General features: G+C 70.8%; 33 protein-coding genes, 1 tRNA gene and 2 pseudogenes. 11 read left to right on the top strand and 25 right to left on the bottom strand.

The annotated features are described in order from the left end of the window. Positions 1 to 653: 653 nt before the first annotated feature. From tal to pgl, 4 genes are all read left to right on the top strand, one after another. Positions 654 to 1,769: a transaldolase gene (gene tal / locus AC08OT_RS03205; protein ID WP_476594362.1), complete on the top strand. Its 1,116-nt coding sequence runs from the start codon at positions 654 to 656 to the stop codon at positions 1,767 to 1,769. Positions 1,770 to 1,899: 130 nt separating this feature from the next. Next, complete coding sequence (gene zwf, locus AC08OT_RS03200) at positions 1,900 to 3,432, top strand: glucose-6-phosphate dehydrogenase (protein ID WP_476594363.1); 1,533 nt, start codon at positions 1,900 to 1,902, stop codon at positions 3,430 to 3,432. A 20-nt stretch (positions 3,433 to 3,452) separates the two neighbouring features. Then, positions 3,453 to 4,532, top strand: coding sequence for a glucose-6-phosphate dehydrogenase assembly protein OpcA (locus AC08OT_RS03195; protein ID WP_476602519.1), 1,080 nt, complete (start codon positions 3,453 to 3,455; stop codon positions 4,530 to 4,532). Further along, positions 4,529 to 5,326: a 6-phosphogluconolactonase gene (gene pgl / locus AC08OT_RS03190; protein WP_476594360.1), complete on the top strand. Its 798-nt coding sequence runs from the start codon at positions 4,529 to 4,531 to the stop codon at positions 5,324 to 5,326. The genes AC08OT_RS03195 and pgl overlap by 4 nt, the downstream gene beginning before the upstream one ends. A 98-nt stretch (positions 5,327 to 5,424) precedes the next feature. On the opposite strand, the gene AC08OT_RS03185 is transcribed toward pgl, so the two are convergent. The 13 genes from AC08OT_RS03185 to uvrC form a co-directional block, all read right to left on the bottom strand. Further along, complete coding sequence (locus AC08OT_RS03185) at positions 5,425 to 5,814, bottom strand: SHOCT domain-containing protein (RefSeq protein ID WP_476594359.1); 390 nt, start codon at positions 5,812 to 5,814, stop codon at positions 5,425 to 5,427. A 111-nt stretch (positions 5,815 to 5,925) separates the two neighbouring features. After that, positions 5,926 to 7,578 (bottom strand): serine/threonine-protein kinase, encoded by a 1,653-nt coding sequence (locus AC08OT_RS03180; protein ID WP_476594954.1) that lies wholly within the window; start codon positions 7,576 to 7,578, stop codon positions 5,926 to 5,928. A gap of 87 nt (positions 7,579 to 7,665) precedes the next feature. Then, entirely contained in the window at positions 7,666 to 8,001 is a 336-nt protein-coding gene (locus tag AC08OT_RS03175; protein ID WP_011436081.1) for an RNA polymerase-binding protein RbpA, read from the bottom strand. Positions 8,002 to 8,258: 257 nt separating this feature from the next. After that, on the bottom strand, positions 8,259 to 10,028 hold the full coding sequence (locus tag AC08OT_RS03170) for an ABC transporter substrate-binding protein (protein WP_476591653.1): 1,770 nt from the start codon (positions 10,026 to 10,028) through the stop codon (positions 8,259 to 8,261). 74 nt (positions 10,029 to 10,102) lie between these two features. Further along, positions 10,103 to 10,333, bottom strand: coding sequence for a preprotein translocase subunit SecG (secG, locus tag AC08OT_RS03165; RefSeq protein ID WP_462187980.1), 231 nt, complete (start codon positions 10,331 to 10,333; stop codon positions 10,103 to 10,105). Further along, positions 10,334 to 10,543, bottom strand: coding sequence for an oligopeptide/dipeptide ABC transporter ATP-binding protein (locus AC08OT_RS03160; RefSeq protein WP_476594957.1), 210 nt, complete (start codon positions 10,541 to 10,543; stop codon positions 10,334 to 10,336). A 59-nt stretch (positions 10,544 to 10,602) separates the two neighbouring features. Continuing rightward, positions 10,603 to 11,529: a triose-phosphate isomerase gene (gene tpiA / locus AC08OT_RS03155; RefSeq protein WP_476591648.1), complete on the bottom strand. Its 927-nt coding sequence runs from the start codon at positions 11,527 to 11,529 to the stop codon at positions 10,603 to 10,605. Between the two features lie 33 nt (positions 11,530 to 11,562). Then, positions 11,563 to 12,765, bottom strand: a complete 1,203-nt coding sequence (locus AC08OT_RS03150; RefSeq protein ID WP_476591647.1) for a phosphoglycerate kinase — start codon at positions 12,763 to 12,765, stop codon at positions 11,563 to 11,565. Between the two features lie 183 nt (positions 12,766 to 12,948). Beyond that, complete coding sequence (gene gap, locus AC08OT_RS03145) at positions 12,949 to 13,956, bottom strand: type I glyceraldehyde-3-phosphate dehydrogenase (protein ID WP_476591646.1); 1,008 nt, start codon at positions 13,954 to 13,956, stop codon at positions 12,949 to 12,951. Between the two features lie 448 nt (positions 13,957 to 14,404). Next, entirely contained in the window at positions 14,405 to 15,391 is a 987-nt protein-coding gene (gene whiA, locus AC08OT_RS03140) for a DNA-binding protein WhiA (protein WP_476591645.1), read from the bottom strand. Positions 15,392 to 15,396: 5 nt separating this feature from the next. Next, the gene (locus AC08OT_RS03135) at positions 15,397 to 16,479 is read right to left on the bottom strand and encodes a gluconeogenesis factor YvcK family protein (protein WP_476591644.1); all 1,083 of its coding nucleotides are present in this window, start codon (positions 16,477 to 16,479) and stop codon (positions 15,397 to 15,399) included. A 7-nt stretch (positions 16,480 to 16,486) separates the two neighbouring features. Then, the gene (gene rapZ, locus AC08OT_RS03130; protein WP_462186159.1) at positions 16,487 to 17,356 is read right to left on the bottom strand and encodes an RNase adapter RapZ; all 870 of its coding nucleotides are present in this window, start codon (positions 17,354 to 17,356) and stop codon (positions 16,487 to 16,489) included. Continuing rightward, positions 17,353 to 19,464 carry an excinuclease ABC subunit UvrC gene (gene uvrC / locus AC08OT_RS03125; protein WP_476591643.1) on the bottom strand — a complete coding sequence of 704 codons (2,112 nt, stop codon included), beginning with the start codon at positions 19,462 to 19,464 and terminating at the stop codon, positions 17,353 to 17,355. Before uvrC ends, rapZ begins: the two co-directional genes overlap by 4 nt. Before the next feature lie 250 nt (positions 19,465 to 19,714). On the opposite strand from uvrC, the gene AC08OT_RS03120 reads away from it, so the two are divergent. Continuing rightward, positions 19,715 to 20,128 carry an SsgA family sporulation/cell division regulator gene (locus AC08OT_RS03120; RefSeq protein WP_476591642.1) on the top strand — a complete coding sequence of 138 codons (414 nt, stop codon included), beginning with the start codon at positions 19,715 to 19,717 and terminating at the stop codon, positions 20,126 to 20,128. Here the strand turns inward: AC08OT_RS03120 and uvrA are convergent. Further along, positions 20,071 to 23,010 carry an excinuclease ABC subunit UvrA gene (uvrA, locus tag AC08OT_RS03115; RefSeq protein WP_476602518.1) on the bottom strand — a complete coding sequence of 980 codons (2,940 nt, stop codon included), beginning with the start codon at positions 23,008 to 23,010 and terminating at the stop codon, positions 20,071 to 20,073. The two genes, AC08OT_RS03120 and uvrA, sit on opposite strands and share 58 nt — an antisense overlap. Positions 23,011 to 23,254: 244 nt before the next feature. On the opposite strand from uvrA, the pseudogene AC08OT_RS03110 reads away from it, so the two are divergent. Beyond that, a pseudogene (locus AC08OT_RS03110) lies at positions 23,255 to 23,954 on the top strand (MBL fold metallo-hydrolase). Positions 23,955 to 24,119: 165 nt separating this feature from the next. Here the strand turns inward: AC08OT_RS03110 and AC08OT_RS03105 are convergent. The 3 genes from AC08OT_RS03105 to AC08OT_RS03095 all read right to left on the bottom strand — a co-directional run bounded on the left by AC08OT_RS03105 (position 24,120) and on the right by AC08OT_RS03095 (position 28,070). Beyond that, positions 24,120 to 25,079: a glycosyltransferase family 2 protein gene (locus AC08OT_RS03105; protein ID WP_476591639.1), complete on the bottom strand. Its 960-nt coding sequence runs from the start codon at positions 25,077 to 25,079 to the stop codon at positions 24,120 to 24,122. A gap of 528 nt (positions 25,080 to 25,607) precedes the next feature. Further along, positions 25,608 to 26,594, bottom strand: a complete 987-nt coding sequence (locus AC08OT_RS03100) for a TerC family protein (protein ID WP_476591638.1) — start codon at positions 26,592 to 26,594, stop codon at positions 25,608 to 25,610. Positions 26,595 to 26,762: 168 nt separating this feature from the next. Continuing rightward, positions 26,763 to 28,070, bottom strand: a complete 1,308-nt coding sequence (locus tag AC08OT_RS03095) for a peptidase M50 (RefSeq protein WP_476591637.1) — start codon at positions 28,068 to 28,070, stop codon at positions 26,763 to 26,765. A gap of 214 nt (positions 28,071 to 28,284) precedes the next feature. Here AC08OT_RS03095 and AC08OT_RS03090 point away from each other — a divergent pair, with 214 nt between their 5' ends. Both AC08OT_RS03090 and uvrB read left to right on the top strand, forming a co-directional pair. Next, positions 28,285 to 29,778, top strand: coding sequence for a PucR family transcriptional regulator (locus tag AC08OT_RS03090; protein WP_476602517.1), 1,494 nt, complete (start codon positions 28,285 to 28,287; stop codon positions 29,776 to 29,778). 84 nt (positions 29,779 to 29,862) lie between these two features. Then, a complete protein-coding gene (gene uvrB, locus AC08OT_RS03085) occupies positions 29,863 to 31,992 on the top strand; it encodes an excinuclease ABC subunit UvrB (RefSeq protein ID WP_476591635.1) in 2,130 nt (709 codons plus the stop codon). Between the two features lie 25 nt (positions 31,993 to 32,017). Here uvrB and coaE read toward each other — a convergent pair whose 3' ends face one another. Continuing rightward, positions 32,018 to 32,689 (bottom strand): dephospho-CoA kinase, encoded by a 672-nt coding sequence (gene coaE, locus AC08OT_RS03080; RefSeq protein ID WP_476591634.1) that lies wholly within the window; start codon positions 32,687 to 32,689, stop codon positions 32,018 to 32,020. 99 nt (positions 32,690 to 32,788) lie between these two features. Here coaE and AC08OT_RS03075 point away from each other — a divergent pair, with 99 nt between their 5' ends. Then, positions 32,789 to 33,460, top strand: coding sequence for a hypothetical protein (locus tag AC08OT_RS03075; protein ID WP_476591633.1), 672 nt, complete (start codon positions 32,789 to 32,791; stop codon positions 33,458 to 33,460). 163 nt (positions 33,461 to 33,623) lie between these two features. Next, entirely contained in the window at positions 33,624 to 34,697 is a 1,074-nt protein-coding gene (locus AC08OT_RS03070) for a M4 family metallopeptidase (protein ID WP_476591632.1), read from the top strand. Positions 34,698 to 34,724: 27 nt separating this feature from the next. Here AC08OT_RS03070 and AC08OT_RS03065 read toward each other — a convergent pair whose 3' ends face one another. The 5 genes from AC08OT_RS03065 to AC08OT_RS03045 form a co-directional block, all read right to left on the bottom strand. Beyond that, positions 34,725 to 36,794: a putative bifunctional diguanylate cyclase/phosphodiesterase gene (locus AC08OT_RS03065; protein ID WP_476591631.1), complete on the bottom strand. Its 2,070-nt coding sequence runs from the start codon at positions 36,792 to 36,794 to the stop codon at positions 34,725 to 34,727. 334 nt (positions 36,795 to 37,128) lie between these two features. Further along, positions 37,129 to 39,954 (bottom strand): DNA polymerase I, encoded by a 2,826-nt coding sequence (polA, locus tag AC08OT_RS03060; protein WP_476597066.1) that lies wholly within the window; start codon positions 39,952 to 39,954, stop codon positions 37,129 to 37,131. A gap of 143 nt (positions 39,955 to 40,097) precedes the next feature. Beyond that, positions 40,098 to 41,252 carry a branched-chain amino acid ABC transporter substrate-binding protein gene (locus tag AC08OT_RS03055; RefSeq protein ID WP_476602516.1) on the bottom strand — a complete coding sequence of 385 codons (1,155 nt, stop codon included), beginning with the start codon at positions 41,250 to 41,252 and terminating at the stop codon, positions 40,098 to 40,100. 354 nt (positions 41,253 to 41,606) lie between these two features. Further along, complete coding sequence (locus AC08OT_RS03050; RefSeq protein ID WP_476602520.1) at positions 41,607 to 43,205, bottom strand: branched-chain amino acid ABC transporter substrate-binding protein; 1,599 nt, start codon at positions 43,203 to 43,205, stop codon at positions 41,607 to 41,609. A gap of 61 nt (positions 43,206 to 43,266) precedes the next feature. Continuing rightward, complete coding sequence (locus AC08OT_RS03045; protein ID WP_009399419.1) at positions 43,267 to 43,866, bottom strand: ANTAR domain-containing response regulator; 600 nt, start codon at positions 43,864 to 43,866, stop codon at positions 43,267 to 43,269. Positions 43,867 to 44,113: 247 nt separating this feature from the next. Here AC08OT_RS03045 and AC08OT_RS03040 point away from each other — a divergent pair. After that, a tRNA-Leu gene (locus AC08OT_RS03040) sits at positions 44,114 to 44,186 on the top strand. A gap of 620 nt (positions 44,187 to 44,806) precedes the next feature. Here the strand turns inward: AC08OT_RS03040 and AC08OT_RS03035 are convergent. Then, a pseudogene (locus AC08OT_RS03035) lies at positions 44,807 to 45,682 on the bottom strand (recombinase family protein); the annotation flags it as partial. A 228-nt stretch (positions 45,683 to 45,910) separates the two neighbouring features. Then, positions 45,911 to 46,102, bottom strand: coding sequence for a hypothetical protein (locus tag AC08OT_RS03030; protein ID WP_476591629.1), 192 nt, complete (start codon positions 46,100 to 46,102; stop codon positions 45,911 to 45,913). Positions 46,103 to 47,781: the final 1,679 nt, after the last annotated feature.

Below are 47,781 nucleotides of genomic sequence, written 5' to 3'. Positions count from 1 at the left end.
GCGGGGGCGGGCGGGCCGCCAACCCCCGGCGCCGGTGCGGGAACACCGGGCGGCTCGAGCGCCGGCGCCGGTGCGGTCGTTGGCTTGGAGGCGCCCGCCCGCCCCGGTCCGCGGGCGGGGACATGCCGGCGACGAAGGACGGCCTCGGTAGACAGAGCGACCTCGCGATCGGCGGGATCGACGGGCGACCCACGCAGGACGGTGCCCCGAAAGTCGGAGCGGGCGGTGTTCTACGACGTGTCGGAGTTTAGCCGCCGCGGCGCTGCGTACGCGCGTCGACCGCGCCCGGACCCCCGCCGCCGCCCTGCGTCCTCTCTCACAACCGCGCCACGCGGCCCCCCGGGCGGCGGCGACCGACATGTATTGGCGTGGGGCATCGGACAGCGACGGTGGGTATGACGCATGGACGGCGGGCATCGGGCATGAACCACAGGGACCGGGATTCCACTCGTCGTGCGCGTTGTTCTCCCAACCGCCACCCGACTGTCACGGGGATCCGCAGACTGGGATCAGACTGGAAACAGCCTGGGATGGAGCCGGCCCCAGAGGGTAGTGCCCTGAAGGGGGTGCGCCCATCGGAGGACAGCTTGGAGACGAGGACAGCTTGGAGACATGGTGAGGACGCCACCGCCCGCGGAGAGGAAGTCAGCCCGATGAGCAATCCCCTGTCCGAGCTCTCAGCCGCCGGAGTGGCGGTCTGGCTGGACGACATCAGCCGGGACCGCCTACGCACCGGCAACCTCGCCCACCTGGTCGAGAACCGCAGCGTCGTCGGCGTGACGAGCAACCCGACCATCTTCCAGAAGGCGATCAGTTCGAGCGACCTGTACGACGAGCAGCTGCACGACCTGGCGATCCGCGGCGTGGACGTCGGCGAGGCCGTCCGGGCCATCACGGCCGCCGACGTGCGCGACGCCTGCGACGTGCTGCGCGGCGTCTACGACGCCAGCGGCGGCGTCGACGGCCGGGTGTCCCTGGAGGTCGATCCCCGGCTCGCCCACGAGGCCGAGCGCACGCTCGCCGAGGCGCCTGCCCTGTGGTGGCTGGTCGACCGGCCCAACCTGTTCATCAAGATTCCCGCCACCCGGGCCGGCCTCTCGGCGATCACCGAGACGCTCGCCCAGGGCATCAGCGTGAACGTGACACTGATCTTCGGACTCGACCGGTACGACGCCGTGATCGACGCGTTCATGACCGGTCTGGAGAAGGCCCTGGCCGCGGGGCGCGACATCACCGACCTGGCCTCGGTCGCGTCGTTCTTCGTCAGCCGGGTGGACACCGAGGTCGACCAGCGGCTGGAGAAGATCGGCACTCCGGAGGCGAAGGCGCTGCGCGGCCGGGCCGCCGTCGCCAACGCCCGGCTGGCCTTCGAGCGGTACGAGAAGGCGTTCGCCACTCCCCGCTGGGCGGCCCTGGCCGCGGCGGGCGCGAAGCCCCAACGCCCATTGTGGGCGTCGACGTCCACCAAGGACCCATCCCTGCCGGACACGATCTACGTCACCGAGCTGATCGCGCCCGGAACCGTCAACACGATGCCGGAGGCAACCCTGGAGGCGTTCGCCGACCACGGGTCGGTGACGGGCGAGACGATCCGCCCCCGCTACGAGGAGGCCCACGAGGTGTTCGCCCAGCTCACGGCCGTCGGAATCGATCTCGACGACGTGATCGAGACCCTGGAGAGCCAGGGCGTACAGAAGTTCGAGGACTCGTGGACCCAGCTGCTGGACACCATCGCGGCGCACCTGGGCTCACCCGGTTCGTCCGCGTAAGGCCTGGCGCCGGCCGTGGCCGTGGCGGTCGCCACGGCCATGATGATCGTCTCAGCGTCGTTCATGGACACCCGACGGTCCCCGGTGAAACAACCTCGGAGAGACCACAAGCAGAATGAAGGGGGAACGGGTGGCGCCCACGGTGAGTACCAACCCGCTGCGGGACCCACGTGACCGCAGACTGCCGCGCCTGCCGGACGCGAGCGCCCTGGTGGTGTTCGGCGCTACCGGCGACCTGGCCCGCAAGAAGCTGATCCCCGCCGTCTACGACCTGGCCCACCGCGGCCTGCTGCCGCCGGGTTTCGTCCTGCTCGGGTTCGCCCGCCGGGACTGGCCCGACGAGGACTTCGCCGAGTTCGCCCGGCAGGCCGCCGAGAAGGGCGCCCGCACCCCCTTCCATGCAGAGGTCTGGGACCGGCTGGCGGGCTCCGTGCGGTTCCTGCCGGGGTCCTTCGACGACGACGCCGCGTTCGACCGGCTCGCCCGGGCACTGGAAAGCCTGGAGCACTCCCACGGTATCCGTGGCAACGCGGCGTTCTACCTGTCGATCCCGCCGTTGGCCTTCCCGGTCGTGCTCAAGCAGATGCAGCGCACCGGGCTCTCCTCGGCCGCTGGTTCGGGCGGCTGGCGCCGGGTCGTCGTCGAGAAACCGTTCGGTCACGACCTGGAGTCGGCCCGGCAGCTCAACGCGCTCGTCGACGACGTCTTCACCCCGTCCGGGGTGTTCCGCATCGACCACTACCTGGGCAAGGAGACGGTCCAGAACCTCTTCGCGCTGCGCTTCGCCAACACGCTGTTCGAACCGATCTGGAACTCCCAGTTCGTCGACTCGGTGCAGATCACCATGGCCGAGGACGTCGGGATCGGCACCCGGGCCGGCTTCTACGACGAGACGGGCGCCGCCCGGGACGTGCTCCAGAACCACCTTTTGCAGCTGCTCGCCCTGACCGCGATGGAGGAGCCGGTCAGCTTCGGCGCGGAGACCATCCGCACCGAGAAGCTGAAGGTGCTCCGCGCGGTGTCGTTGCCCACGGACCTCACCCGCTACGCGGTACGGGGGCAGTACGAGCAGGGCTGGCTCGCCGGGGAGCGGGTCCCGGGCTACCTCGACGAACAGGACATCCCCGCGCAGTCGCGGACGGAGACCTTCTCGGCGGTGCGCTTCGGCATCGAGACGCGCCGGTGGGCCGGGGTGCCGTTCTACCTGCGGACTGGCAAGCGGCTGCCACGGCGGGTCACCGAGATCGCCATCTTCTTCAAGAAGGCGCCGCACCTGCCGTTCGACGAGACCGCCACCACCGAGCTCGGCAACAACCAACTGGTCATCCGGGTGCAGCCCGACGAGGGGGTCACGCTCAAGTTCGGCTCCAAGGTCCCCGGCTCGGCGATGGAGGTCCGGGACGTCGCGATGGACTTCCTGTTCGGTGAGGCGTTCACCGAGGCGCTGCCGGAGGCCTACGAACGGCTGATCCTCGACGTGCTGCTCGGCGACGCGACGCTGTTCCCGAACAACGCGGAGGTCGAGGAGTCCTGGCGGATCGTCGATCCGCTAGAGCGGCACTGGGCGGGCACCACCCCGCACCGCTACCGGGCCGGCACCTGGGGCCCGGCAGCCGCCGACGAGATGCTCGCCCACGACGGTCGCCGGTGGCGGCGGCCATGACCATGGATTAGGAGCCCCTCGTGACCACATTGTGGGACACCACCGGTTCTGAGGTGGTCAAGGCCCTCTCCGCCGAACGACGGGCGGCCGGAGCCCTGGCCTTCGGCTTGGCGCTGACCCTCGTCGTCGTCGTTGACGAAAAGCACGTCAGCGCCGCCGAGGGCGCGGCGACGCTGGCGGCCTCCGCCCATCCGTGCCGGCTACTGATCGTCGTCCGCCGGCAGGTCAACGTGCCGCATCCCCGGCTCGACGCCGAGGTCTCGATCGGCGGTCGGCTCGGCCCGGGCGAGGCGGTCGTGATGCGGATGTCCGGCCGGTTGGCGCTGCACGCGGAATCGGTCGTGCTTCCCCTGCTCGCACCGGACGCCCCGGTGGTCACCTGGTGGCACGACGAGCCGCCGACCCGGATCGCCTACGACCCGCTCGGCGTGTTCGCCGACCGGCGGGTCACCGACGTCACTGCCAGCCCGGACCCGCTGTCGGCGCTGTTCCAGCGGGCCGCGGACTTCGCCCCCGGCGACACGGACCTGTCCTGGACCAGGCTGTCGCCCTGGCGCACCCTGCTCGCTGCCGCCTTCGACGCGGTGGTCAGCGAGCGGCCGGACTCAGCCGTCATCACCGCCGGCCGGGCCGATCCGAGCGCCCAGCTGTTCGCCGGCTGGCTCCAGAACAGGCTCGCCGTCCCGGTGACGGTCGACGAAACGGGTGGCCGGCCCGGTATCACGGCGGTCGCCGTCGCCCTCAACGGGGACCGGCTGGCCGTCTCCCGCACCGACTCCCAGTCGGCGATGATCTCCCGCACCGGGTACCCGGACCGGGTACTGCCCCTGTCCGACCGGGGCGTCGGGGACCTGCTCGCCGAGGAGCTGCGCCGGCTCGACGACGACGCCGTCTACGCCGAGGCCCTGGGTACCTGGAGCGGCCTGCCGAACCTGACCAGGCGCTCGCCGCACCGAGAGCACATCTGGCGGGACCCGATGGACCAGACCGTGGGCGCCACGGACGCCTTGGCCGCCAGCACCGTGACGTCGAGCGCCGCGGCCCCGGGCACCGCCCCGACGAGTGCCTCGAACAACGAACGGGCGGCGGGTGGCGCATGACGGCCAAGCCGGAGCTCGTCCTCCATCGTGACGCCGGGGTGCTGGCCAGGGCCGCCGCGGCCCGTCTGATCACCCGGCTGGTGGACGCCCAGACGGCCCGCGGGGAGGCCTCACTCGTCCTGACCGGCGGTGGCATCGGCATCGCCCTGCTGCGGGCGGTGCGATCGAACCCGGCTCTCGACGCGGTGGACTGGAGCAAGGTCGACATCTGGTGGGGCGACGAGCGGTTCGTCGCGGCCGGCTCGCCCGACCGCAACGAGCGGCAGGCGCGGGAGGCGCTGCTCGATCACATCCCGGTGGATCCCAAACGGATCTTCCCGATGGGCCATCTGGCGGCTCCGACCGCGGGCGGTGACGTCGAGGGACGAGCCGCGGCCTCCGGCTATGCCGACCCGGAGTCCGCCGCGGTGGAGTACGCCGCGCTGCTGGCCACCCGTGCCGTCACCGGATCGGCGGTGCCGAGCTTCGACGTGGTGCTCCTCGGGCTCGGCCCGGAGGGCCATGTCGCCTCGCTGTTCCCGGGCTCCCCCGCGGTCGTCGCGACCGAGCCGGTGGTGGCCGTGCATGACTGCCCCAAGCCACCGCCGGAACGCGTCACACTGACCCTGCCGGCCATCCAGTCCGCCCACGAGGTCTGGGTGATCGTCGCCGGGGAGGAGAAGGCCGATGCGGTCGCGGCGTCGTTCTCCGGAGCGGGACCGATCACGATCCCGGCGACGGGAGCGGTCGGCCGCGACCGCAGCCTGTGGCTCGCCGACCGGGCCGCCGCCTCCCGGCTGCCCGGCTGGCAGTGACGCGGTCCGCGGACGACCTGTCCCGTAGACCTGTCCCGTGGGCCCGGTACGCGTGCCGGGCCCACGGGACGGCACCGGCGGATCAGGTCAGGATCTTGTCAGGTCAAGATCTTGGTCTTGCCCCGCTCGAACTCGGCCTCGCTGATAATCCCCCGGTCTCGCAGGTGCGCGAGCTTGCCAAGTTCGTCGGCGTCGCTCGTCGTCCTGGCGGCCTCCTGGAGGTAGGCGCGCCAGGCCTGTTCGTCGCGCTGCGCCGCGGCGCGGCTGCGCTCGTGCATGCTGCCACCCCGCACGATCAGGTAGGCGATCACGCCAAGCCAGGGCAGCACCACGATCGCGACCGTCCAGGCGGCCTTCGCCCATCCGGACAGATCCTGGCTGCGGAACACGTCCATGATCACGACAAACAGCAGCCACAGCCACAGGATGAAAGCAAAAAACCACAGCATATAGAGGAAGACGCTGAGCAGCGGAAAATCGGGATCCACGGAGTACCTCCTGTCCACGCCGTGGTCGGGTGGTGGCCTGGGCGGGCCACGGTCGTCCCGGCGTCCTGGGGCCCCGGTTCCGGCCCGGACCCGGTTTCTGACCCGGTCCGTTCATACCCGCGCCGGGCCGTCCCGCCGTCGCGCCGCCTCACCCGCCGGGGGTGGACCGCCCAGCGCACTCACCCGCTCACCCGACAGCCCGCTCACCCGGCGGTCCGGCCAGCCGGCGGCCCCGGTCAGCCTGGGGGCACGGGGGACGATGGGGACACGGGGGGCGCCGAGCGGCGCATGGTCGCCTGCCCCGCCGAGCTGATCTCGGTCGCCGGATACGAGCAGTCGAGCGTGCCGTCGCCGTGGAGCACGAGGTCCAGCCAGGTGGCGGCGAAGCACAACGCCCCGACCCGGGTGAGACGTTCCTCGAGCCGGACCGAGGCGCCGGACACCGCCCGCAGCACGAGCTCGCCGGCGCATCCACTCTCCGGGTAGGCACTCGTGCCGATCACCTCGCCGATCCGGCCGCCCCGCAGCACCAGCTCGGCGTTGAAGTGCACGAACGCCTGCGTCACCGATCCGCTCCAGCTGCCGATCATGCCCGGGGGCAGCGCCTCGCCAGCCTCGGCACCCGGTTGCGACCCGACCCCCGCCGGATCCCGCGTGGCGACCGTCGGCGGCGAGGCGCGACGCCGGTCGCCGTCGTCGCCGCTGCCGTCCGCGCCGAACAGCTGGTACGCCCCGGCGGCCACGGCGGCGAGCAGCACCAGGACGATCATCGCCCCGGCCATCAGCCGGGGTGCCCGCCACGGCCGGGCCCATCCGACCGCACCGGTGGGCCGCGCCGTCCCTGGCCACGCCGGCGGGAACGGCACGGGTCGCGACCCGGTCCGGCGCCGGGGACAGCGGGGACGGCGGGGATACCGGGGCGGAATCGGCCGGGTGGGACGCGGCCCAGGTCAGCAACGCCTGCGCTCCCTCCGCGCGCAGCCGGCTCGCCGGGTTCTTGGCCAGCAGCCCGGCGATCGCTGCCGACAGCCTGCCGCCCCGGAGGAAGGGTGGCGGATCGGCGTGCAGCACGGCGCCGATAGTGGTGAGCAGCGTGTCGCGCTGGAACGGTGAGACCCCCTCGACGGCAAAGTAGAGGGTGGCTCCGAGGGCGAACAGGTCGCCGGCCAGGGTCGCGGGGCCGCCGAGGAGGCGCTCGGGCGCCATGTAGGCGGGCGTCCCGCCGCTGCCGACGCCGCCGGTGAGGGTCGGGTCGGCGGCGTGGGTGGCGATGCCGAAGTCGGTCAGCAGCACCCGGCCGTCGTCGGCCAGCAGGATGTTCGATGGTTTGACGTCCCGGTGCAGCACGCCCATCTGCTGGCCCGCGACCAAGGCGTCGAGGACCGCGAGCCCGACCTGGATGGCACGCTCGGGCGGCAGGGGACCGTCCCGGTTGACCGTCGTGGCGAGTGTGCCGGCCCGGACCAGCTCCATCACGATCCACGGCAGGCCGTCGTGTTCCACGGCGTCATGGACGGTGACCACGTGCGGGTTCCCCCGCAGCCGGGCGGCGTTGCGGGCCTCACGCATCGCCGTCTCCACTCCGGCGGCACGCTCGTCGTCGTCGAGGTCGGCGGAGACCCGGATCTCCTTGATCGCCACCTCGACCCGGAGCACATCGTCGTGGGCCCGCCACACGGTGCCCATCCCACCGGAGCCAATCCGTTCGACGAGCCGGTACCGCCCGGCGACGATCCGGCCGATGCCGACATCATCCACAGTCACAGGGGCATCCTCGGCGGCGGCGCAACGGCGGCAGCCCGTTCCCGGCGGCGACCGTCGGCCGCTGCCGGGAACGGGCCCGGGCCCGGGCTAGGAGGCGCCCCGAAGCTTGGCGAGCGCCTCGGCGAGGATCGCCTCGCCGTCCTTCTCGTTCCGTCGTTCCCGCACGTAGGCGAGATGGGTCTTGTACGGCTCGGTGCGCGGCGGGGCGGGGGTGTTGTCCCGATCCCGTCCCGCCGGAAAACCACAGCTCGGACAATCCCACGTGTCGGGGATCGCCGCGTCCGCGGCGAACGACGGTCTCGTCTCGTGCGCGTTGGCGCACCAGAAGGAGATACGTTGCCGGGGCGCGGTCTCACCCCGTTCCGCCTCTCCCATCGGTCCTGCCCCGACCCGGCTCCCCCGGATGGCATTGCCACCTGCCACGGCCCGCGTGCTCCTTCGTCTCGTCCCATGGGTGGTAGCACGGAAACCGTGCCTGCCGATTCCGCGGCCTCGAGCGCCGCGGAACCTCGTACCCGGTTCCGTAAACCTGACGTTCCCGGCACTTTTCCCCGGGTGTTCCTCCGGGTACGTCCTGGGGGGAGTGTAGGCCGCGAGAGCCACACATGGATGCACCGACCACCCCCGCTTGGTTACCCCTGGCGTTACCCTCAGCGGGAGGAGCGTGTTCAGGTCGGGTGTCATCCGGACCCCAGCGAGACCGCGGTCGGATCGGCGGTGCCGACCGACGGCACGATCGTGAACGCGGTGACGTTCGTACTATGGAACTGCGGGGTGTGCACGACGGCCAGCGGGATTACCGCGACCTGCTCGACCACCGTGTGCTCCAGGTCGGCCCAGTCGCTCGCGGCGGTCGCCTCGCTGGTGGCCCGCAGCGCCGTGGCGAGCAGATGCAGGGCGCCCGGATCCCGGTAGCCGCCGTCGGCCGGCCTGGGGCCGGCCCACGTCTCGTCCAGCAATGGCTGGAAGACGGTGCGGCCCGCGTCGCCGTACCAGTCCGGGGCGATGGTGGTGAGCGCCAGGTCCCAGAACTGCCCGGTGGGGTGGACGGCGGCCGCACGGTAGCGCTCGCCGGTCCGGATCCGGATGTCGAGGCGGATGCCGGAACGGGCGAAGGCGGTCCGCAATGCCTCAGCGGCCGCCACGTCGGTGGCGCTGTCCGTGGTGAGCAGGGACAGCGCCGTGACGGGCCCGCCGGGGGTGTGGCTCAGCGCCTCCCGGCAACGGGCCGCGTCGCCGAGTCCCGCCGGGCTCGGGAAGGGATCCGCGTCGGTGTAGCCGGTCATCGTCTCCTGCAGCAACCCGGTGGCGGCAGCGGCGAACTCGGGGTCGCCGAGCGCCGCCGCGAGGCTCACCCGGTCAATGCAGTAGGGCAGCGCCCGGCGGACCGGCAGCTCACGCAGCGCGGCCGCGGAGGGCCCGTTGAATCCGACGGTGAGCGCCAGGGTGACCCCGACCCCGTCGACCACGAGACGGGGGTCATTCGCCCTGGCGAGCTCCACGGCCCGGCTGTCGGGGATCTTCCCATCGAGCGACATGTCCGCGTCGCCGCTCTCCAGCTCCTGCTGCATGGCCTCCGGACTCAGGCCGTCGAAGATCGTTATATGGTCGGGCAGGGCGCGGCGGATCCCGTCCGAGGATGCGCTCCAGGATGGGCTGCGCGACAGCCGGTACCCCTCGCCGGGAGCGACCGTGAACCGGTACGGCCCGGCCGACACCAGGTTGTGCAGGTACTCCGGCGAGTCCGGCGGGTAGGCCAGGGCCTCCAGCGGCACCGGGGAGGCCGCCGGTAGCGCCAGCACGTCCACGAAGTCGTTCACCGGGGCCAGTAGATGGAACGCGAGCGTGTCGTCGCCGACGATCTCGATGCCCTCCACGGTGCTGCTCTCGACGAAGGCCGCGGCGTCGGCAACCGGGATCGCCGCCAGCTGGGCACAGAACTCCCGGAATCCGACGATGGTCGCCGTGAAGTAGCCGCGCAGCGGTGACGGGTTCGGGGGCGTGCACAGTCGCTTGATGCCGCGGGCGACGTCGTTGGCAGTGATCCGGCGCTGGTTGGGGGTGTCCCAGCGCGCCGCGGGACGCAGCCGCACCGTGTAGACTAGCCCGTTCTCGGTGACGACCGGCGCGCCGACGGCGAGGTCCGGCCGCGGGATGGTCGACTTCGTCGTGTCCTCGTCGGAGGGATAGCTGAACAGCTGGCGGGTCACGAGCCGGCTGACCGCCCGCTCGCCGGGCTGGTCGGCCCAGCCGGGATCGCCGCTGGGCATCCACTGGGTGACGATCCGCAGCGTGCCGCCCGGCTTGTCGGGCGGAGGGGGCGTGGCGGTCGCCACCGGGGTGGGACTGGCGGCGAGCTCACGCGATCCGCCCCCCGAGCCGCCGCCGCTGCAGGCGGTCACCGTGGCGGTCAGGACCGTGGCGAGCAGAACCGTGGCGAGCACGGACAGGGGGCGGGGCAGCCGGCCTCCACGGCCGCGACCACTCCCGCGGCCGGGACCAGGGCGCGGGCCGAACTGGGCGTTCAATTCTTCAGCAGCAGACCGAGACCGACGATGCAGGTGAACCAGATGATCCCAACCACGATGGTCAACCGGTCGAGGTTCTTCTCCACGACCGAGGACCCACCCAGCGACGAGGACACGCCGCCGCCGAACAGGGTGGACAGCCCGCCTCCCTTGGCCCGGTGCAACAGCACAAGCATGATCATCAGAATACTCGCGACAATCAGGGCGATCGACAGACCGATCGTCATCTAGACCAGCTCCCGCTCCTCGGGGAAGTGGCAGGCCACCCGGTGCCCAGGCCGAACCTCCGACAAGGGCGGTTCCACTGTCCTACACACCTCCTCGGCCTTCCAGCAACGTGGGTGGAACCGGCACGCCTCGAGGGGATCGGGCGGGCCGGGCACGTCGCCACGCAACAGTATCCGCTCCCACCGACGGTGCTTCGCCTGGTCCGGCACCGGGACGGCCGGCGGCAGGGCGAGTGCGCGGCAGGGCGAGTACACAGACGCGTCCGCCGTCAGGCCGGCGGCCCGCTGCGCACGATGCCGACGAACTCCTCGGCGACCAGGCTCGCCCCGCCGACCAGCCCGCCGTCCACATCCGGCATGGTGAACAGCTCGCCGGCGTTCGCCGCCTTCACCGAGCCGCCGTAGAGGACACGGGTCCCAGCGGCAATCTCATCGCCGTACTGCCTGGCCAGCTGGCCGCGGACCGCCGCGCACATGTCCTGGGCGTCCTGCGCGGAGGCGGTGCGGCCGGTGCCGATCGCCCACACCGGCTCGTAGGCGATGACGATCGTCGCGGCCTGCTCGGCGGTGATGCCAGCCAGCGACTGCTCGAGCTGACGCAGCACGTGCTCAACATGGGTGCCGGCGGCCCGGATCTCCTCGGGCTCCCCCACGCACAGGATGGGGGTGAGCCCCACGGAGAAGGCCGCCTTCGCCTTGGCCGCCACCAGCGCGTCGTCCTCGTGGTGGTCGGCCCGGCGCTCGGAGTGCCCGACGACGACGTAGTCGCAGCCGAGCTTGGCCAGCATCGCCCCGCTGATATCACCGGTGTGCGCACCCGACGCGTACGGGGAGAGGTCCTGCCCCCCGTAGGCGATGGCGAGCTTGTCTCCGTCCACCAGGGTCTGCACGCTGCGCAGATCGGTGAACGGTGGGAGAACGACGACCTCGACGGTCTCCAGCTCGGCGGGCTTGAGATCGAAGGCGATCTTCTGCACCAGCGCGATCGCCTCGAGGTGATTGAGGTTCATCTTCCAGTTGCCGACCACCAGCGCCCGTCGGCCGGTGCCCTTGACGCCGACGGCGCCCTTCGAGCCGGCAGCGCCCTTCGCCGATCTGTCCTTGCCCACGCCGTCCTCGTCCTTCCCGGATCCCCTGTTCTTCCCGGATCCCCTGTCGGAACCTCGCTCAGATCTTCCCCGGCCCAGCAGTGCCATCAGCCGGCCCCGGCGCCGGGCATCCCGCGGAAGTCAGACATCGAGGGCCGCGAGCCCGGGCAGCGTCTTGCCCTCCAGGTATTCCAGGCTCGCGCCGCCGCCGGTCGAGATGTGGCTGAAGGCATCCTCCGGGATGCCGAGCGTGCGGACCGCCGCGGCGGAGTCTCCGCCACCCACGACGGAGAACCCCTTGCCGGCGGCGACCGCCTCGGCCACCCCCCGGGTGCCCGCGGCGAACGGCGCGAGCTCGAACACGCCCATCGGCCCGTTCCAGAAGACCGTAGCCGCTCCGGCCAGCCGCGCGGCGAACAGCTCCGTCGACGCCGGGCCGATGTCGAGCCCGAGCCAGCCGGCGGGGATGGCGCCGGCCGCGACGACGGCGGTGTCCGCGTCGGCGGCGAACCTGTCCGCGACGACGACGTCGGTCGGCAGCACGATCCGCTCCCCGCCCTCGGCGAGCAACTCCTTGCACGTCTCGATCATCTCGGTCTCCAGCAGCGACCCGCCGACCCCGTGACCGAGCGCCGCCAGGAAGGTGAAGCACATCCCTCCGCCGACGAGCAACGTGTCGACCTTGGGCAGCAGCGCGCGGATCACGCCGAGCTTGTCGGACACCTTGGACCCGCCGAGCACGACACTGTAGGGACGCGCCGGGTCGCTGCTGAGCCGGCGGAGCACCTCCAGCTCGGTGAGCACGAGCCGGCCCGCGGCGTGCGGCAGCCGCTTCGGGACGTCGGCGACGCTGGCGTGGGCCCGGTGGACCGCGCCGAAGGCGTCCCCGACGTAGAACTCGGCGAGCGCCGACAACTCGTCGGCGAAGGCCGCGCGAATCGCCGCGTCCTTGCTGGTCTCCCCGGCGGCGAAGCGCAGGTTCTCCAGCAGCGCCACCTCGCCGTCCCCGAGCCCGGCGATCACCTCGCGGGCATGCGCACCGGCGATGTCACCGCTGCCGTCGCCGGCGAACGCCACCGGCCGGCCCAGCAGCTCGGCGAGCCGACCCGCCACCGGCTCCAGGGAGTACTTCGGGTCCGGTTCGCCCTTCGGCCGGCCCAGGTGCGAGCTCACGACCACCCGGGCGCCCCGGTCCAGCAGTGCGGCGATGGTCGGGACGCTGGCGCGGACCCGGCCGTCGTCGGTGATGCGCGGGGTGTCACCGGAACGGTCCAACGGCACGTTCAGGTCGCTGCGGACCAGCACCCGGTGCCCGGCGACCTGCAGGTCGTCGATCGTCCTCACGCTTCGTTACTCCATCGGGGAGAGAAATTGTCGAGGAAGGGCCGGAGGGGATCCTCTCCGGGCAAGGATCCCCTCCGGCCCGGTCGGGAGGAACGGCCGGGGAGGACCGGCGCCGCCCGACGGGTTTCGCCGGCCGGCGGCGTGCGGGCCCAGCGGCGTGCGGGCCTAGAGCGGCGCGCGGGCCTAGAGGCGCGCGGCGACCAGCGCGGTCAGGTCGACCAGCCGGTTGGAGTAGCCCCACTCATTGTCGTACCAGCCGACGATCTTCACCTGATTGCCGGCGGACATCGTCAGCAGCGAGTCGAACGTGCAGGACGCCGGGGTGTTGACGATGTCGGAGGAGACGATCGGGTCCTCGGTGTAGACAAGGTAGCCCTTCAGCGGGCCCTCCGCTGCCGCCTTGAACGCCGCGTTGACCTCTTCCTTGCTGGCCTTCTTGTCCAGGGTGGCCACCAGGTCGGTGACCGAGCCGTCGAGGACCGGTACCCGCATCGCCAGCCCGTCGAGCTTGCCCTTGAGGTGGGGCAGGACCAGCGCGGTGGCCTTCGCCGCACCCGTGGTGGTCGGGATGATGTTCTGCGCCGCCGCCCGCGCCCGCCGCAGGTCCGAGTGCGGGAAGTCCAGGATGACCTGGTCGTTGGTGTAGGCGTGGATGGTGGTCATCAGCCCCTGGCTGATGCCGAAGGCCTCGTCGAGCACCTTCGCCATCGGCGCGACGCAGTTCGTCGTGCAGGAAGCGTTGGACAGGATGTGGTGCCTGGCCGGGTCGTAGGCGTCGTCGTTCACGCCTATCACCACGGTGATGTCCTCGTCCTTGGCCGGCGCCGAGATGATGACCTTCTTGGCGCCTGCCTGCAGATGCTTGCCCGCGTCCGCCGCCTTGGTGAAGCGGCCGGTGGACTCGATGACAACGTCCACACCCAGATCGGCCCAGGGCAGCGCCGCCGGGTCGCGCTCGGCCAGCACCTTGATCACGGTGTCACCGACGCGGATACCCTCGTCGACGACACTGACCGCAGCAGGATGCGTACCCAGCGTGGTGTCGTACTTGAGCAGATGCGCAAGAGTCTTGTTGTCGGTCAGGTCGTTGACCGCGACGATCTCGAGATCGTTCCGGTTGCTCGCCGCGAGCGCCCGCCAGCAGTTACGACCGATTCGCCCGAAGCCGTTGACACCCACCCGCGTAGCCACGTCCAGGACTCCCTACCGTCTTGTCTCGTCGTTTCGATAGTCACGCCGTCGTTCCGTCGCGACGTCGTCGTTCGGTTGTGACGTTCTCGTTCATGTGGCACTGTCATTCATGTGGCGCTGTCAAGGCAGGAGCCTAACGAGTTTGCACATCATCGGCGGGAATCCGAACCGTGCGATGCTGGTCTCCTCACACGATGCGGGCACGCCCCACCCGGAAACTACATCCCATCCCATCACATCGCTGCGCTGCCGCACCGCCGGTGCGCCTCCGCAGGGCCGGGGGCCGGGCAGATTCCGTGGGCCTGCGCTGACGCCGGCCGAACCGGCCAGGCGGGCGCCCCACGGGCAGACCCCACCCCGAAGAGCCATCCGATCCCGATGGTGCTACTGGGCCAGTTTTCCACATTACAGGTATGAAATGTCTGGGTACGACCTGGGCCGCTGTCGCTCAGGCGTTCTCAAGGAGATCCGGGGAGACGCTCGCCTCGGTGTTGGGGATACCGAGCGCGTTGGCCCTCTTGTCGGCGAGCGCCAACAGCCGGCGGATCCGGCCGGCGACCGCATCCTTGGTCAGCGGCGGGTCCGCGAGCGCGCCCAGTTCCTCCAGGGAGGCCTGCGCGTGATCGAGGCGCAACCGGCCGGCCGCCAGCAGGTGCTCCGGGGCGTCGTCGCCGAGGATGCGCATCGCGGCCTGCACCCGGGCGCCGGCGGCCACCGCGGCCCGGGCGGAGCGGCGCAGGTTGGCGTCGTCGAAGTTCGCCAGCCGGTTGGCCGTCGCCCGGACCTCCCGGCGCATCCGCCGTTCCTCCCAGGCGAGCAGGCTGTCATGCGCACCGATCCTGGTCAGCAGCGCGCCGATCGCGTCGCCGTCGCGGATGACGACACGGTCGACGCCGCGCACGTCCCGGCTCTTGGCCTGGACCCCCAGCCGGCGCGCCGCGCCGACCAGGGCCAGCGCGGCCTCCGGACCGGGCGAGGTCACCTCCAGCGAGCAGGACCGACCCGGCTCAGTCAGCGAACCGTGGGCGAGGAACGCGCCCCGCCAGGCCGCCGCGGCGTCACAGGCGGAGCCCGTGACCACCTGCGGCGGCAGCCCGCGCACCGGGCGGCCACGCTGGTCGAGCAGGCCGGTGGACCGCGCGAGCTGCTCGCCATCCCGCTCGACGCGCACGATGTAGCGCACCGAGCGGCGCAGCCCACCGGCGGCCAGCACGGCCACCGTCGAGGGGAAGCCGAAGACCTCGGCGATCTCGCGACGCAACCGGCGGGCGGTCGCGCCGGTATCGAGTTCCGCCTCGACCACGATGCGACCACCGACGATGTGCAGCCCCCCACCGAAGCGCAGCAGGGCTGCCATCTCGGCCCGCCGGCAACAGGGCTTCGCGACCCGCAGCCGGCTCAGTTCGTCCTTGACGGTGGCCGTCATCGCCGCCACACCGATCACTCCTTGGCTTCACCGGATGGGGTCCGGCGGACCGGTCCGCCGGACGATGAGTACTGCGTGACCGGGCGCCGGGACGCGGGCGCCGGGCAGGTCGCCTCCGGGAGTCCCGCGAACACCGCGCGGAAGGCCGCGGCGAGCCGGACCGGGTCGTGCACGGGCGCGCCAGGGATCCGCACCGGCGCCAGATGGAGCCGGGCGCCGACGTCCGCCGCCGCCCGGGCGAGCAGGTCGGGGTCGGGCACCGCTGTCGGATCGGCGATCACCACGTCCAGCCGCAGGCCGGGAACGTGCCGGCCGAGGGAGTGGAGATAGGCCTGGGGGGTGTATCCCTCGGTCTCCCCCGGCTGGGCGGCCAGGTTCAACACCATCACCCGGTTCGCCCGGGACGTCGCAATCGCCCGGTTCATCCCAGGAACCAACAGATGCGGCAGCGTGCTCGTGTAGTGCGATCCCGGCCCAAGGATGATCCAGTCGGCCGCGCCCGCCGCGGCCACCGCCTCCGGACAGGCCGGCGGTGCCGCCGGCGACAGCCGGACACCCACGACCCGTCCACCGGTCGTGGCCACCGCGGCCTGCCCGCGCACCTCGACCTCGGCGGTGGGCGCCCCCGGATCCAGCCCCACGACGTCGGCGACGATGTCGATGCCCCTAGTCGACAGCGGCAGCACCCGCCCCCGCAGGCCGAGGAGGGCGGCGGCCAGGTCGAGCGCGGCCACCGGTGATCCGGTGCGCTCGGCGAGCGCGGTGAGCACGAGGTTGCCGACCGCGTGCCCGGCGAGCGGCCCGTCGCCGCCGAACCGGTGCTGGAACACGCCCGCCCAGGTGGTCGACCATCCGTCCGGTCCGGCCAGCGCGGCCAGGGCCATTCGTAGATCGCCCATGGGCAGCGCACCGAGCTCCGCGCGCAGCCGCCCGGAGGATCCACCATCGTCACCGACGGTCACCACGGCGGTAAGCGCCGAGGTGATCTGCCGGAGCGCGGCGAGCGAGGCGGCGAGCCCGTGGCCGCCGCCGAAGGCGACGACCGCCGGTGCCCGGTCCGGACCGTCGGAGCGCGCGGCTACGCCATTGAGGTTCACGGATGGTTCACTCCCGTCCCAGGTCACGGTGCACCACCCGGACCCCCACGCCGCCCGCGGCGAGCCGGGTGCCGAGCTGCTCGGCGATCGCGACGCTACGGTGCTTGCCGCCGGTGCACCCGACGGCCAGCGTGAGATACCGCTTGCCCTCGCGGGCGTAGCCCTCGCCGACCAGGCGGAGCAGCGCCGCGTACTGGTCGAGGAAGTCCTGCGCTCCCGGCTGGGCCAGCACATAGTCGCGCACCTGCGGATCGCGGCCGGTGAACGGGCGCAGCGCCTCCACCCAGTGCGGGTTGGGCAGGAACCGGCAGTCGGCGACGAGATCCGCATCCAGCGGAAGTCCGTACTTGTACCCGAACGACACCACCGTGGCGTTGAGCCGGTTGGCGTTCGGCTGCCCGAACGCGGCGTCGATCTTCGACCGCAGCTCATGGACGTTCAGGTCGGTGGTGTCGAGGACCAGGTCAGCCTCGCCGCGCAGCTCGGCGAGCAGAATCCGTTCCCGGCTGATGCCGTCGACCACCCGCTCGTCGCGCTGCAGCGGATGCGGGCGGCGGACGTGCTCGAACCGGCGGATCAGCGCATCGTCGCTGGCCTCGAGGAACAGCATCCGGGGATGCATGCCCCGCGCGTCGAGTGCCGCGATCGCGGCGCGCAGATCAGAGAAGAACGGCCGGCCCCGCACGTCCACCACGACGGCGATGCGGCTGACCGTCCCACCAGAACGACGGCCCAGCTCAGCCATGGTGGACAGCAGCTCCGGGGGAAGGTTGTCGACGACGAACCAGCCCAGGTCCTCCAGGCACTTCGCCGCGGTGCTGCGCCCGGCGCCGGACAGCCCGGTGATGATCGCCAAATCCAGGGTCGGGGTGGTCATGAGACGGTCTCCGCGTCGAGGATCTCTCCGGTGTGCGGGTCGACGACGGGGGCGGGCGCGTCAGCGCGGCCCGGCGCCGACCGGGCCAGCGCGGTGACGATCGCCGCCGCCGTCCGCGGGCCGATGCCGGACACCTGCGCGATCTGCTCGGCGCTCGCCGCCCGTACCTTCGCCACCGAACCGAAGTAGCGCAGCAGGGCCTTGCGCCGGGTGTCACCCAGGCCGGGGACCTCGTCGAGGGCGGAGGCCACCATGGCCGTGGACCGCTTCTGCCGGTGGTAGGCGATGGCGAAGCGGTGTGCCTCGTCGCGTACCCGTTGCAGCAGGTAGAGCGCCTCGGACGTCCGCGGGAGGATGACCGGGTCCGCGGTGCCCGGCAGCCAGACCTCCTCCAGCCGCTTCGCCAGCCCGCACAGCGCCACCCCGCCGGGGCCGGCGTCGATGCCGAGCTCGTCGAGCGCCCGGGCCGCCGCGGCCACCTGGGGCGCCCCGCCGTCCACCACGACGAGGTTCGGCGGGTAGGCGAACCGGCGCGGCCGCCCGGTCCCCGGATCGATCGGCTGCGCGGCATCCGGCGCGTCGGCGATGTCGGCGATGTCGGCAAGCTCGCCGACGCGGGACCGCTCGGCGAGGTAGCGCGAGAACCTCCGGTGGATGGTCTCGTACATGCTCGCCACGTCGTCCCCGGCAGCCCCGTCCCGGCCGGCACCCTCCCGGCCGGCGATGCCGCGGATCGCGAACCTGCGGTACTCGGACTTGCGCGGCAGTCCGTCCTCGAACACGACCATGCTCGCCGCGACGTTCGTGCCCTGGGTGTTCGAGACGTCGAAGCACTCGATGCGCAGCGGCGCGTCGGGCAGCTCCAAGGCCTCCTGAAGCTCGGCGAGGGCACGGCTGCGGGCGGTGAGGTCACTGGCCCGCTTCGTCCGGTGCAGCGCGAACGCCTGCTTGGCGTTGCGCTCCACCGTCTCGAGCAAGGTGCGCTTGTCCCCGCGGCGGGGCACGCGGACCTCGACGCGGCTGCCCCGGGCCGCGCCGAGCAGTTCGGTGACCGCCTCGACGCCGGGCGGCAGGGCGGGAACCAGGATCTCGCGGGGGATGCCCTCCCCCTGGGATCCCGCGGTGGTCGTGGGCACCGTCGAACCAGCGGTCCCGGTCGAGGCCGCTCCCGTGCCGTCGAGGTACTCCTGGGTGAGGAACTGCTCGACGAGGTCCGCGGTCGTGACCTCGTCGAGCTTGTCGACGACCCAGCCCCGCTGGCCGCGTACCCGCCCGCCACGCACGTAGAACACCGCGACGGCGGCCTCCAGCTCGTCCTCGGCGAAGGCGATGACGTCGGCGTCGGTGCCGTCGGGCAGGACCACGGCCTGCTTCTCGACCGCACGGCGCAGGGCACCGATGTCGTCGCGCAGCCGCGCGGCGCGTTCGTACTCCTGGGCCTGCGCCGCCTGCTGCATCTCCCGTTCGAGCCGACGCAGGTAACGGCCCGCCTGCCCGGACATGAAGTCGCAGAAATCCTCGACGATCTCCCGGTGGGTGGCCGCGTCGACCCGTCCCACGCAGGGTGCCGAGCACCGGTCGATGTACCCGAGCAGGCACGGCCGTCCGACCTGCGCGGCCCGTTTGAAGACCCCGCCCGAGCACGTGCGGGCGGGGAAGACCCGCAGGAGCAGATCGAGGGTCTCCCGGATGGCCCAGGCATGCGCATACGGGCCGAAGTACCGGACACCCTTGCGCTTGGGTCCCCGCATAACCTGCAGGCGCGGGAACTCCTCGTGGAGGGTCACGGCGAGACTCGGGTAGCTCTTGTCGTCGCGGTAGCGGACGTTGAAGCGCGGGTCGAACTCCTTGATCCACGTGTACTCAAGCTGGAGGGCCTCGACCTCGGTCGAGACAACGGTCCAGTCGACCGAGCTCGCCGAGGAGACCATGTGCTGCGTGCGCGGATGGAGGGTGTGCAACTCGGCGAAGTAGTTGGCCAGCCGGGCCCGCAGGTTCTTGGCCTTGCCGACATAGAGCACGCGACCGTGCTCGTCACGGAAACGATAGACACCGGGTGTCTCGGGGATCGAGCCCGGGGCGGGCCGGTAGAACGCCGGATCAGCCATGAAGCGAGCCTACGGCGACCTTCATCCCGAGCAAGCAGCACCTGCACGTAACCATTTCATCACGCATAGCGTGCGGGCTTGGCAGCGGGTTCCCTCCGATGGTGGCGGTAGGGTGACGAGCGGCGACGGCCACCCGGCAGTGTCGTGACCGATTACACACCTTCCGCTGTTTCGGGAGCCCCCGCTGGCGTCCGGGGCGGAGGGCTGCGACCCTCGACACATCGGGCAAGCGAACCGAGGGAGCCAGCGCGTGCTTGGTAAGGACGTCACGGCGGAGTTCGTCGTGGACGACGCGTCCAGCCGTGGGCGGATCACCGTGTTCCAGATCTGCTGGGGCGCCCGCGACCCGTTGGCTGTGTCCATGACGCTGGTGTCCAGGCCGGAACATCCCGCGCTGCCGCAGGGCAGCTGGGTCGCACCACGCGACACCCTGCGGGCCGGCCTGGAGACGGCGGTGGGCGACGGGGACGTCCGGATCGGTCCCGACGCGGATCGGCGCGGCGTGCGGCTCGACCTGATGCACGGCGACCACCGGTCCGTGGTGGTGGTCGCGGCGTCGTCGCTGCGCAGCTTCCTGGACCGCACCGAGCGACTTGTCCCGACCGGTCAGGAGCACACCGAACAGGAGCTGGACGCCGTCCTCGCGGACCTGCTGCAGACCTGAGAAGCCTGAGAAGGCGGGACCGGTCCCACCTCGGCGACCCGATCACCGAGGATCTCCCGGAGGAAGACCGCGGTGTGGCTCTCCTCGACCGCCGCCACGGCCTCGGGCGGCCCCTGCGCGACGACCCGGCCGCCTCCCGTGCCCCCCTCCGGCCCCAAGTCAATGATCCAGTCCGCCGTCTTGATGACATCGAGGTTGTGCTCGATCACGATGACCGTGTTCCCGGCGTCGACCAGCCGGCCGAGCACGCCGAGCAGCTTGCGGATGTCCTCGAAGTGCAGACCGGTCGTCGGCTCGTCGAGCACGTAGACCGTCCGGCCGGTGGAGCGCCGCTGCAGCTCCGAGGCGAGCTTGACCCGCTGCGCCTCGCCGCCGGACAGGGTCGGCGCCGACTGGCCGAGCCGGACGTACCCCAGGCCAACGTCGTTCAGCGTCCGCAGGTGCCGGGCGATGGCCGGCACCGCGGCGAAGAACTCCGCCGCCTCCTCGATCGGCATGTCGAGCACCTCGGCGATGTTCCTGCCCTTGTAGTGCACCTCCAGCGTCTCCCGGTTGTACCGATCGCCGTGGCAGACCTCGCACGGCACGTACACGTCCGGCAGGAAGTTCATCTCGATCTTGAGGGTGCCGTCACCGGAACACGCCTCGCACCGCCCGCCCTTGACGTTGAACGAGAACCGGCCCGGCAGATAGCCGCGGACCTTCGCCTCAGTCGTCTCGGCGGACAGCCGGCGGATGTGGTCGAACACGCCGGTGTAGGTGGCGGGGTTGGACCGCGGCGTGCGTCCGATCGGGGACTGGTCAACCCGGACCGCCTTGTCGAGATGGTCGAGCCCGCTGACGGTGCGGTGCCGGCCCGGCACCTCCCGGGCGCCGTTGAGCTTGTTCGCCAGGACGGCGGCGAGGATGTCGTTGACGAGGGTGGACTTCCCCGAGCCCGACACCCCGGTGACGGCCACGAAACAGCCCAGCGGGAACGACACGGTGATGTCGCGCAGGTTGTGCTCCCGGGCCCCGTGCACGGTCAGTGCCCGGCCCTTGGTCGGCACCCGGCGGATGTCGGGCACCGGGATCCGGCGCCGCCCGGACAGGTAGGCGCCGGTCATCGACTCCTCGCTGGCGAGCAGCTTCTCGACCGGCCCGGAGACGACGACCCGACCGCCGTGCTCGCCGGCGCCGGGGCCGATGTCGACCACCCAGTCGGAGGCGCGGATCGTGTCCTCGTCGTGCTCGACGACGATGAGCGTGTTGCCCAGGTCGCGCAGCCGCAGCAGGGTCTGGATGAGCCGGCGGTTGTCCCGCTGGTGCAGGCCGATCGACGGCTCGTCGAGCACGTACAGCACCCCGACGAGCCCGGAACCGATCTGGGTGGCCAGCCGGATGCGCTGTGCCTCGCCGCCCGCCAGAGTGCCGGAGGCCCGGTCGAGGGAGAGGTAGTCCAGCCCCACGTCCAGCAGGAACGTCAGCCGCGCGTCGACCTCCTTGAGCACCCGGCCGGCGATGGCCCGCTCCCGTTCGGTGAGGTCGAGCCCGCGCAGGAACACGGCGCACTCACCGATCGCCATACCCGAAACCTCGGCGATCGACCGACCGCCCAGCGTCACCGCAAGTGACTCCGACTTCAGCCGCGCGCCGCGGCAGGCCGGGCAGGGGACATCGCGCATGTAGCCCTCGTACCGCTCCCGGCTGCTGTCCGACTCGGCCTCGCGGTGCCGGCGGCCCAGGAAGCCGATCACGCCCTCGAAGGAGGTGTAGTAGGAACGCTTGCGGCCGTAGCGGTTGGTGTAGCCGACGTGGATCTCGGTGTCGCCGCTGCCATACAGCACGGCCTTGCGGGCCCGCTCGGGCAGCCCCTCCCACGGGGTGTCCATCTTGAAGCTGAGGTCCTCGGCAAGGGCCGTGAGCAACCGTTCGAAGTACTCCTTGTTGTGGCCGCCCGACCAGGGGGCCACCGCGCCCTGCGCCAGCGACAGGGTGGGGTCGGGCACGACGAGCTCCGGGTCGACCTCCTTGCGGGTCCCGATCCCGGTGCACTCGGGGCAGGCACCGTATGGCGAGTTGAACGAGAACGACCGCGGCTCCAGCTCCTCAAAGGAGAGGTCGTCGTAGAGGCAGGCCAGATGCTCGGAGTACATCCGCTCGCGCTCAGGGTCGTCGGCGTCGCGGTCGACGAAGTCGATCAGGACGAGCCCGCCGCCTAGCTTCAGGGCCGTCTCCACCGAGTCGGTGAGCCGCCGCTTCGCCGACGGCTTGATCGCGAGCCGGTCGACGACGACCTCGATCGTATGCTTGCGCTGCTTCTCCATCTTCGGCGGATCGGTGAGCGGCACCACCGTGCCGTCGACGCGGGCCCGCGCGAACCCGGAGCTCTGCAGCTCGGCGAACAGGTCGACATACTCGCCCTTGCGGCCACGCACCACCGGGGCCAGCACCTGGAAGCGGGTGCCCTCGGGCAGCTCCAGCAGCCGGTCGACGATCTGCTGCGGGGTCTGCCGGGAGATCAGCCGCCCGCACTTCGGGCAGTGCGGGCGGCCGGCGCGGGCGAAGAGCAGCCGCAGGTAGTCGTAGACCTCGGTGATCGTGCCGACGGTGGACCGCGGGTTGCGCGAGGTCGACTTCTGATCGATGGAGACGGCCGGGGACAGCCCCTCGATGAAGTCGACGTCGGGCTTGTCCATCTGCCCAAAAAACTGCCGAGCATAGGCTGACAGCGACTCCACGTAGCGCCGCTGCCCCTCGGCGAAGATTGTGTCGAAGGCGAGGCTGGACTTGCCGGACCCGGACATACCGGTGAAGACGATCAGCCCGTCGCGGGGCAGGTCGAGGTCGACGTCACGGAGATTGTGTTCACGCGCGCCACGCACGACAAGACGATCGGCCATCGACAAACCCTCATGATCTTCAGTAAGACCGGACCTGGGCGAGTGTGGCCATGCTACGGATGAGGACCGACACTTTTCCGGGGGCGGTCACCTACCACCAGCCGGACGAATCCGTCGAATCCGGTAGAGACCTCGGAGGCGTCAGAGGCATCAGATCTCCCGGTGCCACCTGACGGACCGTAACGACCGGCAGCTATCCCCTACTCCCGTCCCATCCGCGCCATCCGCTCCGGAGAGGATCACCATGAGCGACGCCGACGGCGGCGACACCAGCCGCACCGGCTACACCGGCTACACCGGGAAAGTCACGGTCGGCGGTCCGGCCGACGTACGGACCCTGCCAGGCCTGTCGATCACCAAGATCGCCGTCGGCCCGATGAACAATAACGCCTACCTGCTGCGCTGCCCGGTCACCGGGGAGCAGCTGCTCGTCGACGCGGCAAACGAGGCCGACACGCTGCTGCGGCTCGTCGGGGACGCGGGGCTGGCGACGGTGGTCACCAGCCATCAGCACGATGATCATGTGCAGGCCCTCGCAGATGTGGTCACCACCACCGGGGCCAGCACGGTCGCCCATCCGGACGACGCCCCGGCCATTCCGGTGCCCACCGCGCGGCAGGTGCGCGACGGAGACGAGGTCGCCGTCGGGACGGCCACCCTTCGGGTGATCCACCTGGTCGGGCACACACCCGGATCCATCGCCCTGCTCTACGAGGCCGATCCCGCCGCCCCCCCACCTCTTCACCGGAGACTGCCTGTTCCCTGGCGGCCCTGGAAACACGTTCGGTGACGAACAGGCCTTTACGACGCTGATGGACGGCCTCGAACGCAAGATCTTCGGCCCACTGCCGGACACCACCTGGATCTACCCGGGCCACGGACACGACACCACCCTCGGCGCCGAACGCCCGCACCTGGCGGAATGGCGCACCCGCGGCTGGTGACGGCGGCGGTGAGGCCGGCTCCGGTATGGCGAGCTCGGCCTCGACGCGCTCACGCCACGGATGCGCTCAGTCCGTTGAGACCTCCTCCGGAACGAGGTGATGCTGACGCTGTGCCTACTGTCCGGGGAAGCCGTCGGCAAGATCACCGATCGGATCATCCTGCCGCTACTGCGGCGTCCGCGGTACCGGGCGGAGATGGCCGAGACGCAGCCGCGTCTCGGCCGGGACGGCGCGCCACCGTGAGCTGACCGCGGGCTCCCAGCCTGGCCGGGCCAGCCCGCTCACCAGCCCGGAGAGGATCCGGACCGCGCGCAACGCGTCATGCGACCGGCCCACGGCCAATTTGCGCGCGGCGAGGACGGTCAGCTGGGCCGCGTGCACCGCGGTCCACGACCGGCCCACGTCGTGACGGTGCCGCCGGGCATAGGTGGCGGCCGACCGGCCGAGTTCGGCGTACAGCAGCCCGGACCGCCCGACGGTCTCCCCGCCCACATGTACGACCGGCCAGGCGTCGTCCGCCCAGACGATGCGCCCGCCCGCGGCGTGCAACCGGGCGAACAGATCCGTCTCCTCGTAGTACATCCAGTACGACGGGTCGAATCCGCCCAGCCGTAGGAAAATCTCCGAACGGACGGCGAAGAAGGCGCCGACCGGATAGCGCAGTTCCGGCCACCTCTCCACCGCGGCGATCTCGCCCCGTACCGCCGTGTAAGCGTTCGTCCGCGGGCGCGGCAGGACGGCACTCGCCCGCCCCCGCTCGCCCGCCATGCCGCGGATCGGGAAGCCGACCACGTCGGCGGACGACGCGGCCCAGGCGAGCAGCTTCGGGATCATCGTCGCGGTGTCGGCAGGGACCGTCACGTCACTGTTGACCACCAGGATCCACTCCGGCCGCAGCCCGTCCTCCACGGCACGGCGGACAGCGAGGTTCACCGCGGTACCGTATCCGACGTTCCCGTGCCCCTGGACCGCGCGCACACCGTCCGGCAACGCATCATGCCGGGATTTCCCGTCATTCTCCACCAGAAATACCCGGCATTCCTCCATGGCATCCAGTGTGGTCAGCAACCGGTACAGAGACGTCGATCCCCCGTGAGAAACGACGACCGCCAACAGCCTGTGCATCATCCGCCTTCGGCTAGTGCGCCCGCAACGAGCTGCGAAACTTCGGGAAGAATCGGCGAGGAAGGACCACAGCTCACACCGAACGAGTACACACGATCGGCCCTGGAACGTCGAGTATTCCCGCCCGCGCGTCTCCTCGCCCGCGTCAGAGAGATACGTCCCGGCGGCTGGACGTGCACCGATGTACCGCAGTACCCGCCGGAACCAGCATAACCGCTGAGCCAGGGCTGTCCGGCATCCTCGTTCCCGGCGCGTCGCGACACCATTCCTCGATATGTTTCCGGACGCGCGGCGAACCGGGCCCGGTTCGTCACCCGCCTGACGTCACGGGCGGCCCGCCTCCGGGTGAACAGTCGCACTTTCCCGACCAGACCACGGCCCTTGCGCCGATCATGCTCACCGAGGGCCAGGCCACGGCGAGCGCCGTGGCGCTGGCCACCGCCCCGGACGGTCCGCTCACCCGGGACGGGGCGACGGCGTTAGAGAAGCCGCTCGACGTGACGACCCCGCCGGCCCATCGCCCGCTGATCATCGGGGCGCCGCCTGGGAGCCTTCGGCCACGGACCGCGGCTCGGCCACCCCCTCCGGCTCGGCCACGGACCGCGGGGCCGGCGGGGTGGTACGCAGCGACCAGACGATGGCCACGATCAATGTCACCGCGATGACGCCGAGCGACAGCGCGATCGGCGGGTGCCACACGTCGGTGAGCAACATCTTCACGCCGATGAAGGCCAGGATGAACGCGAGCCCCGTCGCCAGGTGGTGGAAACGATCCATCAGACCGGAGAGCAGGAAGAACAACGACCGCAGCCCCAGGATGGCCAGGGCGTTGCTCGTGTAGACCAGGAACACCTTGTCGGTCACACCGAGCGCAGCGGGCACCGAGTCGAACGCGAACAGGACGTCGGCGGTCTCGATCATGACGAGGACGGCCAGTAGCGGCGTGGCGACCAGCTTCCCGGCACGCCGAAACACGAAACGCTGCCCCTGATAGTCGTCGGTGACCGGAATGACCTTGCGCAGCAGCGCGACCGCCCTGCTCCGGCCCGGATCCATCTCGACGCCGTTGCCCCGGAGCATCGTGACTGCCGTGTAGAGCAGAAAAGCCCCGAAGACGTAGATGACAAAGCTGAAGCGTTCGAGCAGCGCGATACCGGCCGCGATGAACAGGAAACGGAGCACGAGCGCTCCCAGCACACCGTAGAACAGGACGCGGTGCTGGTAGGCGCGAGGCACCTTGAAATAAGAGAAGATCAGCGCGAAGACGAAGAGGTTGTCGACGGACAGGCTCTTCTCCAGCAGCCACGCGGCGGCGTACTCGCCGGCGGGCCCCGGGCCCTGCCAGGCCCAGATGACACCGGCGAATCCGATGCCCAGCGAGACCCACAGAACGCTCCACCACGCGGCCTCGCGAAAGCCGATGACGTGAGCCCGACGATGTGCCAGCAGGTCGATGGTCAGGAGTGTGAGCAGGACGCCGACGAAGGCGGCCCAGGCCCAGGGGGGCACGTACACAGGTGATCTCCAGTGGTGTCGGAACGCGGCGCCGCGGGCACGCGGCGCGAAACGGTGTCGCCCTGACCGACCGGGCCCCGTTGCCAGCAGTCGGTCAGAGCACACTTCACCCGGCGATGGTCACGCCGAGGAGTAGGAGGGGAGCCGGGTGCCCGCCGCGGCGGGCGGTCAACGCCAGAAGCCGCCGGGGTGGGCGGGGCGGACCGTGGTGGCGCGCCCGCGCAGCGGGGCGGTCTCCACCGCCTGGTTCAGCTCCACCGGGCCCACCGTTCCGACCAAGCGGAGGCGACCGTCATCCGGGGCGGCGTCGAGGACGACGACGCAGCCCGCGGCCGGCCGCTCCAGAAGTCGGCCGGTGACGCCCGTCAGCTGCTCGTCCGGACGGGCGGTGGCAACCATCTCCAGCGGAATCATGACCCGGTTGATCCGGGCGAGACCTCGATCGTCCATCGGCACGGCGGCGAGGTCACGCAACAGCACCACCCCGGCGAGGGATCCGTCGAAGTCCTCGACCCCGAACACCGCCCTCCGCGAGGGCAGGACGACCTCGTCCAGCGCGCTCGCGACGGTCGTCCAGGCGGACAACGGCAGCGGCGACGGGCTCATCACGTCCCGGACGGTCAGACCCTCCAGCACGACGTAGGCCCGCTGCTGCGCCTGGGCGCACCGGGAGGTGCCCAGCGCCAACCAACCCAGCAAGACGGCCCACAGCGCGACGAGCCCAACCAGGAACGACCCGACCACCCCGACGGCGATCAGCGACCAGCCAGTGATCACGCCGGCGCGGGCCGCGGCCTGCTCGGCGCGCGCACGACTGCCGGTGCGGCGCTCCACCCGGGCGGCAATCAACCGGCCGCCGGAGCTGCGCGGGGAGGGGAGGACGTCGACGAGGGTCACCAGCAGCGCGAAGGTACCCACCCACAGGGCCACCTCCCCGGCCAGTTCCCAGGTGCCGGCGGGTGCCAGGGCGCCGAGCACGACGAGCAGGGCCCCGGCGGCGGCGGTGACGAGCAGGCCGGCCCGCGCGATCCGCGCCTCGACCTGGGTGCCGACCTGGGTGCCCATCCCCGGCGCGGGATCGAGGGCCACCACGGGCGGCGGCGCGAGATCGATGCCGCGGGATGCCGGGTGGGGGGGTGCCGGGCGCGGGGCAGCCACCACGCTCGCGGAGCGGTCGGGTGCGCCGGCAAGGACCAGCCGGCTTCCAAAGGCGCCGAGGGTGATGCCGAGAGCGGTCACCCCCGACCGGCGGGCCGACCGGGCCCGCATCAGATCGGCGGCCAGCAGGACGCCCACGAGCAGGCCCGCCCCGATCAGGCCGCCGGACAGGTAGGCGAATCCGGGCCGGCCGGGCACGGTGGCCGGCAGCGTGATCGCGGAGAGGAGGACGGTGACGATCGCCACCGAGATAGCCAATCCCGGACGCACCGTGATCGGCGGGAGATGTGCCCGTCGGGTGGCGTCATGGGTGGTCATGTCCGCTCAGAGCTCCTAATGAGTTCTTTCACCCTTCACCTGGCCGCGGTCACGACCAGGTGTCACACATGCTCAACGCCTAGCCTGCCCTTCAACGTCCAGGCAGACACCGCAGGGAGTCTGCGACTTTGCCTACGATCTCGTTGCCGAGGTTCGGCATCATCGAAGTTCGGCACCATCGAGATGCGGCAGCATCGAGGAAGGAGACCGGCAGATGGAGAAAGTAGAGGAAGTAGCCCGGCCAGCTGAGATCACCGCGGTCGACAACGACGCCCCGGCGGGACTGCCCGGGACAAGCCTCACCCGGCTCCCCCGGGCGGCCGTGCTGGCCGCCGCCGACGCCCGGCTGCACGCCGGCCTGCTCGGGGACTATCTCGACGTCCTAGCCTCCGCCGCAGACACCGGACGGCGGCTGTCCGCGGCGGAGCTGGATACGTTCCGTGCGCTCGGCCGGACGGCGACGGAGTCCGGCGCCGCGCTGCGTGCCCTCGTCGACCTCTACCTCTCTGCGACCTGGCGGATCTGGCCGTCGCTGCCGGCCGTCCGGGCAGCCGACCGGGCGGCCCGCGAGCTCGGCCGGGCTTCGAGTAGCCCGGCACAGCCCGGTCAGCCCACGGATGCCCCGCGCTCCATGGCCGAGGCCGTCGGCGCCGTCTCGAGGACCCGGGCGGCGGCCTCGGCGGTGCTGCGGGCCAGCGACGACGTGGTCGCCGCCGTTTGCGAGGGCTACGAGGCCGCCCGCACCGCCCGGGCTCGCTTCGAGGAGGCGCTGCGCCGCGAGCTCGTCGACGACCTGCTGACCGGCACGTCGGAGGTGGGGCAACTACTGGAACGGGCCGGTACGTTCGGCCTGCGCCTGGAGGCGCGGCACGTGGTCGTCGTCGTCGCGGGCAACCGCCGGTTTCTCGACGGCCGCGGCCTGACCCGGTCGGCGGAGGCGACGCTGCGGGAGCACTGTCCGACCGACTCGCTGGTCGCCACCAGGAACGGTCTGCTCGTCTGCCTCATGCCCGAGGAGAACGACCTGACCCGGTTCCCGGCCGGTGCCGCCGCGAACCTCACCTCCCCGGCCGGCCGGCCGGCGCCGGGAGCCCGGCCGCGTGGGCGTCGCCGCCCGGACCTGCCGAAGACCGGCGACGCGGGATTCTCCCCGCTGCCGGCGTTCGCGCTGGCGGAGGGTACGGCCACGGCGGCCGCGGCGGTGACGACGATGACGGCGGTGACGGCGCTGGCCCGGCGGCTGCAGGCCGAGCCCGGGCTGGTCTGGCGGCTGGGGGTCAGCCGGGGGCGCAGCGGGGTCGCCGGGGTCCGCATCGGGTTCGAGGAGGCCCGCGGCGCCGTCGACATCGCCGGGCGGCTCGGGCTCGACGGGCACGTCGTCCACGCCGACGACCTGCTCATCTACAAGGTCCTGCTGCGTGACCGGGAGGCCCTGGCCGAACTGGTGGACGCGGTGCTCTCGCCGCTGCGCACGGCGCGGGGCGGCGCCGGTCCGCTGATCGACACCCTCGACGCCTACTTCACCACCGGCGGGGTGGCGCTCGCGGCGGCGCGGCGGCTGCACCTGTCCGTGCGTGCCCTGACCTACCGGCTGGACCGTATCCACGCCCTGACCAGGCACGACCCGGCCTCGCCTACCGACCGTTACGTCCTGCAGACCGCCGTGCTCGGGGCACGGCTGATCGGCTGGGATCCCTCGCCCGACTGACCGCACCCCGGCTGACAGCGGCTGGTCCCGCGGTCCCGGGGGACCGGGCGGAAACTGTCGGAGGCCTGTGGTGTGCTAGGAGCCGTGAGCACAACGTTCGAACGGCCCACCATCGACATCGAGCGGACGCGGGCGCCATTCCAGGTCGTGTCCGACTTCTCCCCGTCGGGCGACCAGCCCGCCGCCATCGACGAGCTGGCCCGGCGGGTCGGGGCCGGCGAGTCCGACGTCGTTCTCCTCGGCGCCACTGGCACTGGAAAGTCCGCGACCACCGCGTGGCTGGTCGAGCGCCTGCAGCGGCCGACGTTGGTGATGGCTCCGAACAAGACGCTCGCCGCGCAGCTCGCCAACGAGTTCCGGGAGCTGCTGCCGCACAACGCCGTCGAGTACTTCGTCTCGTACTACGACTACTACCAGCCCGAGGCGTACATCGCGCAGACGGACACCTACATCGAGAAGGATTCCTCGATCAACGAGGAGGTGGAGCGGCTGCGGCACTCGGCGACGATGAGCCTGCTCACCCGCCGGGACGTCGTCGTGGTCGCGAGCGTCAGCTGTATCTACGGACTCGGCACGCCTCAGGAGTACATCGACCGGATGGTGCGGCTGAGGGTCGGTGACGAGATCGAGCGGGACCTGCTGCTGCGCCGCTTCGTCGACGTGCAGTACACCCGCAACGACCTCGCCTTCACCCGCGGGACGTTCCGGGTCCGGGGGGACACGGTGGAGATCTTCCCGGTCTACGAGGAGCTCGCCGTCCGAGCCGAGATGTTCGGCGACGAGATCGAGCGGCTCACCTACCTGCATCCACTGACCGGGGAGGTCGTCCGCGAGGCGGAAGAGATCTACGTCTTCCCGGCCACGCACTACGTCGCCGGGCCGGAGCGGATGGAGCGGGCGATCGCCGGCATCGAGGCGGAGCTCGCCGAGCGGCTGGCCACCATGGAGCGGCAGGGCAGGCTGCTGGAGGCGCAGCGGCTGCGGATGCGCACCACCTACGACATCGAGATGATGCGCCAGGTCGGGTTCTGCTCGGGCATCGAGAACTACTCCCGGCACATCGACGGCCGCGAGGCCGGGAGCCCGCCGCACACCCTGCTCGACTACTTCCCCGACGACTTCCTGCTGGTGATCGACGAGTCGCACAACACCGTCCCGCAGATCGGCGGGATGTACGAGGGCGACATGTCCCGCAAGCGCAACCTCGTCGAGCACGGGTTCCGGCTGCCCAGCGCCATGGACAACCGCCCGCTGCGGTGGGAGGAGTTCCTCGGTCGCATCGGCCAGACGGTCTACCTGTCGGCGACCCCGGGCCCCTACGAGCTGGGCCGGTCCGTCGGCGTCGTCGAGCAGATCATCCGGCCTACCGGCCTGCTCGACCCCGAGGTCGTGCTCAAGCCGACGAAGGGGCAGATCGACGATCTCGTCCACGAGATCCGGCTGCGCGCCGAGCGGGACGAACGGGTCCTGGTCACCACGCTGACCAAGAAGATGGCCGAGGACCTCACCGACTACCTGCTCGAGCTCGGCATCCGGGTGCGGTACCTGCACAGCGAGGTGGACACCCTGCGCCGGGTGGAGCTGCTCACCGAACTGCGCCGCGGCGAGTTCGACGTGCTCGTCGGGATCAACCTGCTCCGCGAGGGTCTCGACCTGCCCGAGGTGTCGCTGGTGAGCATCCTCGACGCCGACAAGGAGGGCTTCCTGCGCTCGGACAAGTCACTGATCCAGACGATCGGCCGGGCCGCCCGTAACGTGTCCGGGCAGGTCCACATGTACGCGGATGCGATCACCCCGTCGATGCACCGCGCCATCGACGAGACGAACCGGCGGCGCGAGAAGCAGATCGCCTACAACACCGAACGCGGGCTGGACCCCCAGCCCCTGCGCAAGAAGGTCGTTGACATCCTCGACGACATGGTTCGCGAGTCGGCCGACGGCGAGCTGATCGGCGGCGGCCGGTCGCAGTCCCGCGGCAAGGCCCCGGTTCCGGGGATGAAGTCGCGCGCCGGCAGGGAGGGTGCCGCCGGCCGGTACGCCGCCGAACTCGCCGGCCTGCCCTCCCACGAACTCGCGCAGCTCATCCGCCAGCTCGACGACCAGATGCACGAGGCGGCGAAGGAGCTGCAGTTCGAGCTGGCCGCCCGGCTGCGCGACGAGATCGCCGAGCTGAAGAAGGAGCTGCGTGGCATGGGCGCCGCCGGCGTGCAGTGATGCCGTGAGCGCCGGCCTGCCACGATCAGCCGGCTGGGGCGGCGGTATCCGTGCCGCTGGCGACGGTATCCGTGGCGACGGTCCCGGTCTTGGCTGCGGCCTTGGCGTCGCGGCGGGCCAGCAGGTCCTGCCAGACCTCCTCGATGCGGGCGTCGAGGTCGTCCAGGCTCCCACCGTTGTCCACCACGATGTCGGCGACGGCCCGGCGCTGGGAGTCCGTGGCCTGGTTCGCCATCCGCGCCAGCGCCTGGTCGCGGGGCAGGCCGCGGGCCTCGATGCGGTGCAGTCGCAGCTCCCGCGGCGCCTCGACGACCAGCACCACGTCGTAGGTCCCCTCGGCGTGCACCTCGACGAGCAGCGGGATGTCGTGCACGGCGATCCCGCTCGGTGGCACCTCCCCCATGCGCCGCGCCGTCTCCTCGCGGATCAACGGATGGACGATCGATTCGAGCCGGCCACGGGCGGCGGGATCGGCGAACACGATCCGGCCGAGCGCCTCGCGGTCCAAGCCACCGTCCGCGTTCGCCAGTTCGGTGCCGAACTCCGCCAGGACCGCGGCGAGCCCCGGGGTGTCGGGCGCCACCACGTCCCGGGCGACCTGGTCGGCGTCGATCAGCAGGGCGCCCCGGGCCGCGAGGCGCGCCGACACCGCGCTCTTGCCCGAACCAATGCCACCCGTCAGACCTACTGTGAACACATCGCCGAGTCTGCCAGCTCCCGGAGCCAGCCACCCGACCGGTCCGCCCGTCTGCGCCCTCGCGTACTTGGCAGCTCGCGTACTTGGCAGACTGTGCGGATGGAAGCTGCCCCGGTCGCGCACCGGCTCTGGCCGGTCCTGCTCACCGGCACGCTGCTCAGTCTCGGTGCCCTCGGCCTCGCCCTGGCACCGGCGCTCGCCGATTCAGCGCCGTTGCTGCTCGTCGCGCTGCGACCCACGTGGGCGATCCTGCTGCTGGTCGGCGGCACGGTGCCGTCCGTCCCCGCCCTGCTGATCGCCGCGTTCTTCCGCGGGCTGATCGACGTCGGCTACTTCGGTCTGGCCCGCAACAACATCCGCTCGGTGCTCCTACGGCGCCTCAGCACCGGCCGCGTCGTGGCGGCGCTGTCCCGCCGCGGCACCCAGCGCCCGCTGCTGTGGTTCTGCCTGCTGAACACCAACGCGGCGGTGGACGCGGTGCTCGGCGCCGGCGACGTCCCGCTGCGCCGGTTCCTGCGCTTCCTGGTTCCCGGCTCCCTGCTGTCCTCGGCCCTCTACCTGACGGCGGCGCGTGCCGTGACGCCATGGACGCACGGCGTTGTCACCTGGCTCGACGAGAACATGACCTTCCTGATCCTCGGCAGCCTCACGTTAGCGATCATCCAGCTGGGGGCGCGAACGGTCCTGCGCCGTCGGGGTCGGCTCCGCGCTGCATCCGATTCCCCGCCCGGCTCATCGCCCGGCCCCTCGTCCGGCGGGCATCGCGGCTAAGGCGGTAACGGAACGTTTCCGGCTAACCAGAAGAAGGTGGTGAACCGGCACTCTCTGGACATCCTGCGTCGCAGGTAGCAAGGTCGGTGACTCCGGGGTCATCCGCGGCCGTCGAGGTCCGCGGGAATCCACCCGGCGATCACCTCACGCTACGGAGTCGACGATGCCCTGCCCCCGCCACGCCCTGCCCTGCGCGGTCCCACCCCACGTCCTCGAACGCATTGTCCGCAACGGCACCGAGGAGCAGCGTTCCCGGGCCCTGTCCACCCTGCTCCAGGACACCTCTCATCGCACCATCCGGGTGCACAACGCCCTGATGCACTCGACGCGGCGCGGTGCCGTCCCACCGCGGCTGGCACCCGAGACCGGCCCGCGGCGCACCGTCAGCGACGCGGGCGGTGCCGAGATCCTGCCGGGTGCGGTGGTTCGCGAGGAGGGTGGCGCCGCGATCGACGACACGGCGGTCAACGAGGCCTACGACGGCCTGGGCTCGACGTTCGCGTTCTACTCCGACGTCCTCGGCCGGAGCTCCATCGATGACGAGGGGATGGCTCTGCTCGCCACCGTGCACTACGGCGACCACTACGAGAACGCCTTCTGGAACGGCCGCCAGATGGTGTTCGGCGACGGCGACGGTGAGCTGTTCAAGCGTTTCACGGTGTCACTCGACATCATCGGTCATGAACTGACCGATGGCGTCACCGAGGACGAGGCGGCGCTGATGTATGTGAACCAATCCGGCGCGCTCAACGAGTCGATCAGCGACGTCTTCGGTTCCCTGGTGAAGCAGTACGTCCGCGGCCAGACCGCCGAGCAGGCCGACTGGCTGATCGGCGACGAGCTGCTCACCGACGCCGTCCAAGGCGTCGCGCTGCGGTCGATGAAGGCCCCCGGGACCGCCTACGACGATCCGGTGCTCGGCGACGACATCCAGCCGGACCACATGGACCGCTACGTCCGGATGACCGCCGACAACGGCGGCGTCCACATCAACTCGGGCATCCCGAACAAGGCGTTCTACCTCGCCGCGACGGCTCTTGGTGGATACGCCTGGGAGAAGGCCGGCCACATCTGGTACGAGACCCTGCGCGCACCGCAGATCCGGCCGAACACGACGTTCCGCGCATTCGCCTCGGTGACCGTGCGCCAGGCCGGCCTGCTGTTCGGTGCGGACGCGCGGAAGGCCGTCTCCGAGGCGTGGCAGGCCGTCGGCATCGCCGTCCGCGCATCCGGGTAATTCCGCGCATCCGGGTAATTCGGACCATCACGCCCGGCGGCATCGGACGTCACCGCCCGGAACCACCTTGCCCGCCTTCGCGGCCCGGGCCCGCAGCAGCTCGCGGATGCGCTCCGCCGGCAGCGGAGGCGAGATCGCCTCTCCCTGCAGCAGGTCGCAGCCGAGGTCGACCATCATCGTCAAGGTCCGTTCGTCCTCGATGCCCTCACCGACGACCCGCAACCCCAGGCGATGTCCCAGATCGAGCACGGAACGCACGATCGCGGCGTCGGGCAGGCTCCCCCGGACGTCCGTGACGAACCCCCGGTCGATCTTGACCTCGTCGAACGGCAACGTCTTGAGGATCTCCATCGAGCTGTACCCGGTGCCGAAGTCGTCGAGGGAGAGCGCCACGCCGTGGGAGCGCAGCTGACCCAGCATCGTCGCCGCACGCGCGGGCTGGGTGACCAGGGCGCTCTCGGTGATCTCCAGGGTGAGGACGTCGGGGGCCAGCCGGTGCGCGGCGATCGAGTCCGAGACCACCCGGGGAAGGTCGTCGAGCACCAGCATCCGGGGGGAGAGATTGACCGACACCGGCAGGTGCAGGCCTCCCACGTCCCAGGCGGCACACTGCCGCAGCGCCTCGTCGAGAACCCACCGGGTCAGGTCCGCGATCAGGGGAGACCGCTCGGCGATCGGCAGGAACTCGCCGGGGGGGAGCAGCCCACGGCTCGGGTGCCGCCACCGCAGCAACGCCTCGGCACCGACGATCCCACCGGTCCGAGCCGACTGGACCGGCTGGTAGTACAGAACGAGCTCGTCGCGGCCGATCGCGGCGCGCAACTGGGCGTTCAACGCGATCTCCTCGGGCCGCACCCCGGCGATGCCGGCCTCCCACAGGCCCACGCTCTCCCCGACCCGCTTGGCCCGCAGCAGAGCCGCATCGGCGCAGCTCATCAGGGTGGCCATGGTCGCGCCGTCGCGGGGGGCCACCGCGATGCCCACCGAGGCGTCCACCTCGACGTCGACCCCGCAGACCTGGAAGGGCCCCTGGATCTGGCGGAGGACCTGCCGACCCAGGGTGCGCCGCCGCCCGGCAGCTAGGGCCGCGGGCAGGGGGCCGCGGACGGCCGGCGCGCCCGACGGGCCGAGCGGGACGGGTGAAGCGGATGAGGCGGATGAGGGAGGCGAGGCGGATGAGGGGGGCGGCGCCGGGGTGATCTCGGGTCCGCGGAACACCAGCGCGAACTCGTCCCCGCCGGCCCGACCGACGAACACCGGCCTCGGGGTCAGGGTCGGCAACGTCTCGGCAATCATCCTCAGCAGCTGGTCGCCGCCGAGGTGACCAAGCGCATCGTTGACCTCGTGAAACCGGTTGAGGTCCACCAGGACGAGGACAGCCTCGTTCCTCGCGGCGTTGATCTTCGCAACGGCGGACTGCCCGATTTCCATCGTCCCGCCCCGATTGGCCAGGCGGGTAAGGGGATCGGAACGGTTCTGCAGCAGGCCCTCACGGAACAGGGCCTTCGCCACCGCGCCCACGAGCACGACGGCGGCGATGGTGGAGAACATGGGCGCGGCGGCCTCGGCCAGTCCGTCGTGGGCGATGACGCCGGCGACGACGGCACCGCAGACGGCCGCGGTGCCGGCGACGGCCCAGCCGACGGAGACCAGAGCGGCATAGGCGCACAGCACCGGGAACCAGGTCAGGTAGGTGTCCGCGTTCCGGCCGGGCGCCGCGCTCGCCAGCGCGAAGGCGAGCGCGGCGGCGAGCGAGGCGACGGCGACGGGCGGAATCCAGCGCCCTCTCGGGTTAGCCACCAGCCCGACGACAGTGTTGCCGACCGCGACCACCAGACCCAGCCAGCTTCCCCAGCGCAGATAACCCGGGGAGCCCGGAATGCACCCGGCGAGCAGGAAGAGCACCGCCGCGATCGCAGGGGTGACCACGAGAAAACGCCGACGGCCGGCGAACGTACACCCGCTGATCAAAAACAGCTTCCTCCCGCACTGACCCGCGATGAGCCCGACCGAACGGACCGAGCGGATCAGGCGGGCCGAACGGAGACGAACCGCACCGAGCGGGACGTCGCCCCGGGTGTCGCGGCGACCCCGCATCCGAGAGATCACGGTGCACGACGGCGACAGGACCGGGTCAGGTTTCCTTCCAACATAGCCGTCGATCCGGCGTGACCGACATCACGGCCAGCAGTTTCCTGGCACCGATGCGATTTCACGGCACCGATAAAATTTCACGGCTCGGTACAATTCCTCGACCGATACCGGATACGACGGGAAATCCGGGAAACCAGCGGAATAATTCGGCACAAAAATGACATCCGGGGTACAGAAACGCTCAGCGCCAGAAACGCTCAGCGCCAGGAACGCTCAGCGCCAGGAACGCTCAGCGCCAGGAACGCTCAGCGCCAGGAACGCTCAGTGACAGGAACGCTCAGTGTGCCGCGTCGTCCCAGGTGCGGCCGGCGCCAACGCTCACGTCGAGCGGCACCGACATGGTGTACGCGGAGGTCATCTCGGCCCGGACTAGCCGCTCGATCGCCTCGTACTCGCCGGGCGCGATCTCGAGGACGAGTTCGTCGTGCACCTGGAGCAGCAGCCGGGAGGCGTACCCCCCGGCACGCAACGCCCGGTCGACCCCCAACATCGCAATCTTGATGATGTCCGCGGCGGAACCCTGGATCGGCGCGTTCAACGCCATCCGCTCGGCCATCTGCCGCCGCTGGGAGTTGTCACTGGTCAGATCGGGCAGGTAACGACGGCGGCCGAGGATCGTCTCAGTGTAGCCGTCCTTGCGAGCCCGTTCCACGACCCCACGCAGGAAGTCGCGGACCCCGCCGAACCGGGCGAAGTAGGCGTCCATGTGCTCCCGGGCCTCGTCCGGCGCGATGCCGAGCTGCCCGGCGAGGCCGAACGCGGACAACCCGTAGGCCAGGCCATACGACATCGCCTTGATCCGCCGGCGCAACTCCGGGTCGACCTCGGAGACCGGCAGGCCGAACGCCTCGGCGGCCACGAAGGTGTGCAGGTCCTCGCCGGAGCCGAACGCCTCGATGAGGCCCTCGTCACCCGAGAGATGAGCCATGATCCGCATCTCGATCTGCGAGTAGTCCGCCGTCAGCAGCGTCTCGTAGCCCGCGCCGACGACGAAGGCCCGGCGGATCTGGCGCCCCTCGGCCGTCCGGATCGGGATGTTCTGCAGGTTCGGGTCCGCGGAGGAGAGCCGGCCGGTCGCGGCGATCGTCTGGTTGAACGTGGTGTGGATGCGCCCGGCGTCGTCGATCATGGGGATCAGCGAGTCGACGACCGTCTTGAGGCGGGCCACGTCACGGTGCCGCAGCAGCACCGGCAGGAGTGGATGGTCGGACTGGACCGCCAGCCAGGCGAGGGCGTCGGCGTCCGTGGTGTAACCGGTCTTGATCTTCTTGGTCTTGGGCAGGCCCAGCTCGTCGAAGAGGATCTGCTGCAGCTGCTTGGGGGAGCCCAGGTTGAACGGCCGGCCGACGATCTCGTGGGCCTGCGCGGCGACCGCGCTGACCTCGCCGCCGTAGCGCTTCTGCAGCTCGGCCAGGTGCTCGGAGTCCACGGCGATGCCGGCCCGCTCCATGCCGGCCAGGACCGTGACCAGCGGGAGTTCGATGTCCCGCAGCAGGGTGGCAGCGGAGCGGCGTTCAAGGTCCGCGTCGAGGGCGTCGGCGAGCTCGAGGCAGGCCCGGGCCCGCACGGCGTCCGCGTGCGCCTGGTCGGCCTCGCCGGAGCCGTCGAGGGTCAGCTGCTGGCCGCCCGGGACGGGGTCGGCGGACAGGTCGCGATGCAGGTACCGGGCGACGAGATCGGCCAGGTCGAAGGACCGCTGGCCGGGCAGAGCCAGGTAGGCCGCGAGCGCGGTGTCACTGGTGACGCCGGCGAGCGGCAGGCCGAGCTCGGTCAGGGCCAGCATCGGCCCCTTCACGTCGTGGGCGGCCTTCGGCTGGTTCGGGTCGGCGAGCCAGGCGCCCAGCGCCGCCACGTCCGCGGGGGTGAGCAGCGTCGGGTCGAGCCAGGCCGCGGCACCGCCGGCCGCGGCCAGCGCGAGACCGGCGAGCAGGCCGGTGCCGCGCCCCCAGGTGCCCCGGGCGTGCAGGCCGTTACGGCCGGCTCTGTGGGCGTGCTCGGCGAGCCACCGGGCCACCTCGCCCGGCCCGAGCACGGTCAGCTCGATCTCGAACCCCTCGTCGGCGGGAGGCGGCGCGATCGCGAGGGCCGCGTAGAGCCGCTCCCGCAGCACCCGGAACTGCAGCGTGTCGAACAGCTGGTGGACGGCCTCCCGGTCCCAGGGCCGCATCCGCAGGCCGGCGGGGACGACGTCGAGCGGCACGTCACGGGACAGCTCCGTCAGGGAACGGTTGCGGATGACCTCGGACAGGTGGGCGCGCAGCGACGCCCCGGTCTTCCCGCCGATCTCGTCGGCATGGTCGACCAGTTCGGCCAGCGAGCCAAACTGCTGGATCCACTTGGTGGCGGTCTTCTCCCCCACCCCCGGCACCGACGGCAGGTTGTCGGAGGGATCCCCGCGCAGGGCCGCGAAGTCCGGGTACTGCACCGGGGACAGGCCGTACTTCGCCTGCACTTCGTCGGGGGTGAAGCGGACCATGTCGCTGATGCCCTTGCGGGTCATCAGCACCGTCACCCGCTCGTCGACCAACTGCAGCGTGTCACGGTCACCCGTGACGACCAGCACGTCCATCCCCTCGGCCGCGCCCAGGGTCGCGAGCGTGGCGATCACATCGTCGGCCTCGTATCCCGGCGCGCTGACCCCCGGCACCGCGAGGGCGTCGCACACCTGGTGGATGAGGCTGACCTGGCCGACGAAGTCGGCCGGGGTCTCAGCCCGACCGGCCTTGTACTCGGCGTACTGGGTGTGCCGGAAGGTCGGGGTCGGCAGGTCCCACGCCACGGCGACATGGGTCGGCCGCTCGTCGCGCAGGACGTTGATGAGCATGGAGGTGAATCCGTACACCGCGTTCGTCGGCTGGCCCGTGGTGGTGGAGAAGTTCTCCACCGGCAGCGCGTAGAAGGCGCGGTAGGCCAGCGAGTGCCCGTCAAGCAGCAACAACCGGGGCGTCGCCGGGGTCGGCTTCGCGGGGCTCGATGGCGCGGGACTCGGCGAGGGCGCGGCCGGGCCGGCCGCGGTGGCCACAGTGGCCGTGGTGGCCACAGTGGCGGACGCTGCCGGGCTCCCGGACGGGGACGAGGTGGGGGACGAAGTGGTGACGGACACGCGGCGAGTTTAGGCCGTGGGTCGGACAGTTTCGCCGCGAGCGGGCGGACCGACGCGTCGACCACGTCGCTCCGTCACGTCGCTCCGCCGATCGGTCAGGTCCGCCGATCGGTCAGGTCCGTCCGGTCACGGTTTGACGAGGGTCACGGTTTGACGAGGGAGCTGACCGGGTCGAGCACGGTCCGTTTCCCGGCCCGGACCTCGTACACGTAGACCGTCGAACCCTCGACCTCACCATTCTTCCGGAATCTGATGCGCTTGGTGACCCCGGGAACGTCGACCGAGCCGAACCGGGCGAGCACGGCCTCCCGCATCGCGCCGCTACCGAGCCCGCGCAGCACCTCGATGACGGCGTTCGTGGCGTCATAGGCCTCGCCGGAATAGGTTCCAGGCCGCGCATCGGCGTTGATCGTCTTGTAGTCGGCGACGAACCCCGCCGCCACAGGATCGCTGTTCGGGTCACCGCAAGGGCAGGTCAGCAGCATTCCCTCGGCGTTGCCGGCACCGGCCTGGCGGATGAGCTGGTCGTCGTTCGCGCCGTCGCCGCTGACGACCTTCCCGGTGTACCCCTTGCTGCGCAGCGCCCTGGTCAGCAACGCGAGTTCCGCGTAGTAGCCCGAGTAATACACGGCATCCGGGTTCTCGGCGAGGATCTTCGTGGCCTGGGACGTGTAGTCCTTCGTCGGATTGATGCCGTTGTGGATCACGCGGATTCCTCGGCCGGTCAGGGACTTCTCGAGCGCTCCGGACAAGCCGGTGCCGTATTCGCTCCGGTCGTCGAGAGAGTAGACCTTGTCCACCTTCACAACCTTGGCGAGGTATTCCGCGGCGGCGGATCCCTGCACGGTGTCCGGGGCGATGGCCCGGTAGAAGCTGGTGAACCCGAGATCGGTAAGCGCCGGATTGGTGGCCGACGGGCTGACCGACAGCAGCCCGGCCCTGCTGTAGAGCGGCTCACTCGACTTCGTCGGTCCGGAGAAGACGGGGCCGACGACGCCGATGACCTTCGTATTGTCGATCAGCTTCTGTGCGACGGTGGGCCCCTGCTCGGCCATACCCTGATCGTCCGAGGCGACCAGGCGCAGCCTGAACGGCAGATCCTTGCGCCGGTTCGCCAGCTCGACGGCGGTCAGCACCCCGTCGTAGGCGTTGATGCCAAGCTGCTGGTTGTCGCCGGAGAGCGGCCCCTGAAAGCCGATGACGTATTCCTTTTTCCCGTCGTCACCGGACGCACCACCGCCGCAGCCGGCAAGGACGGCCGCGGCCGTCAGCACACCCACGGATCCGAGGGCCCCCACCGCGTCACGCTCGGTCGGGGCACGCCCCGTCGCCGTCCAGGACCCATCATGACACGCCCTCCCACAGCACATCGCTGCCGCCACCGCCCCCTCGGCGTCAGAACCCGGTCCGCCGCCACCGCATCATTGGCAACCGATCGAAAGCGGATAGTGACGAAAACGTAACCTTCGGAGGAGTGGAAGGGAAGCGCAATGTGAGCGTGTCGTAACTTGAAGGAGGTTTCGCCGGTGGATCCGAAAGCGAACGACCTGATCGGAGAAGCGAACGACCCGGCAGAACCCGCAACGGCCTGGTCGGAGGATGCCGGTCGCCGCAGCCATTGCGGCAGCCGCCGCAGCGTCATCGCCGGTCGGTCAGTTCTCCGTCTTCAACGGGACGAATCTGCCGCCGAGTACCGTGTAAAGCACGACCGTGGGCGATCGGGTGTCCCCCCAGCGGTCGAAGGCGACGGAGCCGGTGATCCCCGCGAACGAGCCGCTCCCGATCGCCGTCACGAGGTCGTGCCTGGTGGCCGCGTCCACGGTCGTCCGGCCCGGCAGCACCGTGGCCGCTGCGCGGATGATCGCCCTGGCGGCGTCGTACGCATAGGCCGCGACCGCGGGGATGGCCTCGGCCCGCCGCAGCTCCAGCTCCGCGGCTGGCTCGTTCACCCCGGACGTGCCGCGGGTACCGGCGGCCGGCGGCCCGTGGGGCCCCTCCTCCAGGCCCGACCCCGACCCCGATGCCGGTGTCAAGATGCCGTGGACCGCACTCGGGGTGGTGGTGGCGCCCCGGCCGGGCGAGGCGGTCTCCGCTGGATCCTCCTGGCTCCGCAGGTCCGCAGGGTCCTCCTGGCCCCGCGGGCCCAGGGTCCCACTCGGCCGCCCACTCGTGCCAGGCGATTCCACGCCGCCCGAGGCCCCTGGACGGGTACTGCCCTCGTCATCCGCCGGTCCCCCGAAGCGGTCGGAGTAGTCCGCGACGAAGGCGCCTGAGGACGGCAGCCGAGTCGGCGGGACCAGCGGACCGATGATCAGGTCGCCGTCGGCCGCCGACCTCGCCTCGTCGGTGTAGCGGGACTCGAGCAACGCGTCCGAACCGAGTACCTGGATCGACGTTCCCGCGTCGGCGAGCCGGGCCCGCAGTTTCCCGGCGAAGGCCGCACCCGTCGAGACATAGACCAGATCGGGGGCGTCCTCCTCAATCGCCCGCGCGGTGCCGGCGATCTCGGATCCATCCGTCTCGTCCCCCCGGACCTGGTATACCGATGTCACCGACGCGCCGAGGGCGGCGGCGCGCGCCGCGAAGCGGGCGCCCAGGGTCGTGCCGTATCTCGGTTCGCCGTCGACGACGGCGATACGCTTGCGGCCGAGCGTCCTGACAGCGTACTCGGCGGCGACCCGGGCCTGGCGCTCGTCCGTTCCGGCCAGGCGGAAGTAGAACGGGAAGGGCCGGGTGCGCGGCCGGGAACCGGAATCGGTCAGTGTCGGGTCCGCGTTCGACGGGGAGACGACGGGGATGCCCGCGGCGCTCAGCGTGGGCAAGGACACCTTCGCGACGAGTGAGCTCAGCGGCCCGACCACGCCGATGACCTGATCGTTCGCCACGAAGGCGTCCACGGCCTGCGCTCCCCCGTCCGGACGGGACAAGTCATCGTGGGCGGACAGCTCGATGCGCCAGCCCGGGATGGCCCCGGACTTGTTGGCCTCGTCGACCGCGAGCGTGACGGCGTTGCGCGCGCTCACCCCGTCCGTGGAGAGATCCCCGGACAGCGGCGCCATCACACCGAGGGTGGCGACCCGGATGACGCCAGCGCCGCCGTCGGCGTCATCGCCGGCGCCAAGGCTGGCGGCCAGCGTGAACCCCAGGACCGAGGGCACCGCGAGGATCAGGACGGCGAGAGCCGCGAGCGCCGCGCGCCCGCGACCGGTGCGCGATCTGGCCCGGGTCCACCGCCCGATCGAACCGGCCATCGACGCGAGAGACGCCCGCGACGAATCGCTCACCCGGCTTCCGGGATCACGGACACGGAGGTCACGAGCCCGGCAACGCCTCACCCGACAGCACGGCCTCGGCGACCGCCCGCATCGTCCGGCGCTGGTTCATCGAGGTGCGCTGAATCCAGCGGAAGGCATCCGGCTCGGTCATGCCGTGCTCGGTCTGCAACACGCCCTTGGCCCGCTCGATGATCTTCCTAGCCTCCAGGCGCCCCTGCAGGTCCTCCACCTCGGCCTCGAGGCTCACGATCTCGGTGAACCGGCTCATCGCCATCTCGATCGTGGGCAGCAGGTCCTTCTTCTGGAACGGCTTGACCACGTAGGCCATGGCGCCGGCCTCACGGGCACGTTCCACCAGCTCCCGCTGGCTGAAGGCGGTGAGGATGACGACGGGAGCGATACGGTCTTTCGCGATCTTCGCGCCGGCCTCGATGCCGTCCATCCTCGGCATCTTCACATCGAGGATGCACAGGTCGGGGCGGAGCTTGCCGGCGAGGTTGACGGCCATCTCGCCGTCGCCCGCCTCCCCGACCACCTCGTAGCCCTCCTCCTGGAGCATCTCCCTGAGGTCGAGCCGGATCAGCGCTTCGTCCTCGGCGATCAGAACCCGGCGCGGGTTCGAGGAGGGTTGGCTCATCGAGTCGGACTCCTGGTCTCGGAGGTGCGTCCCTAGTGTGACAGGACGGACGATCGGGGTGGCCGTCCCGCCCCGGGCACGGAGGGCTGGAGGTCGAAACGCACCCTACCCGGATAGAGTCTTCAAGGAGAGGTTCCGGCCAGGTTCGACGGCGATCTCCTCGCCCTCGTCCCGCCCGGTTCCTCCGCCCGTTCCACTTGCCCCAACTCGCCCCTGTTACGTCTGATCCAACACGCTCCACCCGCCGGCCCCGGTACTCCAACGGCAGAGAGACGGTGCTCAAACCACCGACAGTGTGGGTTCGAATCCCACCCGGGGTACGTACAGCATCTACGCGCCGTGGATGCCCAGTGGCTGCCGGGGACGGCCCGGGGGCGGCGGCCGTCACTCCCGCCAGATGAGCGACCTTGTCGAGGTCTGCCACCGGAATCTTGATCATCATGTGCACCTCCTGCCTTTCGTGATCGAGGTGGACGGTGAGCTGAGTGCTTTCGTAGAGGCGTCGCTGCAACGCTTCCGGCGCCTGGCGGAGCTTGAGGTGCAGCTCCGGGAGGGCGCCGAGGAGCGCGAGGCTGTCTTGGCCTGGCCGGTCGGGCTCGGTTTCGTCCGCCGCTTCGAGATCCTTGATCTTTCCGAGGGCGGTCTTACGCTCTGCGTCGAGCTGGTTGTAGCTACTGCGCAGTCCCTGGGTGAACGGGTCGTCGGGGTCGCCGTCCTGCGCCTGGCGGAGCAGGTTGCCCTGCCTGCGATCAAGTTCGTCGATCTTCTTCTGGAGCCGGCCTCGCTCGGCTGCTCGTTCCCGCTCGGCTCGGTCGTCGTAGGTCGCGAGTTCGGCGCTCAGGAGGGCGATCCTGTCGCGCCCGAAGACGCGTTCGGCGTAGAAGTCGGCGATCGCGGCTTCAAGGACGTCTTCGCGGATACGGACGCTCTTGGGGTGTCCGGCGAACTTGTCGTCACGGCCCCGGTTGTTCGCTCGGGGCCAGCACTTGTACCAGACAGGTGCGCTGGGATCGCGGACGGTTCCGAACATCCGCCGCCCGCAGGTGCAGTGGATCATGCCCCGGAACACATAGGTCCGTTTGGTCGCGGGGTGGCGGTTGAGTTCGTTGTGCTCGCGGGAGCCGCGTCGGGTCTGCCGGTTGGCGTTGAACTCGTCGTACATCCACTTCGGGATCAGGGGTTCGTGGACAGGTTCGGATGACCACACCCACTTCTCCGGCCCGTTGACCGCCCCATGTCGGGACCGGGTCGCCCGCCGGTTGAATACCTGATAGCCGGTGTATTTCGGGTTACGCAGCAGATCGGCCACCGTGGACTTCGACCATGCCCCTCGTGCCCGGCGGGCCCCGCCAGGCGGCTCGGGTGGGGGGTAGCGCTCCAGGTCGGCGTTGAGCTGCTCGGCGATCTCGCCATAGCCGAGCTTGCGGTAGTAGCGCCAGTGCGCGATCTGCGTGACTGTCTCCCCGCGTGCCCCGTCGGGTTCGAGGCGGGTCTTGGTCGCACCCCGGTCGGCTTTTATCGAGTTCGGATGCCGATAGTTCTTCGGCCGGTAACCGTAGGGCGGTTTGCCGATGTTCCAGCCGTCGCGGACATGGGTGCACAGCCCACCCCAGCTACTCTCGAGGGTGTTCCAGACCTCGTACTCGGCGACCGACTGGTTGATCCGCCGCTGCAGGATCGCGGAGGCCCGCGGCCCGTCGACCTTGATCGGTTCGTTCCACGCCAGCAGCGCAACGCCGGTCTGTTCGAGCCGGCGTTCGATCGCAAGGTTCTCGTACATCCGCCGGGTGATCCGCGACATCGACTCGCAGATCACCGCATCGAACCGGCAGTTCGGATGATCCGCCTCGGCCAGCAGGTCGTCGATGCCACCGTCGCGGGGAATCGGGATGTCGAACCGGGACACGTCGGCCCCGTGGCCGCGCTGATCGAGTTCCTTGCGGCCCGACTCCACGTCGTAGAAGTGCGCGACGATCACCCACGACTCCGGCAGCGCGGACTTCGCCCGGTCCAGCTGGCGGATCAACGACTGGCGGGGGTCCTGCTACTCCTCGGTCGAGGTCCGCCCGGCGAACGCGACCCGGATCTCCCGATCCAACCCCGCCAGCGGCAACGCGAACGGCGACACCGCCAGATCCGACAACCCGCGCAGCGCCGGATCCGCCGCCCAGCTCGCCGGCCCGGGTCCCGGACGGTCCCGTCCGGCCCTCCGGGACGGTCGTCCAGGATCGTTCATGCTGCCTCCTCATCTGATCCACGGTTGCCGGTGGCCTCGCCAGCGTCCCAAAGCAGCAGGTCCCGGATCGCACCCACGAACTCCGCCCGAAGCCGGGCGGCCCCGGGCCGCTGATCGTCTCGATCTCGCCGTGAAACACCCACCGCCGGCCCGGCCGTCCCCGCCCGCCTTCCGAAGGGGGTCGCAGCGCGACGACTCCCTCGTTCTCCGCCTCCGTCCTCTTCCCCATTGACCCGTGGGGATTTTCTGCCGCCGGGACGCCGTCCACGGCGGAGGGCTGTCCGATCTGGCCAGGGTGGCCAGTGTCGCGCCGGGCGATTGGCGGCTCGCCGCCATCGGTGTCCGGGTTGTCGAGGGGAGCGGGGGTGCCGGCAGCCGTCACAGAGCCTCCAGACGTCGCAGGAAAGGACGAGGCAGAGGCAGAGGCAGAGGCAGAGGCAGAGGAGGCCAGGATCGGGCAGCCGCTCCCAGCAGGGCACGGGGCAGTATCCGGCTCATCGACAACAAAGGTAACACCCGGACGGGCCAGAAGGGAACCCAACAAGCACGGAAAATACTCCGATCCGGGAATGGATCGCGGGCACAGGACCGCTCCGACCGAGTCTGGATTCCCGTCAACGACGGAGGCGGAGAACTGACCGGGAAAAGGTCCGGGTCCGGACCCGGACTCACCTCCCAAGTCCTTTCCTGCGGGCGACGAATCGACCGGCGTCCGGACCGGTACTGAGGGCGAGGGGACGGGGAGCGGGCCCTCTGGCTGCGGTGCCGCAGGCGATGTCGGGCGCATGGGGGGCGACAGGTAGGGAGAGTCGGGACGGTCCGGGTGAACGTTGGCCGGGTCGGTCACGAGGCGGTCCTCCTTCCGCGCGGCACGGAACGCCGCTATAGAGGAATCCTGTTTTTGGCCCCATTTTTGCCAGTCGATCTTCAGAGTTGTTCGAGCGTTGTTCAATCGATCGCGAGGCCTGCGGGGGCAATGGAGCGCATGGAGGCGTCATTTCCATGGCACGGATAGTAAAAATGGGGCCCACCCACCGGGGGACCAGGTTGAAAGATCGAAATATACCGTGACGTGCATTCACGGTGAAAAAATAGTGCGCATGAACTAGTCCGATAGTGCGATGATCACCAGACGTGGCGACCAGCCCGGTCCGAAGATCGCCTGCGCGGCTCGCCGTCGCCGCCCAGCCGCCGCCCGCGTGGCGACCGCCGAGGGGCCTGCGACGATCATCGCGCATCGCGCGTGGGCAGTAGGTAGGCCGCCAAGCGGACAGGTCCACCACGCTGGCGCGCGATCCGCGCGACGGCCGACGTTTTGGGGTCAGCCCAGGGTCAGGGACGCTGGGACGGCGACGGTGATCAGCGTGTAGCAGCCGCAGGCGATCTCCAGCACAGCGTGAGCGCCAAACCAGGTGTCAATCGCTCGCGTGGATACAAGGAGAACTTCTCATCGGACATAGCGCGGAGCCCTTTCCGGGTGCCACGAATTCGGATGGGCCTCAGCGAACCACATCGAGCCCAGCGAAAAGCCAGCACGATCTTCCGCGCCACGCCCAACAAAGATCACTGGCAGCCAGCAACGGCACAGCGGATCCATCCAGACAAGCTCGTTCGCCCGGCGACGGGCCGCCACCAGCGGCACACTCCAACCTGCCCAGCAGTCCTCTGACCTGTGATGC

Source organism: Frankia sp. CgJB1 (assembly GCF_977947065.1).
Note: the sequence above shows the minus strand (reverse complement) of the source record. Positions and strands in the feature narration are given on the sequence as shown.

Coding starts and splice junctions, on each gene's coding strand:
- tal (WP_476594362.1), top strand. CDS start 654: ATGAGCAATCCCCTGTCCGAGCTCTCAGCCGCCGGAGTGGCGGTCTGG.
- pgl (WP_476594360.1), top strand. CDS start 4,529: ATGACGGCCAAGCCGGAGCTCGTCCTCCATCGTGACGCCGGGGTGCTG.
- secG (WP_462187980.1), bottom strand. CDS start 10,333: ATGACGATCGGTCTGTCGATCGCCCTGATTGTCGCGAGTATTCTGATG.
- tpiA (WP_476591648.1), bottom strand. CDS start 11,529: ATGGCACTGCTGGGCCGGGGAAGATCTGAGCGAGGTTCCGACAGGGGA.
- rapZ (WP_462186159.1), bottom strand. CDS start 17,356: ATGACCACCCCGACCCTGGATTTGGCGATCATCACCGGGCTGTCCGGC.
- uvrC (WP_476591643.1), bottom strand. CDS start 19,464: ATGGCTGATCCGGCGTTCTACCGGCCCGCCCCGGGCTCGATCCCCGAG.
- uvrA (WP_476602518.1), bottom strand. CDS start 23,010: ATGGCCGATCGTCTTGTCGTGCGTGGCGCGCGTGAACACAATCTCCGT.
- AC08OT_RS03105 (WP_476591639.1), bottom strand. CDS start 25,079: ATGCACAGGCTGTTGGCGGTCGTCGTTTCTCACGGGGGATCGACGTCT.
- AC08OT_RS03095 (WP_476591637.1), bottom strand. CDS start 28,070: ATGACCACCCATGACGCCACCCGACGGGCACATCTCCCGCCGATCACG.
- AC08OT_RS03090 (WP_476602517.1), top strand. CDS start 28,285: ATGGAGAAAGTAGAGGAAGTAGCCCGGCCAGCTGAGATCACCGCGGTC.
- AC08OT_RS03075 (WP_476591633.1), top strand. CDS start 32,789: ATGGAAGCTGCCCCGGTCGCGCACCGGCTCTGGCCGGTCCTGCTCACC.
- AC08OT_RS03070 (WP_476591632.1), top strand. CDS start 33,624: ATGCCCTGCCCCCGCCACGCCCTGCCCTGCGCGGTCCCACCCCACGTC.
- AC08OT_RS03065 (WP_476591631.1), bottom strand. CDS start 36,794: ATGCGGGGTCGCCGCGACACCCGGGGCGACGTCCCGCTCGGTGCGGTT.
- AC08OT_RS03050 (WP_476602520.1), bottom strand. CDS start 43,205: ATGGCCGGTTCGATCGGGCGGTGGACCCGGGCCAGATCGCGCACCGGT.
- AC08OT_RS03045 (WP_009399419.1), bottom strand. CDS start 43,866: ATGAGCCAACCCTCCTCGAACCCGCGCCGGGTTCTGATCGCCGAGGAC.
- AC08OT_RS03030 (WP_476591629.1), bottom strand. CDS start 46,102: ATGAACGATCCTGGACGACCGTCCCGGAGGGCCGGACGGGACCGTCCG.